Here is a 42,532-nt window from a genome sequence, read left to right as displayed (position 1 = left end):
TCAAAAAAATAAAACCTTTATTTTTTTGCTCGTAAAACTAGAAAAGTGGCACATCGCAAAAAGCTCATTCAGGAATAATTTTGACCTGCTTAGCTGGGTGTATTATAATTATACTGTTAATCGAAAAAGAGGTGACCGTGATGTTAGATCGTTTGCAATCATTGGAAGATCGTTATAATAAATTAAATGAATTGCTCAGTGATCCGGAAGTTATTAGTGATAACAATAACCTTCGTGAATATTCTAAGGAGCAGTCTGGGCTGGAGGATGTTATTCAAACATATCGTGAATATAAAGATATATCTACCCAGTTGAAAGATGCAAAGGAAATGCTTGAAGATAATCTAGATGATGAAATGTATGAAATGGTGAAAGCTGAAATCTCAGAGCTTGCCGAGACAAAGGAAGATCTGGAGGAGAAAATGAAGATTCTGCTTCTGCCAAAGAATCCAAATGATGATAGAAACGTGTTTATGGAAATCCGCGGAGCTGCTGGTGGAGATGAAGCAGCGCTATTTGCAGGAGACTTATACCGGATGTACAGCCGCTATGCAGAGACCCAGGGATGGAAAATAGATGTAATGGAAGCACATTCAACCGGAGTTGGCGGCTATAAAGAGATCATTTTTATGATTAATGGAACTGGTGCTTATTCCAAGCTGAAGTATGAGAATGGCGCACATCGTGTTCAGCGAGTTCCGGAAACAGAATCTGGTGGTCGCATTCATACATCAACAGCAACAGTTGCTGTTCTTCCTGAGGCAGAAGAAGTTGAAGTGGAAATTCATGAGAAGGATATCCGTGTGGATACGTTTGCATCAAGTGGTCCTGGTGGTCAAAGTGTTAACACCACCATGTCAGCGGTTCGTCTGACACACGACCCAACTGGAATTGTTGTATCCATTCAGGATGAAAAATCGCAAATTAAAAATAAGGAAAAAGCAATGAAAGTGCTCCGTGCACGTATTTATGATAAATATCAGCAAGAAGCGCAGGCTGAATATGATGAAACTAGGAAATCAGCGGTGGGGACAGGGGATCGTTCAGAACGGATTCGAACCTATAATTTCCCACAAAACCGCGTGACAGATCATCGTATTGGTTTAACCATTCAAAAGCTTGATCAGATTTTGCAAGGGAAATTGGAAGAATTTATTGATGCATTGCTTGTCGAAGAACAAACGAAAAAACTCGAACAAATTGGTGGATAAAATGAAAAAACAATATGAAGTCCTGAAGTGGGCTTCTCTTTTTTTAGAAAAATATAATCGAGAAACTCATGTTGCAGAAATCTTGCTCCAGCACCATTTACAGGTAACCCGCTCTATGTTTTATATGATGATGCAAGAGCCTGTCCCTGAAACAGTGATCCAGCAATACCAGGCAGATATCACGAACCATGCATTGACGGCAATCCCAGTACAGCATTTAACGGGCAATGAAACGTTTTATGGACGGGAATTTTCCGTGAACAGTCATGTATTGATTCCTAGACCAGAAACGGAGGAGCTTGTCCAGCTTGTAATGAAAGAGCTTGCAAAGTCGAAGTTAAAAAGACCAATTATTGCAGACATTGGAACGGGTAGCGGAATTATCGCAATTACACTCGCACTTGAACTACCTGATGCTACAATATATGCAACTGATATTTCAGATGAAGCTCTGAAGATGGCTGAAAAAAATGCTGCTACCCTTCAAGCAGATGTGAATTTTCGAAAAGGTGATTTTCTACAACCATTAATTGATGAAACGATTAGACCGGATATGATTGTTTCCAATCCACCTTATATTGCAAAATCAGAATGGGATTCCCTTTCTGATACAGTGAAAAATTATGATCCTAAGCTGGCGCTTTTTGCAGAGGAAGATGGATTGGCTGCATATAAAAAAATAATTGATCAATCCAAAGCGTTGATTAATTCAGAAGCTATATTTGCATTTGAAATAGGTTTCAAACAAGGGCAAGCAATAACTGATCTCATCAAAAATGTCTACCCACTAACGGATGTGAAAGTTTTACAAGATATAAATAAAAAAGATCGCATTATCTTAGCTAATCTACCATAAACGTTATTTTTAACAAACTAAAAAACGTAACAAGCAGTTGACATATACAGACTTCTTGAATAGATAAATCAATTTCCTTATGAAGGTGCAGACACTGCCGAATTTTCCCTTGTCCTGCGGAAATAGTATTAGCCTGTGTGAAGTTCTCGTACTGTGGTATGGACAAGGACAAGGTTGCTTAACAGGATAACCTAAGACCTGCAAAGTGTATTTCAACTGCGGTAGTAGAAATACCATATAGTCTATAAAAACAGCTGAAATAAGTGCTCACGCTTCAAGGAAAATAATATTTTTATAGAATACTAGTTTAAAATCATCTACCCCTGCCCATACTGGTGATAAATTGATGGAAAGGGGAAAGTCAAGATGAAGAAACTAGTATTTTTTGCATTTATCTGTTTATTATTATTTTTTATAATGCCTCCACAAGGTGTCAGTTTAAAGGTAGATTCAGAGGATGATTATCAGGTAATTCCAGATGATGCCATTAGACTTCGCATTCTGGCAAATAGTGATAGTGAGGTTGATCAGCAACTCAAGCGAATTGTCCGTGATAGCGTGAATGAAGAGATTACCGATTGGGTGGAACATATAACGGATATTGAAGAAGCAAGAAAGCTGATACAGTCGCGTCTTCCAGATATCGAAGCTATTGTAGCAGAAGTATTGAAAGTAGAAAATAAAGCGAATGAATTTGCAGTGGATTATGGGAAAAACGTAACTTTTCCAATAAAACTGTATGGTTCCTATTTATATCCGGCAGGGGAGTATGAAGCTGTACTCATTACGATCGGTGAAGGTAAAGGCGCAAATTGGTGGTGTGTGCTTTTTCCACCGCTATGCTTTTTAGACTTTTCTAATGGAACGGCAGTGGCTGCAGCAGAAACCGATGAGCTGGAGGAAATAGAAGTAGAAGAGGAAGAAGAAACGGAGGTTAAATTTTTTCTATTTGAATGGTTTGATTGGTTATAGTTCTGATAGTTTGTGCATAAGATGATAGAAATGATGGGAAAACGATCAAAATAAAAATAGAGGTGAAAAAAGTGAAATTAATTCCGGCGCAGCAAGCTTCTGAAAATGAAATCGATCAATTCCTAACAAAAAGTCAAAATGTAGAAAAGGATAACCTGCTTAAGACGGGATATGTTGTGAAAATCCAGGATCAAATCGAAGGCTGCTTTATTTTAGAATGGATGGATGAAGGAGTTTATTGGTTAAAGCAACTCTACATTACACATTCTGAAGCTGCTAAACTCCCAGTATTGCTTGAGTCTATTTTAACATTAGCAAAACAGCTACAGGCAAAAAAGGTATATGTCCACAGCTATCAGCCGGTAGTGGATATATTGCTGGAAGCATTGCAGTTTTGTCCACAAAAAGAAAAGGTTTTCTCAGATAAGTACGATATGGATAAAGGTAGCTGGTGGGCCTATAGCGTTTCATAGGAGATATACACATTATCCACAAACACATGTTAATAACTTGTTAGAAAACTGTTAGTAATAATGTTGATTCGTGTATAAGATTGTTTACATGGTGGATAAATCATAAAAAGCCTGTGGATAACTATCTGCAGTTTTTTTTATTGCTTGTATATCCCATTATTGTCCCCATATTTTGCGAAAATGGTTCATATCCTCTAAAATGTAAAGTAGAAAAGGGGTAGCAGCAATAATGGAAACAAAACGATGGAATTTGCAAAATGAAAGAATAATCGATCAAGCATTGGCTATTGAAGAAGCGAGCGGGTTGTTATTAGCGGGGGAAACAATTGCTTTTCCGACAGAAACTGTTTATGGATTGGGGGCAGATGCAACAAATGAAATGGCTGTTGCAAAAATTTTCACGGCAAAAGGACGTCCACAGGATAACCCATTAATTGCCCATGTAGCTACAAAGCAGCAATTAAAACAGCTTGTGGATAACCTTCCTGCATATGCAGAAAAATTAATCGATACATTTGCTCCTGGACCATTAACGTTTGTGTTACCAGGTAATGGAACATGTGCAAAGAATGTTACAGCAGGCTTACACACGATTGCAGTGAGAATGCCTGACCATCCAGTTGCGCTAAAGCTGTTGGAATGCTGTGATATTCCGATTGCAGCACCAAGTGCCAATATTTCCGGAAAACCGAGTCCGACAACAGCGGATCATGTCTTTGCTGACTTAAACGGAAAAATTGCTGGTTTGCTCGACGGTGGAGCTACTGGAGTGGGATTAGAATCTACTGTGATTGATTGTACACAGGATATCCCCATAATTCTCAGACCTGGTGGAATCACAAAAGAGCAATTGGAGGAAGTAGTCGGACTAGCGATGATGGATCCTGCCATCGTAAATAATAGTGAAAAGCCTAAATCACCTGGGATGAAATATCGGCACTATTCGCCTGAAGTTCCATTATGGTTAATGAATGGTGCAGCTAATAATATGCAGTATTATATTGATCAGGAACAAAGCAAGAACAATCGAGTTGGTGTCCTTGCAAGTACAAATTCTGCGAAAAATTTAACAGCAGATGAAATCATCGCCCTTGGTACAAATATGAATGAAATTGCTGCCAATCTTTATGATGCATTACGCAGATTTAAACAAGGGGATGTGGATATTATTCTGTGTGAATCCTTCCCAGAAGCAGGGATTGGTCAGGCAGTAATGAATCGATTGAAAAAAGCAGCAAGTAAACAGTTGGATTAGCTTAACTACGGTACGTTGGTTTGCTAGCGTACCCTATAAGTGCGTGTTCAAACATCCTCTAACATAAAATAGAGGGTAGCTGCCAGTGGGAGTATTTCCAGTAGCTTTGTTATTCATATTCCTCTTTTGACGTGCATATATTTTAACAGCATGTCCTAGGGGGATGGTGGATGTCATATTTTATTGGTGAATTTGTCTCGTTATGTTTTTTGGCTATTGCATTAGGGTTAGATGCTTTTTCTATAAGTCTGGGACTAGGCATGCAACGACTACGGTTGAAACGAATTGCGTTAATCGGTATTACCATTGGATTATTTCATATCATCATGCCATTTATCGGAATTATTCTGGGAAAAGTAATCTCCATGCAAATCGGTCAATTAACTGCATTAGCTGGTGGTCTTTTATTAATAGGAATTGGTGCACAAATGTTCTTTTCTGCATTTAATCATCACATTAAAAAAATTATTCAACCAATTGGAGCAGGGTTGTTTTTCTTAGCTTTCAGTGTGAGTATTGACAGCTTTTCCGTTGGTTTAAGTCTTGGTATATCAGGAGTTAAAACAGCTCTTGCCTTATTCCTATTTGGTGCTGCGAGTACAATCCTTGCTTGGGCTGGAATGCTTATAGGCAAGAAAGTACATGGATTATTAGGTGCCTATAGTGAAATTTTGGGTGGAAGTATTTTATGTGGATTTGGACTAAAAATATTGTTTGGTTAAGACAAGGTTGGTTTTTTGCTGGATGAATGCAAAAGATCAGCCTTATTTTAATGGAGGGAAGGTTTCTTGAGGGTGATGAAAAAGATCAAATTGCTTCGTATGATATTTTTCAGGGTTTGCACCTACCATCGTACTTAAGGAAGAAACAATGGACCACTTTCTTTCAAGCTGATTTTTCCCTAACAAGATTTCTGATTATGTGATATATTTGATGTAAAGAAATTACGTTGGGGGTTCATCGATGAAGATTTTATTTGTCTGTACGGGAAATACGTGCCGGAGTCCAATGGCTGAGGCCTTGCTTAAAGAAAAAATGCCGGATGCAGAGGTACAATCTGCGGGAATTTTTGCTGGGAAAAATCAGCGGGCAAACCACAAGGCGATAGAGGCTTTGGCGGAATACCACATAACCTTCCATCATCTGTCCCAACCAGTTACAGAAAAGATTCTACACTGGGCAGATATTATTTTAACGATGACGACCCAGCACAAGCAATCATTAATCATGGAATATCCGAATTTTCAGGATAAATATTATACCCTTAAAGAATACGTTTCCGAAGCCGATAAAAAAGTATGGAATGAATTAAAACAGGCATATGCAAACTATGAAGAAAAACGATCACTATTTATCCAGGAAAATCAGCACAAGCTGGATAATACATTGCTTGATCAGAAACTGGAAAAACACTTGTATGACGATTTGCAAAATATTAAACGGCTAGAAGCAAATCTTATCAATTATGATATTTCTGATCCCTTTGGCGGTGATTTAAGAATCTATCAGGAAACGCTGAAAGAGATGGATAAATATATTGATCTATTACAGAAAAAATTAAATGATTAGGCGGGGGAAACGGAAATGGGGAAAAAATACCGATTTAGTCTACGGTTGAAATTAGTTCTTTTTTCAACGGTTTTAGCTATCATAACGTACACGTCCAGTGCGATATTTCTTTACTTTGTGTTTGATTATATCCAAGGCTACTGGCAGGTTTCGATGGAAGTGTTTACAATTATCACATTGATTCTGGGGATTATTTGGTCTGGTGTGCTTGCCTTTGCTGCTGCTGTTATGATTACAAGACCATTGGAGAAATTAGCAAAGGTCGCATCTCAGGCGGCGAGTGGGAATTTAAATCAAACGGTTGAAATGCCAAAGTCAGATGATGAAATCAGATCATTATCTTTAGCTTTTGATACGATGCTTAAAAATTTAAAGAATATGGTGCATAATATAGATATCCACTTTGAAAATACGAATAAATCAATTATCCATATGAAAGAAGCATCGAATCAGGTTGCACAGCATTCGTCACTGATCAGTGCATCGATTGACGATATTTCGAAAGGTGCAGAAAGCTCATCAGAAGCAATTCAAAACACGGCAGAAGCTGTTGAAGTTGCGACAGAGCTTGCAGGGGAAGTTCAACTGAAGGCAGGTCAATCCAAAGAGAAATCAACAACCATGCTTGACACGTTAAATACAAGTAAAGATGTGGTAAATCAACTGGTAGCAGGCATTCAGAAATTAGCTAGTGACCAGGAGCATTCATTAAAGGATGTCGACCATTTGAAACAAAATGCATTACAAGTGGAATCCATCATTTCAATGGTTGGAGAAATTGCAGAGCAGACCAATCTTCTTGCATTGAATGCATCGATTGAAGCGGCCCGTGCTGGTGAACATGGCAGAGGTTTTGCGGTTGTTGCCGAGGAGATTAGAAAATTAGCGGATGAGAGTGCACAAGCAGTGCAGCGTATTTCCGATTTGATTACAGCCATTCAGGATGACGTAAACAGGGTTGTTGGTAAAATCAACGATAATGTTTTAGCTGCAAAAAAAGAAGCAGAAAATGGTGCGAAAACAAATCATGCCATTGAGCAAATGTCAGGCTCTATCAATGATGTGGCTACAGAGATTGAAAGTATTTCCACCCTTGTGAACAAACAATTAGAATCAATCCAAGACACGGTAAGACAGTCACAGGAAGTTGCCGCAATTGCAGAGGAAACATCTGCGGGGACAGAGGAAGTGAACGCTTCCATTCAAGAGCAGGCAGCAACAATTGACAAGGTGGACGAGCTTGCCCATGAATTGGAAGATCAGGCTCAAAATTTAAATAAACAGATTAACCAATTTAACGTGGTTTAATGATTTCACAAAATATATGAGGTGGGAAGTTTAACTAGAAAATCGGCTATCACACCGTTTTTTTCAGTCTGACTTCTCACACTTTGGCATCTGGAAAGACGGTGCGAGCGTTCGAGTTTTTTTATCAATAACATCGATGAAAAAGGAGTGAATACAATGAAAGTAATTATTACAGGAGACCATGCGGGCATGACTGTTCGCAACGAAGTAAGAAGCTTACTAGAGGAAATGGGTATTGACTATGAGGATACGGGATGCAGCTGTGAAACATCTGTCGATTATCCAGATTATGCACTGCCTGCTGCTGAGCGGATTGCCAATGGTGAGTTTGACCGGGGAATCTTCATCTGCGGAACAGGGATTGGTATGTCGATTGCAGCGAATAAAGTAAAAGGTGTTCGATGTGCACTAACACATGATGTTTATAGTGCAAAATTAACCCGCCAGCATAATGATACAAACGTACTCGCAATGGGAGAACGCGTAGTTGGCCCAGGGCTGGCACGAGAAGTAGCTAAAGTATGGCTGGAAACTGAATTTGATGGTGGACGCCACGCAAATCGCATTGGAAAAATCACAACATACGAAGGATAAATGATCAGATGGCAGGTGAATGCGCATGATAGATTTCAATCAAAAGCTTAAAGAAAACACCGAAGCTCTAGTAAATGAATGGCTTACTAGTGAGTTTCTACACAAGGGAGATCTGTTTGTAATAGGTTGTTCGACAAGCGAAGTGGCAGGTGAACGTATTGGTACTTCTGGCAGTGAAGAAGTAGCTGCAGTGATTTTTGATGGATTAAAAAAGCTGCAGCAAAAAACGGGTGTTCATCTCGTTTTTCAATGCTGTGAACATTTAAACCGCGCATTAGTAATGGAAAAGGATATAATGCATGCACATCAGCTTGAAGAAGTTTCTGTAGTTCCAGTTCCATCAGCAGGCGGCTCAATGGCATCGTATGCGTATAAACAAATGGAAAATCCTGTTGTTGTTGAAAAAATTCAGGCCACTGCAGGGATGGATATTGGTGAAACAATGATTGGCATGCAGTTAAAGCATGTTGCAGTGCCGATACGTTTTCATAAGCGTTTTATTGGAAATGCCAGGGTAACGGCAGCCAGAACCCGTCCGAAATTAATTGGTGGTCAGCGTGCAAATTATAGTAAATCTATCGGTGAAGACTAACTGGATTTTACGGATGGAATGACGTATATCTAATGTGACTACAATTATGTTGAAACGGTAAAAACCCTTGGAAGATGATGCAAAAGGTACAGTTCGTAAAATGCACAAGAACCCACGATCTGTGAAACACGGCAGCTAGCTTAAATGGAACAACTATCTACTAAATAAAGTAGGGAGAATCGGTTTTGGGCTAAGGCGACTAAAGAAAAAACAGATAACAATTAAAAGATAAAAATTCAAAAGCTAAAGTGTATCCTGTGTAAAGACGGTGGATTTAGACCACGTATTTGTAAATTAAAATATACTATTTGGGAGGTTATACATATGGAATATGTAAAGCAAGCAGATCACGAATTGTATGAAGCAATTCAGGCGGAGAAAACGCGCCAGCAAGAGAAAATTGAATTAATTGCGTCAGAAAATTTTGTCTCTGAAGCGGTTATGGAAGCAATGGGTTCTGTTTTAACCAATAAATATGCAGAAGGCTACCCAGGGAAAAGGTATTATGGTGGCTGTGAGCATGTGGATGTCGTGGAAAATTTAGCGCGTGACCGTGTGAAGGAACTGTTTGGCGCAGCGCATGCGAATGTCCAGCCACATTCTGGTGCACAGGCAAATATGGCTGTTTATTCCAGTGTTTTAGAACCGGGTGACACAGTGCTTGGAATGAATTTAAACCATGGTGGTCACTTAACACATGGAAGTCCAGTAAATTTTAGTGGAAAACTGTATAATTTTGAAGAATATGGTGTGGAAAAAGAAACAGAACAGCTTGATTATGAAGTGGTTATGGCTAAAGCTAAAGAAGTAAAGCCGAAATTAATTGTTGCAGGTGCAAGTGCGTATTCAAGGGAAATTGATTTTGCCAAATTCCGTGAAATTGCCGATGCTGTTGAAGCATACCTCATGGTTGATATGGCTCATATTGCTGGACTTGTTGCGGCAGGCTTGCATCAAAATCCAGTTCATTATGCTGACTTCGTTACAACAACCACACATAAAACATTACGTGGTCCACGTGGTGGCGTCATCTTATGTAAAGAAGAATACGCAAAAAAAATTGATAAATCTGTATTCCCTGGCATGCAAGGTGGCCCGTTGATGCATGTGATTGCGGCAAAAGCGACAGCATTCAAGGAAGCATTGTCAGATGACTTCAAGACATATGCAAAACAGGTTGTTAGAAATGCTAGTGTATTAGGCGATGCACTTGTAAATGAAGGTGTTCGAATCGTCTCAGGTGGTACAGATAATCATTTGTTGCTCTTAGACGTAACGAAGCTGAACCATACTGGAAAAGTAGCTGAAAAAGTGTTAGATGATATTGGTATTACAACAAATAAAAATACAATTCCTTTTGATACAGAAAGTCCATTCGTAACAAGTGGTGTCCGGATTGGTACAGCAGCTGTTACTACACGCGGATTTGGTGAAGCAGAGATGAAGGAAATTGCGGCGATTATTTCGCTATCATTAAATAATCATGAAGATGAAGCAAAATTGAAAGAAGCAGCAGAACGTGTAAAAGCATTGACTGATAAATTCCCATTGTATGCTGATTCCGTATATGCTTAAGTGATCAGGATGTCCTCGAGGGAGGGCATCCTTTTGTCTGATGTTCTCAAATTTCAGCTAGAAGATCGGAAAGTAGCATTTTCATTTTTAAATTTTAGGCAGTGGGCGTATCTCAACACCTGAGTCGAGCAGAATCAGTGGGGAATGGTTGAATAGAGTGCTTCTCAACACCTGAAAGGAGCAGGATTAGAGGAGGATGGTTGAGTAGGACGCTTCTCAACACCTGAAAGGAGCAGGATTAGAGGAGGATGGTTGAGTAGGACGCTTCTCAACACCTGAAAGGAGCAGGATTAGAGGCAACCGGTTGAATAGAACGGCTCTCATGGTCCGATTGAAGCAGAAACTAGTGCAACCGGTCAAAGAGGATGCTACTCAATGTCCGAATCTTGCTGAATTAGAATCAACCGGTCGAAAAGAATGTTACTAAATGCCCAGATCTTTGGAATAAGCTTCACTTAGCTTGAAAGCTTGTCTTTTTTTCAGTACAATTTTAAAGATACATCAAATTAAAAGGAGTGATTTTACATTATGGGAAATGTTTTCGTTCTGGATCATCCGTTAATTCAGCATAAATTAACGTACATAAGGGATAAAAACACTGGAACAAAGGAATTTCGCGAGCTTGTGGATGAAGTAGCTATGCTGATGGCTTTTGAAATAACGAGAAATCTGCCACTGCAGAAAAAAACAATTGAATCACCGGTTATGGAAACAGAAACAAAAGTATTAGCTGGAAAAAAAATTGGTTTAATTCCTATTTTACGTGCAGGATTAGGGATGGTCGATGGGATGTTAAATTTAATTCCGGCAGCAAAGGTAGGGCATGTCGGTTTATATCGTGACCCTGAAACGTTAAAGCCTGTGGAATACTATATTAAATTGCCATCTGATATTTCAGAACGGGAACTAATCGTTATTGACCCCATGCTGGCAACAGGTGGTTCAGCAAATGATGCCATCCATTCTCTGAAAAAACGCGGCGCCCTGAATATTCGCTTAATGTGTTTAGTTGGTGCACCTGAAGGCGTAGAAGTCATTAAAGAAGAGCATCCTGATGTTGATATTTATTTAGCTGCATTAGATGAAAAATTAGATGAAAAAGGATATATCGTTCCTGGCCTCGGCGATGCTGGTGATCGCTTATTTGGTACGAGGTAATTTCTTCCCCTACTTAAGGGCATTATGAATTATGGAGTGACAAAATTGAGTAAACGTATGAAGGTAATGACAATTTTTGGGACAAGACCGGAAGCAATAAAAATGGCGCCACTGGTTCTTGAATTAAATAAGCGCTCAGAAGAATTTGATTCAATTGTAACGGTAACAGCACAGCATCGTGAAATGCTTGATCAAGTACTGAATATTTTCAACATAACACCAGATTATGACCTGAATATCATGAAAAAGCAGCAATCCCTTGCTCAAATTACAACCCGAGCACTTGAGGGGCTGGATGAAGTGATGAAGGAAACGCAGCCAGATATCGTTTTAGTTCATGGTGATACCAGTACTACATTTGTGGCCTCTCTTGCTGCTTATTATAATCAAATAGCTGTAGGGCATGTCGAAGCAGGCTTAAGAACGTGGGATAAATACTCTCCATTCCCAGAAGAAATGAATCGGCAGTTGACAGGTGTCATGGCAGATTTACACTTTTCACCAACGGAAAAGTCAAAACAAAATTTATTGGATGAAAATAAGCCGGCTGATCGTATTTTTGTCACAGGAAATACAGCAATTGATGCATTGAAAACAACGGTTGATGAAGCGTATTCCAGTCCAATGATTGATGCGTTGGGTGATAAACGACTTGTTTTAATGACCGCACATCGCAGGGAAAACCTTGGCAGCAATATGCAGCAAATGTTTCGTGCAATCAAGCGTTTGGTTGAAACACATGATGATATACAGGTAATTTACCCGGTGCATTTAAATCCGGTTGTTCAGCAAACTGCAAATGAGATTTTAGGAAATGATGATCGGATTCAATTAATCGAACCACTTAGTGTCGTAGATTTTCATAACTTCGCAGCACATGCCCATTTGATTTTAACCGATTCAGGTGGTGTGCAGGAAGAAGCGCCATCACTGGGGGTTCCTGTATTAGTATTGCGTGATACAACAGAGCGCCCAGAAGGAATCGAAGCTGGAACATTGAAATTAGCCGGTACGGATGAGGATACGATCTTCAACCTGGCCCATGAGTTATTATCGGATGAAAAGGCTCATGTCAAAATGGCAAAAGCCTCTAATCCGTACGGTGACGGGGAAGCATCCCGCAGAATTGCCGATGCGATTGGGCAATATTTCCAGAAGCAATAATTAAAGCAATACGAAATGAAATAAATTAGCTGCTATCTCCAGAGATGAGGTAGCAGCTTTTCTATTGCAATTAAATTCTATCGCTTGCCGATCAACTATCTCAAGATTTTTTTATTGAAAATACATAATAAAATTCGAAATATTATGATATAAATGATATAGTTAAAAGTAGAGGAGTGGATAAAATTGACAAAAGCACAGGCAATGCATATCAACTATGATAGCCTGGAAAATAAGGAGCGAATTGCCAACATGATCAATGAAGGCGGTATTGGCGTTGAAGCACATTATTCCTATGAACATGTTAATCAAACAGACCAGCAAAACCATGAGCAAACAAACAAATGATTGAATGATTATCCTAGCGAACTAGCTAGGAATTTTTTTATTTTTGGTATCGATAACAGTAATATCGCTCTGAACGTGCGGATATCGCCAGGAGAGCGGAAATATCGCCGGGAGCGAGAGATATCGCCAGGAGAACGAGGATATCGCCGGGAGCGAGCGTAATATCGCCAGGAGAGGGAGGATATCGCCGGGAGAATGGAAATATCGCCAGGAGAACGAGGGATATCGCCGGGAGCACGAGAGATATCGGCGGGAGCACGAGAATATCGGCGGGAGAGCGGAAATATCGCCCGGAGCACGAGAGATATCGGCGGGAGCACGAGAATATCGGCGGGAGAGCGGAAATATCGGCGGGAGCAAGAGGATATCAGCGGGAGCACGAGAGATATCGGCGGGAGAGCGAGAATATCGGCGGGAGAGCGGGGATATCGCCCGGAGCACGAGAATATCGGCGGGAGAGCGGAAATATCGCCCGGAGAACGGAAATATCGCCCGGAGAGCGAGAGATATCGCCCGGAGCACGAGAAATATCGGCGGGAGAGCGGAAACACCCGCACCCCGCACCCCGCACCCCGCACCCCGCACCCCGCACCCCGCACCCCGCACCCCGCACCCCGCACCCCGATGTATATTTTCATCCCTTTCTCCAAATGCTAACATAAAAAAGGAGTCCACCAATGCGTTTTTTTTCATATATACTAGCTGCAATTATAGTTTTAACAATCTCCCCAGCAATTACACGGGCAAACGAAAATGACCTTCAATCAATCATCATTGAAGTGGAGGGTGATCCGCAAGAACATAAGGAATATATTGAAACCTATCACCCTTTTATTAAAGTCATGGCATTATATGAGAAACTTTTTAATGGATTGGCATTACAAGGTTCGCCTGATAAACTGGCAAAAATGGAATCGCAGGATTTTATAAAGGCAATTCACACAGTCCAAACCTATCAAACAACTTCACCGTTAATTTCAACTCCAGCTGCAAAACAAACAAATGCAGTTATTCCATCTGATCTAAATACGACAAACTTTACTGGAAAAGAAATAAAAGTTGGGGTTATTGATACAGGAATTGATTATAATCATGCCGATTTAATTTCAAATTATATTGCCGGCTATGATATGGTAGACCTTGATGAAGACCCGATGGAAACAATTCCGGAGCAAGGCCCTCCAACATTACATGGCACACATGTTGCTGGTATTATTGCTGCAAACGGAGAATTAAAAGGTGTGGCGCCAGATGCGGAAATTTATGCTTATCGCGCACTTGGCCCAGGGGGATCAGGAACATCTGTCCAGGTTATCGCAGCAATGGAACAAGCAGTTGAAGATGGTGTTGATATTATGAACCTTTCATTGGGAAACGCTGTAAATGGACCTGATTATCCGACAAGCATGGCAGTTAATCGTGCCGTAGATCTTGGGATTTCAGTTGTCATAGCAAATGGAAATAATGGACCAAACGAATGGACAGTAGGCTCACCAGCTACTGCATCTAAAGCACTTTCTGTTGGAGCAAGCACCCCACCTGAGCAGATCCCATATTTATATGAATCATTATTGAATAAATCGATCCAACTTATGCCAATGACTGGTTCTGCTGCATGGGACTTAGAAAAATCATACCCAATTGTAAATGCAGAAAGCGAAATAAATTTACATGGCAAAATAGCACTTTTTGCCCGAAATGATGTCCCTTTTTATGAAAAAGCGAAACAAGCGGAAGAGGCTGGTGCAATTGCTGTAGTGATTTATAACAATGAAGATGGAATTTTTCAAGGAATGGTTGAAAATAGAAATCCAATTAACATTCCTGTAGTAGCAATCTCCAAACAAGATGGCGAATGGTTGAAAAACCAAATGCAAAATTCCTCTTTTCAAATGGAAACAGCATACAAAAAAACAACGAGCACGATAGCGGATTTCAGTTCGCGTGGTCCTGTAACGGTTAACTGGGATATCAAGCCTGATGTGCTCGCACCTGGAACAAATATTTTAAGTACGGTTCCTGGCGGTTATCAGGAGTTGCAAGGAACAAGTATGGCTGCACCGCATGTTGCAGGTGCGATCGCATTAATAAAAGAAGCGCATCCTGAATGGACAACAGAACAAATTTTTGGAGCGATTAAGACAACTGCACAACGAATGGAGACGGAAAAAGAAGAAGTCCTGGAGCCAATTATTCAAGGTATGGGGAAAATTCAAGTCGATCAAGCAATTAATACAAATACAATAATTCATGATCCACTCCTTTCTTTTGGGAAAATAAATGCTTACAAGGAAGCAAAAACGATAGACTTAACGATTGAAAATACGACAAATCAAACGCAAAGCTATACCTTTGATATCCCATTAAAGAAACAAGGGATTACCTGGGAGCTGCCAAAAACATTTCAAATTGAAGGGGGAAATCGCAAAACATTGCCGATCGAACTCGATATAAACTCTTCTCAATTAAATGAAGGAATACATCAGGGATGGCTTACATTACACCAAGATAATGAGGAGTTTCATTTGCCTTACTTATTTGTCAATAAGTCAGCGGATAATCCGAAAGCAATGGGTTTTGAATTTTCATTAAAACCTTTTTCTGATGATATACTCACATATCAATTATATGTGACAGATCCAACAGCACGTGTAGAAGTAGATTTATACGACCCCGATACACTAATGTTTGAACGGAATTTATTAATGCTAAATAATATAAAAATCGGGATGAATGAAGGGGAACTAAAAAAATCAGAATTAGGCAGCCCTGGACATTATAATGCACTAATCACGATTTATCTGGAAAACGGGCAATATGAAAGTTATGAAACCGTCCTGTATATCGAGTGAGCGGGGAACCGCAAATAGTAAATGAATATGATTTTATATAAATGCTTTTTTCGTAAGTTTTATAGCAATGCGAATTAATCTTCGCAGTAAATATAAAATGTTATATTTGTTCTGACCTAGAAAAATATATTATACACTTATTCGACTGTGTTTCAACCTTGTTTGGTTGTAGAAAGACATGTAATGCGCCCGTTCGCCCCCTGCATCAATTGGGCATCGAGAGCATTTCGTGTAACTATTAGCAACAGATTTCTTCAAGTTCTAATGACCACACATTGCGTTTATGGAACTATTACTCACGTCGTCCTTTACTTTATATCAATTATGACAAAAACAACAAAGCACTTCGCTGGGACGAGAAATCGCAGTCCCAAAGCACTTCGCTGGGACGAGAAATCGCAGTCCCAAAGCACTTCGCTGGGACGAGAAATCGCAGTCCCAAAGCACTTCGCTGGGACGAGAAATCGCAGTCCCAAATCTTTTCGCTAGGACGAGAAGTTTGCATTCGAAAAGCCTTTAAAAGCCAGTCTCGAAAAATTGTCGAAAAACAGCACTTGTTCACAGAAATGTCACTTAATAGATGTGGCGTTTCCTATATAATAATAAACAGGGTTTCTTACTGTTTCCAAAATCTGATTCATTGCGAAATCCTCATGGAAAATAATGAAGAAAGTGGCAGCTAAAGAAAATGTAAAACATCCTTTAAACCAATTGACAACAAGGTGGGGCTATTGTACACTAATTTAGTGTGGAATGATAGGGGTTACAATATGCTATGATAGTTATGTTTATTTTAGATGAAGATAAATACATCATACATCGAAGCATTCTACAATACTGTGATTAATCTCACATTTTCTTCATTTTTTATATGTGAAAAGAATCGACTCTCAGGAGAAAAAGCATCAAGTACATAAAATGTCGAATTCCACTAACATAGCTTACTTTAAATTCAACAGCTATACGTAGTAATCAGACAAGCCCTTATCGATGTAAAATAAGATTGGTTGTGCTATGTTTGTTCGAAATTACAGGAGAAGAGGGAACTATGTCGGAATATGAAAATATGATAAAACGTCAACGGAAGTGGATGTTCTACCTTCTCGCAATACTGGTACTGGGCGCTGGGTTTACGCCGTATACTCGTGTTTTTCTCGGACTGCTTTTAGGGAGTGTTGTCAGTTTTTATAACTTATACCTTCTGCAAAAGAAAATTGTCGATTTCACAGATGCAGTGGCTAAAGAGGAAAAAGCCAGAGGTCTTGGGACTTTATCAAGATTTGCAGGTGCTGCATTAGCAATAATAATTGCTCTGCGTTATGAAGCGGAAATACATATTATTGCTGTTATAATAGGATTAATGACATCCTATCTGGTCATTATGATAGATATTGCATTGTTTAGAAACAAGGATTAGTGCTGAAGAGAGGGGTGAATAAATTGGATCATGGAGCACCAGTAATAGACAATATATTTGGGATATCCTGGCTGAGTGTTAATTTATCGAATGTACTCATGATTATCGTGACTTCCTTAATTGTGTTTGTGCTTTGCTTATTAGGTGCGAAAAAATTGCAGATGAAACCAACCGGCGCTCAAAATTTCATGGAATGGATTCTTGATTTTGTAAAGGGAATCATCAATGATACGATGGGCTGGAAAACCGGGAAGTTATTTCTGCCGTTAGCACTGACATTATTTACATACATTTTAGTTGGTAATCTATTAGGGGTTATAACAAATGGTGTATTTGGTGGTGAGGTGTGGTGGAAATCGCCAACTGCTGATGCGGGCATAACATTGACTTTATCAGGAATGGTGATTGTATTAACACACTTTTATGGAATTAAATTACGGGGTGGAAAAGAATATGTTAAAGATTACTTCCGTCCGATTCCGATTCTATTTCCAATTAAGCTTATTGAAGAATTTGCGAACACACTAACACTCGGTTTACGTCTGTTTGGGAACTTGTATGCCGGTGAAGTTCTGCTCGCATTGCTGGTAGGATTAACCACTTCCGGTGCATTAGGTTTCATTGGTGGGGCAATTCCATTCTTAGCTTGGCAAGGGTTTAGTGTATTTATTGGAGGAATTCAAGCATTTATCTTTACAATGCTGGCAATGGTTTACATGTCACACAAAGTTAATGAGGAACATTAGAAGAACATCCACTATAATTGTTAATTAACCAGTTTTAATAGAATACCTGTTAAAACCGGAATTATTAAAAACTTTTACAACTATCTTGAGGAGGATTTATATTATGGGAGCTTTAGCAGCTGCGATCGCAGTAGGATTAGGTGCACTAGGTGCTGGTATTGGTAACGGTCTAATCGTTAGTAAAACAGTTGAAGGGATTGCTCGTCAACCAGAATTAAAAGGTCAATTGCAAACAACCATGTTCATTGGTGTTGGTCTAGTTGAGGCTGTTCCGATCATCGGTGTGGTTATTGCACTAATGGTAATGGGGAACTAAATAATCGTTAAACTTTTAATGGCGAAGATTATCTTCCATAAGAACCTTCGCCGTTGTTTATAATTCAAACATGTGAACACTTTTCAGGGAAATAATAATGACAAACTATACATGTAATATTCACTATTGAAAGTGAAAGGAGTGAATTCTGTGCATACATTCACAGGTTTTCCGATGATATATGCAGCGCTTGGCGGTCTTCATGTAATAGATATGGCTGTACAATTATTCTTCTTTATTGTATTGCTGCTTTTAGTGAAGAAGTTCGCTTGGGGCCCGGTAATGAATATGATGCAAAAGCGTGAAGCATATGTGGCAGGTGAAATTGAAGCTGCAGAATCAAGCCGCGCTGAAGCAGAGAAAGCTTCCAAAGAGGCATTGGAACAATTAAAACAAACCAAACAAGAAGCACAAAAAATGATTGAAGATGCTAGAAATGCTGGGGTAAGACAAGAACAGGATATTATTGAATCAGCACGCTCAGAAGCTACACGTATTAAAGAAGCGGCACAGGCTGATATTCAAAATGAGAAAGAAAAAGCGCTTCAGGCATTGCAGGATAAAGTTGCGTCATTATCTGTTCTTATCGCAAGCAAAGTAATTGAGAAAGAAATTAGTGCACAGGATCAAGAGAAATTGATCAATGACTATATTAAAGAGGTAGGAGAAGAGCTATGAGTGAAGCAGTAGTTGCCAAACGTTATGCAGAAGCTCTTTTCCAACTTGGAGTTGAAAAGAATACACTTGAACAGCTGGTTGATGAACTGAATGTCGTTCAAGAAGTTTTCAAAAATAATAAACAACTGGATACATTCCTGAAGCATCCCCGTATTAATAATGAGAAAAAGAAACAGTTTCTTAAGGAAGCGTTTCAAGGTCTAAACGTAGATACGATCAATACAATTCAATTACTGGTTGATCGCTATCGAACCGAGATTATTCCATCCATTATTGACCATTTTATCCATATGGTAAACGATGCAAAAGGAATTGCAGAAGCGCAAGTTTACACTGTTCGTGAACTGTCTGATGCTGAAAAAAAACAACTGGAGCAATCAATTGCAAAACGTTTTAATAAGTCGCATGTCAGACTAAAAACGATTATAGATGCTTCCATCATCGGTGGTGTAAAAATCCGTGTTGGAAATACAATCATTGATGGTTCTATCAGCAGAAAGCTAAAACGGATCGAACGGGATATTGTAACTGCAAACAAATGATGATAGGGGTGAAATGGTATGAGCATTAAAGCTGAAGAAATCAGCACACTGATAAAACAGCAAATCGAAAATTTCGATGCGGAAATTGAAGTAAATGATGTCGGAACAATTATTGAAGTTGGGGACGGTATCGCACGTGCTCATGGCCTTGATAATGTTATGGCCCAGGAGCTTGTTGAATTCCCAAACGGTGTGATGGGATTAGCGCAAAACCTGGAAGAAAGCAATGTAGGTATCGTTATTTTAGGACCATATGCAGACATTAAAGAAGGCGATGAAGTTCGTCGTACAGGTCGTATCATGCAAGTACCTGTTGGTGAGGAAATGATTGGTCGTGTAGTTAACCCACTTGGACAGCCAATTGATGGCAAAGGACCAGTAAACACTACAAAAACTCGTCCAATTGAGTCACCAGCACCTGGTGTTATGGCTCGTAAATCAGTTGATGAACCATTGCAAACGGGGATTAAAGCAATTGACGCGCTTGTGCCAATCGGTCGTGGTCAGCGTGAGCTTATTATCGGGGATCGTCAAACAGGGAAAACAACAGTTGCTATTGATACGATTCTAAACCAGGCAGACCAGGATATGATTTGTATTTATGTAGCAATTGGACAAAAAGAATCAACAGTAAGAGGCACGGTAGAAACTTTCCGTCGTTATGGTGCGTTGGATTATACAATTGTTGTAACTGCAGGGGCATCAGATCCGGCTCCATTATTATACTTGGCACCATATGCAGGTGTAACAATGGGTGAGGAATTTATGTATAAAGGCAAACACGTACTTGTAGTATATGATGACTTATCAAAACAGGCAGCTGCATACCGTGAGCTTTCCTTGCTATTACGTCGTCCACCAGGTCGTGAAGCTTTCCCAGGGGATGTATTCTATCTACATTCACGTTTACTTGAACGGGCAGCAAAATTAAGCGACGCATTAGGTGGCGGTTCTTTAACAGCACTGCCATTTGTTGAAACTCAAGCAGGCGATATAGCTGCATATATTCCAACAAACGTAATCTCAATCACCGATGGACAGATCTTCCTGCAATCAGATCTATTCTTCTCGGGTGTTCGACCAGCGATTAACGCAGGACTTTCTGTATCACGTGTTGGTGGTTCTGCGCAAATAAAAGCAATGAAAAGTGTTGCGGGTACATTGCGTCTTGACCTAGCATCGTATCGTGAACTGGAAGCATTCTCACAATTCGGTTCAGACTTGGATAAGGCAACAAAAGCAAAACTAGACCGTGGTCAGCGTACGGTCGAGGTTCTTAAGCAGGGCTTGCATAAACCATTAGTAGTTGAAAAACAGGTTATGATTCTTTATGCATTGACTAAAGGATTTTTGGATACTATTCCAGTGGAAGATGTTACTCGTTTCGAAGCAGAATTCCTTATTTGTTTAGACAGTAATCGTGCGGAATTGCTTAAATCTATTCGTGAATCTGGCAAGCTTCCAGAAACTGAGGATCTGAATGATGCTGTTGAATCATTTAAGAAAACATTCTTACCAACAGAGTAATGAATATAAATGGATTGGCAGATAAGGAAATATAACTACTTGCTTACTGCATAAGTGCAACAAAGGCATACGCTAAAGCGTTTAGCGTATCTCAAGTTTTCTAAAAGTAATATTTACAGAGATTGGAATAGTGAATCATGGCTACAGTTTTTCTGCAGGCTAGTCACTTAAGATTCCTGTTTCTGACCTCTGTTAGAAAGTGTGGTGAAAAAGCTTGGCATCACTAAGAGATATTAAGGGTCGAATGGATTCGACAAAAAAACAAAACAAATAACTGCAGCAATGGAAATGGTATCTGCTTCTAAAATGAGTAAAGCAGAACAAAATGCAAAAGCATATGTGCCATATAGTGAAAAAATACAGGAAGTTGTAGCAAGTATTGCGACAAATAACACAGATGTTTCACATCCAATGCTCCGTAAACGTGCAGTAAAAAAGACTGGTTATCTGATTGTTACAGCAGATAAAGGGCTTGTGGGTGCGTATAACAGTAATGTCCTGAGGCATTTGCAGCGGACGATACAGGAGAAGCATACATCAACTGATGAATATACAGTTATTGCTGTTGGTCGTAAAGGCTATGATTTTTGTAAAAAAAGAAATATACCAGTAGCTAAAAGTATGATCGGACTTGCCGATCAACCAAAATTTGCAGATATTAAAGAGCTTGCGGCAGAAACGGTACAGATGTATATTGATGAAGAAATTGATGAGCTGATCATTTTATATAATCATTATGTGAGTGCTATTTCACAGCAAATAACAACGAAAAGTTTATTACCAATTACGGATATAGAAACAAGCGGCTCTGGCAGCCAATACGAATATGAGCCGGATCAGCAGCAAATTTTAGAAGTACTTTTGCCACAGTATGCGGAAAGTTTAATTTTTGGTGCATTACTTGATGGTAAAGCAAGTGAGCATGCGGCGTCAATGACAGCGATGAGAAGTGCAACAGATAATGCAGAAGATCTTATCGACGAATTAGAATTGTCTTATAACAGGCAACGCCAAGCAGCTATTACACAGGAAATCACAGAAATTATTGGTGGAGTAGCTGCACTGGAATAGCTCCTCACCAGGGATAAGTATGTAAGGAGGGAAATTGATGAGCAAAGGACATGTTACACAAGTTACGGGGCCTGTCGTAGACGTCAAGTTCGATGACGGACAGCTTCCGGATATTTATACCGCCTTAACCATCAATGCTGGAGCAACAGAAGAAGGTCAGGAAGGCATTGACCTGACATTGGAAGTTGCACTTCACTTAGGTGACCATAGTGTGCGTACAATTGCTATGTCATCAACAGATGGTGTTAAGCGTGGAATGGCAGTAGAAAATAAAAATAGACCAATTTCTGTACCTGTTGGGGATGTTACACTTGGCCGAGTTTTTAACGTATTAGGCGAAAAAATCGACCTTGATGAAGATCTGCCAGCAGGGACTCGTTTAGAACCAATTCATCGACAAGCACCTAAATTTGAAGATCTTTCAACTGAAACTGAAATTTTAGAAACAGGGATCAAAGTAGTAGACTTATTAGCACCATATATCAAAGGTGGTAAAATTGGTTTATTTGGTGGTGCAGGTGTTGGTAAAACAGTACTGATCCAAGAATTAATTAACAACATTGCATTAGAGCATGGTGGTCTTTCTGTGTTTGCAGGTGTTGGTGAACGTACACGTGAAGGGAATGACCTTTACTTTGAAATGAAAGACTCGGGCGTTATTTCAAAAGCAGCACTGGTATTTGGTCAGATGAATGAACCACCTGGTGCGCGTATGCGTGTAGCATTAACAGGACTTACAATGGCTGAATATTTCCGTGATGAACAAGGGCAGGATGTATTGCTCTTTATCGATAATATTTACCGTTTCACACAGGCGGGTTCTGAAGTTTCAGCACTTCTTGGACGTATGCCTTCAGCGGTTGGTTATCAGCCAACACTAGCTACTGAAATGGGACAATTACAGGAACGAATCACTTCAACAAATAAAGGTTCCGTTACATCCATTCAAGCTATTTATGTACCTGCCGATGACTATACTGACCCGGCACCGGCAACAACTTTTGCGCATCTTGATGCAACAACAAACCTGGATCGTAAATTATCTGAGCAAGGTATTTATCCAGCAGTGGATCCACTGGCATCGACTTCACGTGCATTAGATCCTGAAATTGTTGGTGATGAACATTATGAAGTGGCACTTGGAGTACAACGAACACTTCAACGCTATAAAGAGCTTCAGGATATTATTGCGATCCTTGGAATGGATGAATTAGGTGACGATGATAAGCTTATCGTAGGTCGTGCACGTCGCATTCAATTCTTCCTATCACAAAATTTCCACGTAGCTGAACAGTTTACTGGTCAAAAAGGATCTTATGTTCCAGTAAAAGAAACTGTACAAGGCTTTAAAGAAATTTTGGATGGAAAATACGACGATCTTCCAGAAGATGCATTTCGTCTAGTAGGACGTATTGAAGAAGTAGTTGAAAAAGCAAAAGATATGGAATAATAGACAATTGGCCGTGGAGTACATAGCAGAGCTACCATGCTTTTCTAATTAGTGGTCAGTACATTTGTATATACCAACTTCATGCCAGTTTTAGGAGGGGTTACATTGAAAACACTAACTGTGAGTGTTGTTACTCCTGATGGTCCCGTATTGGAAGATAGCTTTGAAATGGTTAGCTGTAAAGCAGAAAGTGGAGAACTCGGTATTCTACCAGGTCATATTCCACTAGTTGCTCCATTATCAATTAGCGCTGTTCGCTTAAAGCGTGAAAATCATGTGGAACAACTTGCTGTAAACGGTGGATTTATGGAGGTAAGACCAGATAAAGTAACTATTCTTGCTCAATCTGCAGAAAAACCTTCAGATATCAATGTTAGCCGTGCACAGGAAGCAAAAGCACGTGCAGAACGCCGACTTCAGTCTAAACAAGATAACATCGACTTCCAACGGGCAGAATTAGCACTCAAACGAGCAATGAATCGCTTAAATGTTGGTCAATAAAATTAACAAAAACCTCTTATAACTTTAGGTTGTAGGAGGTTTTTTTGTTTGGTTTTAGTTGGGGGAAGGCTTTATGCTGATGAATGGTAATATGTGCCGGAGCTCGGAAATATCGGCGGGAGAATGCGGATATCGGCGGGAAAGCGAGAGATATCGCCTGGAGCTGCGGAAATATCGGCGTGAGCGAGCGGATATCGGCGTGAGGACGTTAGATATCACCGGGAGAGCGAGGGATATCACCCGGAGCGCATGAGATATCGTCCAGAGCGAAAAAATATCACCCGGAGAGCGTGAGATATCGTCCGGAGCGAGGAAATATCACCCGGAGAGCGTGAGATATCGTCCGGAGCGAGGAAATATCACCCGGAGTGCGTAGGATATCGTCCGGAGCGAGGAAATATCGCCCGGAGAAAGGAAATATCGTCCGGAGCGAGGAAATATCGCCCGGAGAGCGTAGGATATCGTCCGGAGCGAGGAAATATCGCCCGGAGCGCATGAGATATCGTCCAGAGCGAAAAAATATCACCCGGAGAGCGTGAGATATCGTCCGGAGCGAGGAAATATCACCCGGAGAGCGTGAGATATCGTCCGGAGCGAGGAAATATCACCCGGAGAGCGTAGGATATCGTCCGGAGCGAGGAAATATCACCCGGAGAGCGTAGGATATCGTCCGGAGCGAGGAAATATCGCCCGGAGAGCGTGAGATATCGTCCGGAGCGAGGAAATATCGCCCGGAGAGCGTAGGATATCGTCCAGAGCGAAAAAATATCACCCGGAGAGCGTGAGATATCGTCCGGAGCGAGGAAATATCGCCCGGAGAGCGTAGGATATCGTCCGGAGCGAGGAAATATCGCCCGGAGCGCATGAGATATCGTCCAGAGCGAAAAAATATCACCCGGAGAGCGTGAGATATCGTCCGGAGCGAGGAAATATCACCCGGAGAGCGTGAGATATCGTCCGGAGCGAGGAAATATCACCCGGAGCGCGTAGGATATCGTCCGGAGCGAGGAAATATCGCCCGGAGAGCGTGAGATATCGTCCGGAGCGAGGAAATATCGCCCGGAGAGCGTAGGATATCGTCCGGAGCGAGGAAATATCGCCCGGAGCGCATGAGATATCGTCCGGAGCGAAAAAATATCACCCGGAGAGCGTGAAATATCGTCCGGAAAAAAAAGATGTCATCCAAAGCAATCTATAGAACTTCGATTTATAGCAAATCCACAACCTGAATAGCTACTCTACAAATTTGCAGAAATTCACTCCTCCGTATATAAACCACTCCTCAAACCACTCCACAAAAAAACTGTCGATATTTCCCGGGAAATTATGCTTTATATCAGCATAATTTTATTAATTGCGATACTTTACTTTGTTTCCACTTAATTCATTGACTTTTTTTGCTATTCGTGGCAAAGTTACAACTAGCGAAAAATAATGGTTCAATCACATTTTGCGGAGAAGGTTGGATCAGTTGGTATATTCGGAACCGGTATAATGTATAGTTAAATTTCCCGTACTTTGTGAAAGATCCAAAATGATAAAGGTGGTTCTTATGATTGGAATTGGTGAATTAGCAATAATAAGCATGATCTCCCATTTGATATTTATTTACATTACGTGGAGAGTGATGTTGACGATAAACTTTGATCCTTTAATAAGAAAGGGACGTACGACTGAAGCGAAGATATTATTATTATTTATTACGATTGTCATTGGAACAGGCGTGAGTCGATTTTTCCTTGAAATTCTGCAATGGTCACGTGATCTGATGTTTCTCTTCTAAACTCATAATCTAGTAAATGTCGTAATTTGTTTAGTATGTTAAAAGCTCCCCCTGCCCATACTGTGAATAAAATAGTATGGGCAGGGGGATTTTAGTATGAAAAAAATAATTCTGATAACTTTATTGTTTCTAACTATAACTACAGATACAATTGCTGAAAATATACAATCAGATGCAATGGTGGATATGGCTGATTATATGAAAACGAATGAAATGAAAATAGAAAACTGGCAATTAACGGTGAAAGAAAAGATTGCTCGAGAAAATGTTGACAATATTGTGAACGAATTAAAAAATAGTTATTTAGTCACTATGAAAGAGGATGAAAATAGTATAAACTATTCTTTTGCCAGCCCTCATAATTCGAAGGGTGTTGTCGAAATTTATAATGTTATAATTCCTAAAAAGGAAATGTATGATATAGAGTTAATTGGGGTATTAAAAGGTGATAGATGGGATGAGACAGTAGAGGAAATTTATCATCATAAAAAAGCTTTAATGACAGATAGATTTTTCACAAAATCATTTAAAGTTTTTGCTTGTCTGACAACTGATAATGATGGTATAATTGATAGTGATGTTTTTATTAGCAAGTTCGCAAATTTTTTCAATATACAACAAATTAAAACACAAATCGACACAGTAGAGAATTCGATGCATAAAAAAATTATTTACGGGTATACACCATTATGGAATGAAAAAATCACGATAATGGATCGCCCGATGAATTTGCAAATAGCTGTTGTAGAAGACGAAATAGGGAATCCGACATATACCATAGGAACACCTATCCTAATAAATGAATATTAATATAATGAAATTGGATCTGAAGGAGAATTGAAATATGGAAAAGATCATCGTAAGAGGCGGACATCAGCTGAATGGCACCGTTAAGGTTGAAGGTGCAAAAAATGCAGTACTTCCAGTCATAGCAGCTAGTCTTATTGCAAGTGAAGGGAAAAGTACGATTACAGAGGTCCCGGTCCTAGCGGATGTATATACGATAAATGAAGTTATTCGGAATATGAATGCAGACGTAAATTTTGATTCTAATAGCAATACAATTGAAATTGATGCATCCAATGAATTAATAACGGAAGCACCATTTGAATATGTACGTAAAATGCGAGCATCTGTATTAGTCTTAGGTCCTTTACTAGCGCGATATGGCCATGCAAAAGTAGCCATGCCAGGTGGGTGTGCCATTGGATCACGTCCAATCGATCTGCATTTAAAGGGCTTTGAGGCAATGGGTGCTGAAGTACATGTGGGCAATGGATTTGTTGAAGCTCAAGTGAATGGGCGTCTTCAAGGTGCCAAAATTTATCTGGATATGCCAAGTGTTGGGGCTACTGAAAATATTATGATGGCGGCGGCTTTGGCAGATGGAAAAACTATTATTGAAAATAGTGCAAAAGAACCGGAAATTGTTGATTTAGCCAATTACCTGAATAAAATGGGTGCAAAAGTGATTGGTGCCGGAACCGAAACAATCCGTATCGAGGGTGTGGAAAGACTGTATGGAGCAGAGCATTCCATCATTCCGGATCGTGTGGAGGCTGGAACTTTTATGGTTGCAGCAGCAATCACCGGTGGAAATATTTTGATTGAAAATGCGGTTAGTGAGCATCTGCGTTCAGTTATATCCAAGCTTGAGGAAATGAATGTAAAAATAACGGAAGAAAATAGTGGCATTCGTGTTATCGGTCCAGAGGATTTAAAAGCTACTGATATAAAAACATTGCCACATCCTGGATTTCCTACCGATATGCAATCACAGATGATGTCATTAATGCTTTATGCACAGGGAACAAGTGTAATCACAGAAACTGTTTTTGAAAACAGATTTATGCATGTGGAAGAATTCCGCCGTATGAATGCAAAAATGAAAATTGAAGGTCGGAGTGTAATTGTGGAAGGCCCTTCTGATATGCAGGGAGCGGAAGTTGCGGCAACAGATCTTCGGGCGGCGGCAGCACTAATTTTGGCAGGATTACGGGCTGAAGGCTTTACTCGTGTTACAGAATTAAAGCATCTTGACCGTGGGTATGTTGACTTTGCAGGGAAATTAGCTGCATTGGGTGCAGATATTGAACGTGTGGATGAAAATGGGGATGTAGTAAATCCTTTTGTACAAGTAGATTTTAAAACAAAAGATGCGGTAGCAGAATTATTCTAATTAAGTAATAATTAATTTTGTATTTATGTTAATAACAGATGGAATTTTATATTCCATCTGTTTTTTTGGTGCTTAGCAAACTATAAAATTCAAATGCTGTGGATAACGTAGTTCCCGAAATAGCTACGTTTAGCGCTAGCACCAGCGCTACCGCCAGTGCTAGCGCCAACACCAGTGCCAGCTCCACCATCAGCTCCAGTTCCAGCGCTACCGCCAATGCCACCGCAAGCTCCATCGCCAGCGCCACCGCCATCGCCAGCGCTGAAGCCATAGCGAGACTTCCTTCACCTTCGTATGAAAAAGAAGACTTGCCGATTGGCAACCAGAGGCTTAGCTACGCCACCTCGAACTTCTTGGTCCTTTTTACCTTCCTTTTTAAACGAAAATGAGGTTATCATGTATTGCGGTGTCTATCAAGACATGGGAGTTGGAACACGCAATTTAAAAAATCCCTTTAACGATAAGTTAAGCTTTCTACTGTTTACATCCGCCCATCTGAATGGTTAATTGAAATAAAAGTACAGATGAATATGCTAAATTCCATAGTTGCATTTCAAAATAATTATGATAGAATTGAAAGAAAATTATCAAAAAAACAAACAGTCTAAAAGGGGTATGTGACTATGAAATTATATGTCTCCGTTGATATGGAAGGAATTACTGGATTGCCGGATTACACATATGTTGACTCCAGTAGGCATAATTATGAACGAGCACGTAAAATTATGACAGATGAAACCAATTATGTGATTGATGCTGCCTTCCAATATGGCTGTGATGACGTTTTAATTAATGACAGTCATTCAAAAATGAATAATATATTAATTGATCACTTGCATCCGGATGCAACATTAATTACCGGAGATGTGAAACCGCTCTCTATGATGCAGGGAATTGATAAGACATATGGAGGAGCAATGTTTGTTGGCTATCACGCACGTGCCGGGCAATTTGGGGTTATGTCACATGCGATGATTCATGCTGTTCGGAATTTTTATATTAATAATGAGCCTGTGGGTGAAATGGGATTAAATGCACTTATTGCAGGTCATTTTGGCGTTCCGGTTTTGTTGGTTGCCGGGGATGATCAGGCAGTAAAAGAAGCAGAAGAGCTTATTCCAAATGTAATCACCGTCGCTGTAAAAGAAACGATTTCTAGGTCTGCGGTGAAAAGCTTAACACCTAAAAAGGCAGGTGAATTGTTGACAGAAAAAGTAACCTGTGCATTGGAAAATCGACATTATGTAAAACCGCTAATTCCACCGAAAAACCCAGAAATAAAAATTGAATTTAATAATTACGGTCAAGCAGAATGGGCCAATCTAATGCCGGGTGTAGAAATTGAACCTGGAACAACGATTGCTAAGTACCAAGCTAAGGATATGATGGAAGCTTATCAGGCAATGCTGGTCATGGTTGAGCTTGCAATACGAACTACCTTTTCATAAGGATTGCTAAATCATCAGTTAAAGCAGGATCGCCCTGTTGATTTTACGATAGGTAGCTTCTGCATCCAAGAATTCGTATCATTTAACCATAATTACAGGCAAATTAAGTCTACATTGATTCATACGTAAGTTGTAATTCAAAACTCGATATCAGTTCAGGCACTTTATCTAGGTCTACATCGATTGATGCGTAAGTTCTAATAGTACCTACTAAACTATCGGAATAATTAAAATAATAGTGTAATAAATTAGTGAGTTATTTAGTTTTTAACGGGGAGTGGAAGGATCATGCTCAGGTACTTATTAAAACGACTGGTTATCATGATTGTAACATTATGGATAATTATCACCTTAACGTTTGTGCTGATGGTCAGTATTCCAGGTTCCCCTTTTAATAGTGAAAAGTCATCGAATGAAATTGTTCAGGCGAACTTGGAGAGACATTATAATCTGGATGAACCGTATTACATACAATATTTACTTTACATAAAATCGATTGTTACATTTGATTTCGGCCCATCCATTAAACAACCGAATCAATCCGTAAACGATTTATTGGCAAGGGGATTTCCGATATCATTTGAATTAGGGATTGTAACGATTATCGTAGCAGTTTTTTCGGGGATTATTTTAGGAATATTAGCTGCATTACGGCACAATGGCTTGATTGACTACCTGATGATGGGGATAGCTGTATTAGGTATTTCTATTCCGAACTTTATTTTGGCAACACTATTAATTCAACAATTAGCTGTTAATTTTACACTATTTCCTGTTGCTACATGGTCAAGCCCGGCCCATATGGTTCTACCGGTATTGGCACTCGCTACAGGGCCAATGGCAATTATAGCAAGACTTACACGCTCCACGATGCTTGAAGTATTAACACAGGATTATATTAAAATGGCCAAGGCAAAAGGATTATCTCCATGGAAAATCACAATCAAGCATGCACTTCGAAATGCTTTAATGCCTGTGGTGACAATTATGGGGACACTGCTTGCGGGTATTTTGACAGGTACCTTTGTTATCGAACAAATTTTTGCGATTCCAGGGATGGGTAAATATTTCGTTGAAAGCATTAACCAACGGGATTACCCGGTAATTATGGGAACAACCGTATTTTACAGTGCTTTTCTGATTTTTATGCTATTTTTAGTAGATGTTGCATATGGAATCCTCGATCCTCGAATTAAAATGCATGAAAAGGAAGGAGAATAATCTATGAAACTAGCAGAAGATACGAAAACACTCCATTCTCCTTCTGAAGTGCGTGATGAATGGTTTAATTGGAAGGAAAAAGATAAAGAGGCAGCCGAAGCAGTATCAAGGCCCTCCTTATCCTACTGGAAAGATGCATGGAAGCGATTAGTGAAAAATAAACTAGCAATGCTTGGTTTAGTTTTCCTCATATTATTATCATTCATGGCTATTTTTGGACCGATATTTTCACCGTATGAAGTGAATCGACAGGATCTGCCCAATCAATATCAATCGCCATCTTTAACGCATTGGTTTGGAACAGATTCCGCCGGACGTGATGTTTTTACAAGAACTTGGTATGGTGCGAGAATATCTTTATTTGTCGGTCTGATGGCCGCATTAATTGATGTTACCATCGGCATTATATATGGCGGCATATCCGGCTATAAAGGTGGACGTGCCGATAATATAATGATGCGGATTATTGAAATTTTATACGGACTTCCTTATTTGCTTGTGGTTATTTTATTGCTGGTTGTTCTAGGACCAAGTTTATCCACGATTATTATTGCATTAACCGTCACGGGCTGGGTTGGAATGGCCCGAATTGTGCGGGGACAGGTGTTGCAAATCAAGAATTATGAATTTGTCCTCGCTTCCAAATCATTTGGTACCAAGACATCCAGGATCATCCGCAAAAATTTATTGCCCAACACGATGGGACCAATCATTGTGCAAATGACTTTAACTGTTCCGTCAGCTATTTTTGCAGAAGCATTTTTGAGCTTTATCGGTTTAGGTATTCAAGCGCCTATTGCAAGCTGGGGTGTGATGGCAAATGATTCACTCGGTGCGATATTATCGGGAAACTGGTGGACATTATTTTTCCCGGCATTCTTTATTTCATTTACGATGTTTGCATTTAACGTACTGGGTGACGGACTACAGGATGCGCTTGATCCGAAATTAAGGAAGTAGGTGGCAATTTGGAAAAAATTCTCGAAGTTAAAGATCTCCACGTAACTTTTACCACATATGGAGGAACTGTAAAAGCAGTGCGTGGAGTCGACTTTTATTTGAATAGAGGAGAGACACTTGCCATTGTTGGGGAATCAGGCTGTGGAAAAAGTGTTACATCCAATGCAATTATGCGACTTATCCCAGACCCACCTGGAAGGATTTCGAATGGAACTATTCTGTTTAAAGGTAGTGATTTAACAAAGGTTTCTGAGAAAGAGATGCGCAGGATCCGGGGTGTTGATATTTCCATGATTTTTCAGGATCCGATGACTGCATTAAATCCTACACTGACGATTGGAACGCAATTGATGGAAGGATTAAGACAGCATCATAAAGTAACCGCGGCAGAGGCAAAGAAAAAGGCGTTTGAAATGATGGATCTTGTGGGCATACCCAATCCGGATGAAAGGCTGAAACAGTATCCACACCAGTTTAGTGGTGGGATGCGTCAGCGGATTGTGATTGCAATCGCCTTAATTTGTGAGCCGGAGCTGTTAATTGCTGATGAACCAACAACAGCACTTGATGTTACGATTCAAGCGCAGATTCTAGAACTTTTTGGAAAAATCCAGGATGCTACTGGGGTTTCCATTATTTTAATCACACATGATTTAGGTGTTGTAGCAAAAATTGCTGATCGAATTGCGGTAATGTATGCAGGTAAGATCATTGAAGTTGGCACAAAACGGGAAATTTTTTATAAAGCAGAACATCCATATACAAAAGGGCTCTTAAATTCTGTTCCACGGCTAGATTTGCAAGGGGAAAAATTAACCCCGATTGATGGAACGCCACCAGATTTATTCTCACCTCCTGCCGGGTGTCCATTTGCCGCCAGATGTTCATTCGCCATGGAGGTGTGTGATAAAGTTTATCCTGAGAGATCTGTGCTGAGTAATTCGCATCAAGTGAATTGCTGGCTGCAGGATGAGCGGGCTAAACAGCTTTTAGCTAGTACAGCAGTAAAATAAATTGAAGGGGGCATAAAGGATGAAGAAGTGGCTAGTTTTATTAATTTCTGTCTTAACTATTTTCTTTTTGGCAGCATGTACAGCTAATGAAGATGCAGGAGAAGATCCGGCCGATGATAATGAAATAGAACAGGAAAATGAAGAAGCTGAATCAGAGGATGCAAAAGGAGATCTGGAAGGAAAAGTGCTTTACCTTAATAATGGAGTAGAACCTACTTCATTTAACCCGTCCATTGGCTTTGATGCTGTATCATGGGATCCATTAAACAACTTGATGGAAGGACTGACCCGTTTGGATGAAGAATCCAAGGCAGCTGAAGGTGTAGCAGAATCATGGGATATTTCTGAGGATGGATTGACCTATACCTTTCATATTCGTGAGGATGCAAACTGGTCAAATGGGGATCCGGTTACAGCAGAGGATTTTGTCTATGCTTGGAAATTAATGCTTAATCCAGAAACCGAACCAGCTTCTCCTGCCGCATTCCTAGCCTATTTTATTGAAGGCGCAGAAGCATTTAACAGTGGTGAGGGTTCAGCGGATGATGTTGCTGTAACTGCTGTTGATGAGAAAACATTAGAAGTAAACTTGGCAGCACCGACCGGATTCTTCCTGGATCTATTAACAAATCCGGCATTCTTCCCGGTAAACCATCAGGTGGCAGAGGAAAATCCGGACTGGCATGCAGAAGCGGAATCATTCGTGGCAAATGGTCCATTTAAGCTTGAATCATGGGAGCATGATAGTGAAATGGTATTCGCTAAAAACGAGGAATATTGGGATGCAGATGCGGTCAATTTGGATAAAATACATTGGGCAATGGTGAATGATACGAATACGCAATATCAAATGTTTGAAAGTGGAAATCTTGATACTGCGAGTATTCCACCAGAACTATCTGATCAGTTGATTGATGGGGACAATGTATTTATCGGAGATTATGGCGGACTCGAATTTTATCGGTTTAATCTTACAGAAGAACCATTCCAAAATAAGAAGATTAGACAGGCATTCTCCTATGCCCTAAATAGGGATGATATTGCTGAATACGTTGTAAAAAATGGAGTAGAACCAGCTTATGGTTTCATTTCTCCAGGCTTTATTAGTCCAACTGGTGAAGACTTCCGTGATGTCAACGGGGAACTTGTAACATTCGACCCGGATCAGGCAAAGCAATTACTTGAAGAAGGGATGGCAGAAGAAGGCTATGAGGAATTGCCACCTATCGTGTTGTCTTATAATACAAGCGACTTGAATAAAGCAGTAGCAGAAACAGTGCAAAATATGCTTGATGAAAATTTAGGTGTTGAAGTGTCCCTGGAAAACCAGGAATGGGGAGTATTTGCGGAAGCACAGACAAACCTTGAACTTCAATTTTCACGTAGTTCATTTATCAATGACTATAATGATCCAGTGAACTTCCTGGAGAGCTTTATTACAGATTCATATATGAACCGTACTGGTTTCTCCAGTGAGGAATATGATGAATTGATTGCGAATGGAAAATCAGAGACAGATCAGGAAAAACGCTGGGAGTATTTGTACGAGGCGGAAAAAATGCTTGCTGACGAAATGATCGCAATACCGATTCGCTATTATAATACGGTTGCTTTGCAAGCGGATGGCGTTTCAGGAATTCTGCGCCACCCGGTTGGTTATTTTGATTTGAAATATGCAGACGTAGAGTAATTCAAATGGAGGGTGAAGAGGGAAATGGCTCATTTACGATTAATGTATATGGGCCGCTCCTTTTTATACATCCAAACACGGTTAAGTCAAAGTAGGCTCCTGGCGTGTAACCAGTTAACACAAATTAAGTTAATCCATAAAAAATACATAGCATCATTCAGCCCAAGATCATTCAAAGTGCTTGGCATCCCAAAAAAAGCAACCATTATGTCATAGTCTAAGCATAACACCTTAAAACAGCCAAATAAAAACCGGAAAGAGGGGGGATAAAAATGCTTCATCCAAACCGACTGCAAAAAGGGGATACAGTTGGTGTTGTCGCACCATCTGGGCCGCCTGATCAAGACAAATTAAAACAAGCGATTCCTTTTTTTGAAAAGCGCGGACTGCATGTAAAATTGGGCAAGCATATTGATAAGGTTCATGGTTATTTAGCTGGAACAGATGAAGTAAGGCTTGAGGATTTGCATGAAATGATAGCAAACCCACAAATTAAAGCAATTATTTTTGCTCGTGGTGGCTATGGGATGGGCAGAATTGTGCCGGATATAGACTTCAAATTAATAAAAAGAAACCCAAAAATTATTTGGGGCTATAGTGATATTACTTATCTACATACAGCTATACACCAGAAGGTCGGACTTGTAACATTTCATGGACCAATGCTTGCTTCTGATATTGCAGCGGAAGGTTTTGACGAGCTTTCGGCAAGTATGTTTGAACAGCTGTTTGAGCCGAGGAGATATGGCTATACCGAAAAGATTTCCGCCTTGCGAGAAATTAGAGCCGGAGAAGCACAAGGGCAGCTGATCGGTGGAAATCTATCATTACTTGTGAGCACACTGGGTACATCCTATGAAATAGCAACAAAAGGCAAGCTGCTTTTACTGGAGGATATAGGGGAAGAACCATATAAAATTGATGGAATGCTAAATCAATTGAAGCATGCTGGGAAACTAGCAGCTGCAGCCGGGATTGTCGTGGGGGATTTTGCCAAAGCAGAACCGAAATTAGATTCGTCTTTAACCTTGGAGCAGGTTTTTGAAGATTATTTCAAAGAATTAAACTGTCCGGTACTGGCAGGTTTTAAAATTGGTCATTGCTTCCCGCATGTTTCCGTACCACTTGGTGTTATGGCAAAACTATCAACGAAAGAAAAATCATTAATCATTGAGGCTGGCGTTAAATAATGGGAGGTTAGCAGATGAATATACAGCATATAGAAACATTTCGGGTAGCTATTCCATTACATACCCCATTTATAACAGCTCTGCGAACGGTCACGGTGGCTGAATCCATTGTTGTCAAAATAACGTGTGATCGAGGGGTTATTGGCTGGGGTGAGGCTCCACCCACACATGTCATTACAGGTGATAGTTTAGCGAGTATTGATTATGTAATCAATGGCATCTTTAAACCCTCTCTTCTGGGAGCATCCATATTATATAGGGAGCGGCTTTTTGAAAAAATAGACACGTTGCTGGTTGGCAATACAAGTGCAAAAGCAGCTGTTGATATGGCATTATACGACTGTATCGCACAATGCGCTAATATACCCCTATATCAGTTTCTTGGGGGGTATCAAGATGAAATTGAAACAGATTATACGGTAAGTGTTAATAGTCCTGAACAAATGGCTCAAGATGCACAGCAATATATAAATAATGGATTTTCTATATTAAAAGTAAAAGTTGGTAAAGACCTTGTGGAGATAGATATAAAGCGAATTCAGGCAATTCGTGAGCAAGCTGGATCGGAAATACTGATTCGACTGGATGCAAACCAAGGCTGGGATGCAAAGGAGGCAGTTAGAGCAATCCAGAAGATGGAAGATCTCGGATTAAATATAGAATTAATTGAACAGCCCGTAAAAGCCCATGATTTGGAGGGGTTAAAATATGTCACTAAACATACAACTACACCAATAATGGCAGATGAAAGTGTATTTTCAGTAGATGATGCGAGAAATGTTTTGGAGCAAGGTGCAGCTGATTTTATTAATATTAAATTAATGAAGGCAGGCGGTATTCATGAGGGATTGAAGATCGCTCAGCTGGCTCAAGTATATGGAGTAGAATGCATGGTTGGAAGTATGATAGAAACGAAAATAGGTATTACAGCTGCAGCGCATTTTGCAGCAAGTCAACCCAATGTGACTCGTTATGATTTTGATGCGCCACTCATGCTGTCAGGAGACATGGCGCTTGGCGGGATCACTTATAAAGGTAATGTATTAGAATTAGGTGATAAAGCTGGACTGGGGATTAAATCAATTGACTCGCATTTTATAGTGAAGTAAGTATATATTGCTCCCGGTCATGCGGGTAAACCGTTAACTCCTTGCACCTCGAAATAGCCTGTGCACCCATGCCGAAAGCCTGTGTATTCTCGAAGGAAACCCGTGCAATTTTGCCGGAAATTTGCGCATCCTTGAAGGAAACCCATGCACCGAAGCGTGAAATCCGTGCAACAGCTGCACCAAAGTCATATTTTTAAAGAAGTAAGAAAGTATAGATGAAAGCGGTTTTTTTGCCGACTTCTTCAAATCGGCTTTCTGGTCTCTGACCTCTGGAAAGACGTTTTAGTGTTTTTCTTATCAGGTAACAAAGAAAGGAGTCCTAAAAAATGATTAAACAAACGTTTGATCAATTTCCGGAAGTGATGTGGATTACAGCAGTACAGGTGGCTACAGTATGGACCACCCCTGAATCGGTAAGAGATATCGATGCCTATGGAATAGACAATCCAACAAATATGGATCAATGGATTCAGGGACTAACCTATGAAACAAATCTCGCTTTATGTAATGAAAATAGAGTACAGACACAATTATTGTACGGAGAACCAGTGCTTGTCACTGAAATCAATGGAAGCTTTGCTCATGTTGTCATCCCCTCACAGCCGTCAAATAAGGATGAACGTGGCTATCCAGGCTGGGTTCCACTAATCCAGCTGACCAAGGTAAAGAAATCAGAATGGACGAGTAAAAAGACAGCAGCCATAATCAAGGATAAAATCTGGCTGGAATCAGAAACTGGAGAAAAACAGCTAAAACTTAGCTATATGACTTGTTTGCCAGTTGCAGAAATTCATAAGGATCGCATAGAGGTAATAACCCCCCATGGAAATAAGTTTTTACCAAAAAAAGCAACGGATATTTTTCCATCTGAAAAAGGAATGGATCCTGGCAGTGGAGAAACTATTGCTCAAGCTGGGGAACGATTCATTAACCTTGATTATTTTTGGGGTGGGATGAGTTCATTTGGCTATGATTGCTCTGGTCTAGCCTATGCAATGCATAAAGCAAATGGCTATGAAATAGCACGGGATGCGGGTGATCAGGCTGCGTCAGGTGAAAAAGTGGATGTTGACAAACTTCAGCCGGGCGACTTAATCTTCTTCGCATATGAAGAAGGAAAAGGTAAGCTTCATCATGTAGGAATTTACTTTGGAAAAGGAAAAATGATTCATTCACCACAAACTGGAAAAGGAATTGAAGTCATCAGCCTAAAAGGGACGAAATATGAAAAAGAACTTTGTGCAGCAAGACGATATTGGCACCGTAAAGAAAGGAAAGGATAATGGAAGATAAAATTTTACAAATACAAAACCTCAAAAAGCACTTTTTAATGGGGAAGGGACAGGTTTTGCAGGCTGTTAACGATGTAAGTTTTCATGTTAATAAAGGGGAAACCTTTGGACTCGTTGGTGAATCAGGCTGCGGAAAGTCTACAATTGGTCGCACAATAATGGGTCTCTATCATAAAACGGCTGGTGATGTCATCTATGACGGGCATAATATTCATCAATTAGATGAGAAGGAAAAATTTAACTTTTATCGGAAAATGCAAATGATTTTTCAGGATCCATATGCATCGTTAAATCCAAGGTCAACCGTTAAAGAGGTTATTTCCGAGCCAATGGAAGTGCATGAAATGTTTAAAAGTAAAAGCGAGCTACTCGACAGGGTGTATCAGCTATTGGAAGAAGTTGGATTAAACAGGGATCATGCCAATCGTTATCCCCATGAATTCAGCGGCGGGCAGCGTCAGCGGATTGGCATCGCCCGTGCACTCGCATTAAATCCGGATTTTATTATAGCTGATGAACCCATTTCAGCATTGGACGTTTCTGTTCAAGCCCAAGTGGTAAATCTTTTAAAAGAACTGCAAACAGAAAAAGGCTTAACGTTCTTATTTATTGCCCATGATTTATCCATGGTAAAGCAGATTTCCGATCGAATTGGGGTCATGTATTTAGGAAATATGGTTGAACTTACGGAAAGTGCCCGCCTTTATGAAAATCCTTTGCATCCATATACACAAGCCTTACTGTCAGCTATCCCAATTCCTGATCCCGACATTGAGGAAGAAAGGGAGAGAATTATTCTGGAGGGGGAACTTCCGAGTCCGATCCATCCCCCGAGCGGATGTGTTTTTCGCACGCGTTGTCCAATGGCAATGGAGGTATGCTCACAGAAAAAACCGGTGTGGCAGGAAGTGGAACAGAATCATTATGTTGCCTGTCATTTGTATGATGAGACGCTGGATGACAAAGAACGTCTAGGGAAAATAACAACTAAACCTATGAGACTCTAAATTTAAGAGCACTTCATAGGTTTTTTTAAAAAGGGAAGTAAGGAAAGAAATGTAATCCTTAGTATGAAGAAGTTTAGCTAAAGTAATTGGTTTATTCATCGATTTTTATCAATCTGCCATCTGACCTCAAGCCTTAAGAAGGATATGGCAGCATTTTTATAAGAACGAAGAAAGTATATACGAAATCGGCTTTTTCGTCGTTTTCTTCCAATCTTACTTCTGGTCTCTACCCTCTGGAAAGACGCTTTAGCGTTTTTCTCATTATCATGTTCTATTGTCTCTGATTTCTGTATAAGTTTAATAGTAGGGATGCTAGAGTAGAATGAATTTGTAAAGGAGGAAGACCGTGGAAAATCGTAAATATCCCAGCAATAAGCTTCCTAAAGCATGGAAAAAGAAGAAAACCAATGTAGCGAAAAAACTGGAACGAAGGAGGAAGCAAGCCGTTGCCTATAAAAGCAACAACACAATCAGTCAATCGAATCAACCAAAAAAGCTTACACCATTCAAGCCCAGAAAACAATACTTAACCAAAAAAGCTTCTACATGGAGACTTCCTACAGTCTTCATTATATCCGTATTGATGACGATTATTTTAGTGATCCCCACACTGATTGTAGTTCCATTTGTAAAGGATAGTCAAAATGAATCTGGAACAACCGAAAATAATGGAGAATCTGAAGTACAGCCTGACTTGTTATCGTCGCCGTTTTCAGTAGCTGTAATAAGATCGAAGTCAAAGGAGATTGAAGATGTACCGCTTGAAACATATGTATCCAGGGTGGTTGCATCTGAAATGCCAGCAGAATTTGAGCTCGAGGCACTTAAAGCCCAGTCACTTGCGGCCAGGACATATGTTGTCAATCATATACTTTTTAAAAATGAGGATACAGAATATGATGTAACGGATACCACCCAGCATCAGGTGTATAAAGATCAACGTGAATTACAAAAACAAATGGGTAGTGATTACACAGAAAAAATGGATAAAATACAGGAAGCAGTACATGCAACCGAAGGCGAAATACTGACATACCATAATGATCTGATCACACCAGCTTTTTTTTCCACGAGCAATGGGTATACTGAGAATTCAGAGGATTACTGGGAAAATGAACTGCCGTATCTAAGAAGTGTTGAAAGTAAATGGGATGAAGCATCGCCAAAGTTCCTTGACCAAAAAATATTTCTGATCGATGAAGTGGAAAAAATTCTCGGAACGGATCTTCCCAATGATTCAGCATTAGCTATTGAAGTAACACGGACAGAAAGTAATCGCGTTGATGAATTGGCAATTGCTGGAGATACATTTTCTGGCAGAGATATTCGAGAGAAATTCGAATTACAATCAAGTGATTTCACGATCAAACAAAAGGATGACCATTTAATTTTTACGACCAAAGGCTTTGGGCACGGGATTGGCATGAGTCAATACGGCGCAAATGGAATGGCAAAAGAAGGGAAAACATATAAAGATATTGTAAAATACTATTATAAGGATGTAGAAGTCAGTACAATCACTGACGCAGCCCCAACCCTCGTCTCGAAATAGGCGAGGGTTTTTGATTGGAGACCCGAGAATATCGGCCCAGTCGGAGGGCAGGATCAAGCCCTGAGCATCACTCGGTGATTAGGTTTCCAACGGTTAGAACATAGGTGCCGATAAAAGAATAGATTTCGGCGATATATATTCTCTCCTGCTGATATAATCGCTCACCTGCCGAAAAACCCGTTCTCCTGCCGATATAATCGCTCACCTGCCGAAAAACCCGTTCTCCTGCCGATATAATCGCTCACCTGCCGAAAAACCCGTTCTCCCGCTGATATAATCGCTCACCTGCCGATAAATCTGTTCACCTGCTGATATAATTGCTCACCTGCCGATAAATCTGTTCACCTGCTGATATAATCGCTCACCTGCCGATAAATCTGTTCTCCCGCTGATATAATCGCTCACCTGCCGAAAAACCCGTTCACCTGCTGATATAATCTCTTTCCAGCCGAAAAATCCGTTCTCCTGCCGATATAATCGCTCACCTGCCGAAAAACCCGCTCACCTGCTGATATAATTTCTCACCTGCCGATAAATCTGTTCACCTGCTGATATAATTTCTCACCTGCCGAAAAACTCCGTTCTCCCGCTGATATAATCGCTCACCTGCCGAAAAACCCGTTCACCTGCTGATATAATTCTAATTCTATCAATATGGGAACAGCTTTCCGATGCGGGAACACCAACCCAAAACTGTAAACGTCTGCCCGAGCAGAGCGTGAAGCCCAAGCCCCGGAACCGCAAATATCCCCTCCAAAAACCCACACATTATTCGCCTAAAACCTCTTACCTTCCCCCACCTTTTAAAAAAAATGCATAAAATAAAAATCTTTTTCACGAATAATGTATATATTTTCCTTTTTCTGATCAGAATGGTTGTTGAGGTGATGAGATTATGAATGAGGAAAACAAAGGCGGTTCAAAAAATAAGTGGACACGCATTTTCCGGAAGAAGTGGTTTTTTCCAGCAGTTTATTTGACAATTGCAGCCCTGCTCTTAGCGGTAGTGGTTTGGTATCAAAATCTGGATAATCAAATTCCAGAGGCTGAGAATGATAGTGAACAGCTGGAAAATGCAGGAGACTTTATCCCGACGCCAAATGATGAGGATGCAGAACCTGTATTGGAGCAGCAAGAGGTTATTTTAATGCCTGTGACTGATCAAGATCAAGCAGAAATCGTAACTAAATTTTATGATTACGACGCAGAACAAGAGGATAAAGAAAATGCATTGGTTTTTCATAACAACCGCTATTACCAAAGTACAGGTGTAGATATTGCAGCAGCAGATGGCGAAGCCTTTGATGTTGTTTCATCATTAAGTGGAACGGTCACAGAGGTTAAAGAGGATCCGCTCTTAGGCAATGTGGTAATTATGTCACATGAAAATGATGTAACCACCTATTACGCAAGCCTTGGTGAAGTCCTTGTTGAAGCTGGAGCAAAAGTCATGCAGGGTGAAAAGATTGGTACAGCTGGAAAAAATATCTTCGGCAAAGATAGTGGAACACATGTTTATTTCCAATTGGACAAAGATGGTAAAGAGGTTAACCCTGAAGAATTCTTCAATCAATCTGTAAGTAAATTAGATAGTCTTACAGATGAGCAGTCTGAAGAAGAAGCGAGTGAAGGATCTGAAGCTGTCGAGGAATCGACTGATGAAGGCAGTGAAGAAGAAAGCTCCGTAGACGAAACAGATGAAAGTCAAGAAGAAAACCCAAGTCAAGATACAGAAGATGACCGTACGAATGAAGAAACATCTGATTAATTCGATGCTTCAGCAAGTGCTTGAATCAAACAGGTAAATTGATATACAACTTATCCCTGGCATCTAAGGCCGGGGATTTTTTGGCGTGCCCCACTGTTGCACAATCTAGGTGGTTCGAATCCACACGGTAACTTTACCCTTTGAA

43 protein-coding genes and 1 pseudogene are annotated in these 42,532 nt (G+C 40.1%); 42 read left to right on the top strand and 2 right to left on the bottom strand.

What is annotated here, in order from left to right; genetic code table 11:
* Positions 1 to 140 precede the first annotated feature (140 nt).
* From prfA to murA, 31 genes and pseudogenes are all read left to right on the top strand, one after another.
* Positions 141 to 1,211 (top strand): peptide chain release factor 1, encoded by a 1,071-nt coding sequence (prfA, locus tag AC6HVZ_RS15815; RefSeq protein WP_497559145.1) that lies wholly within the window; start codon positions 141 to 143, stop codon positions 1,209 to 1,211.
* Position 1,212: 1 nt separating this feature from the next.
* Positions 1,213 to 2,067 (top strand): peptide chain release factor N(5)-glutamine methyltransferase, encoded by an 855-nt coding sequence (gene prmC, locus AC6HVZ_RS15810; RefSeq protein ID WP_497559144.1) that lies wholly within the window; start codon positions 1,213 to 1,215, stop codon positions 2,065 to 2,067.
* A gap of 366 nt (positions 2,068 to 2,433) precedes the next feature.
* Positions 2,434 to 3,039 carry a stage II sporulation protein R gene (spoIIR, locus tag AC6HVZ_RS15805; RefSeq protein WP_497559143.1) on the top strand — a complete coding sequence of 202 codons (606 nt, stop codon included), beginning with the start codon at positions 2,434 to 2,436 and terminating at the stop codon, positions 3,037 to 3,039.
* Positions 3,040 to 3,110: 71 nt separating this feature from the next.
* Positions 3,111 to 3,512, top strand: coding sequence for a GNAT family N-acetyltransferase (locus AC6HVZ_RS15800; RefSeq protein ID WP_497559142.1), 402 nt, complete (start codon positions 3,111 to 3,113; stop codon positions 3,510 to 3,512).
* Positions 3,513 to 3,741: 229 nt separating this feature from the next.
* Positions 3,742 to 4,767: an L-threonylcarbamoyladenylate synthase gene (locus tag AC6HVZ_RS15795; RefSeq protein WP_497559141.1), complete on the top strand. Its 1,026-nt coding sequence runs from the start codon at positions 3,742 to 3,744 to the stop codon at positions 4,765 to 4,767.
* 170 nt (positions 4,768 to 4,937) lie between these two features.
* The gene (locus AC6HVZ_RS15790; protein ID WP_497559140.1) at positions 4,938 to 5,489 is read left to right on the top strand and encodes a manganese efflux pump MntP; all 552 of its coding nucleotides are present in this window, start codon (positions 4,938 to 4,940) and stop codon (positions 5,487 to 5,489) included.
* A gap of 241 nt (positions 5,490 to 5,730) precedes the next feature.
* Entirely contained in the window at positions 5,731 to 6,336 is a 606-nt protein-coding gene (locus AC6HVZ_RS15785; RefSeq protein WP_497559139.1) for a low molecular weight protein arginine phosphatase, read from the top strand.
* A 15-nt stretch (positions 6,337 to 6,351) separates the two neighbouring features.
* Positions 6,352 to 7,644, top strand: coding sequence for a methyl-accepting chemotaxis protein (locus AC6HVZ_RS15780; protein WP_497559138.1), 1,293 nt, complete (start codon positions 6,352 to 6,354; stop codon positions 7,642 to 7,644).
* A gap of 156 nt (positions 7,645 to 7,800) precedes the next feature.
* A complete protein-coding gene (gene rpiB, locus AC6HVZ_RS15775; protein ID WP_497559137.1) occupies positions 7,801 to 8,238 on the top strand; it encodes a ribose 5-phosphate isomerase B in 438 nt (145 codons plus the stop codon).
* Between the two features lie 25 nt (positions 8,239 to 8,263).
* A complete protein-coding gene (locus AC6HVZ_RS15770) occupies positions 8,264 to 8,830 on the top strand; it encodes a TIGR01440 family protein (RefSeq protein WP_497559147.1) in 567 nt (188 codons plus the stop codon).
* A 324-nt stretch (positions 8,831 to 9,154) separates the two neighbouring features.
* Positions 9,155 to 10,405 carry a serine hydroxymethyltransferase gene (gene glyA, locus AC6HVZ_RS15765; protein ID WP_497559136.1) on the top strand — a complete coding sequence of 417 codons (1,251 nt, stop codon included), beginning with the start codon at positions 9,155 to 9,157 and terminating at the stop codon, positions 10,403 to 10,405.
* Between the two features lie 528 nt (positions 10,406 to 10,933).
* Positions 10,934 to 11,563, top strand: a complete 630-nt coding sequence (gene upp, locus AC6HVZ_RS15760) for a uracil phosphoribosyltransferase (protein WP_497559135.1) — start codon at positions 10,934 to 10,936, stop codon at positions 11,561 to 11,563.
* A 45-nt stretch (positions 11,564 to 11,608) separates the two neighbouring features.
* Positions 11,609 to 12,727: a non-hydrolyzing UDP-N-acetylglucosamine 2-epimerase gene (gene wecB, locus AC6HVZ_RS15755; protein WP_497559134.1), complete on the top strand. Its 1,119-nt coding sequence runs from the start codon at positions 11,609 to 11,611 to the stop codon at positions 12,725 to 12,727.
* Positions 12,728 to 12,913: 186 nt separating this feature from the next.
* Positions 12,914 to 13,075 carry a hypothetical protein gene (locus AC6HVZ_RS15750; protein WP_497559133.1) on the top strand — a complete coding sequence of 54 codons (162 nt, stop codon included), beginning with the start codon at positions 12,914 to 12,916 and terminating at the stop codon, positions 13,073 to 13,075.
* Complete coding sequence (locus AC6HVZ_RS15745) at positions 13,076 to 13,237, top strand: hypothetical protein (protein ID WP_497559132.1); 162 nt, start codon at positions 13,076 to 13,078, stop codon at positions 13,235 to 13,237.
* A 33-nt stretch (positions 13,238 to 13,270) separates the two neighbouring features.
* On the top strand, positions 13,271 to 13,732 hold the full coding sequence (locus AC6HVZ_RS15740) for a hypothetical protein (RefSeq protein ID WP_497559131.1): 462 nt from the start codon (positions 13,271 to 13,273) through the stop codon (positions 13,730 to 13,732).
* A 20-nt stretch (positions 13,733 to 13,752) separates the two neighbouring features.
* Positions 13,753 to 15,927: a S8 family serine peptidase gene (locus AC6HVZ_RS15735; RefSeq protein WP_497559130.1), complete on the top strand. Its 2,175-nt coding sequence runs from the start codon at positions 13,753 to 13,755 to the stop codon at positions 15,925 to 15,927.
* A 1,048-nt stretch (positions 15,928 to 16,975) separates the two neighbouring features.
* On the top strand, positions 16,976 to 17,344 hold the full coding sequence (locus tag AC6HVZ_RS15730) for an ATP synthase subunit I (protein WP_497559129.1): 369 nt from the start codon (positions 16,976 to 16,978) through the stop codon (positions 17,342 to 17,344).
* Between the two features lie 23 nt (positions 17,345 to 17,367).
* Entirely contained in the window at positions 17,368 to 18,090 is a 723-nt protein-coding gene (gene atpB / locus AC6HVZ_RS15725) for a F0F1 ATP synthase subunit A (RefSeq protein WP_497559128.1), read from the top strand.
* A gap of 103 nt (positions 18,091 to 18,193) precedes the next feature.
* The gene (gene atpE, locus AC6HVZ_RS15720; RefSeq protein WP_497559127.1) at positions 18,194 to 18,406 is read left to right on the top strand and encodes a F0F1 ATP synthase subunit C; all 213 of its coding nucleotides are present in this window, start codon (positions 18,194 to 18,196) and stop codon (positions 18,404 to 18,406) included.
* A 174-nt stretch (positions 18,407 to 18,580) separates the two neighbouring features.
* On the top strand, positions 18,581 to 19,084 hold the full coding sequence (atpF, locus tag AC6HVZ_RS15715; RefSeq protein WP_497559146.1) for a F0F1 ATP synthase subunit B: 504 nt from the start codon (positions 18,581 to 18,583) through the stop codon (positions 19,082 to 19,084).
* Entirely contained in the window at positions 19,081 to 19,626 is a 546-nt protein-coding gene (locus AC6HVZ_RS15710; protein ID WP_497559126.1) for a F0F1 ATP synthase subunit delta, read from the top strand. The genes atpF and AC6HVZ_RS15710 overlap by 4 nt, the downstream gene beginning before the upstream one ends.
* An 18-nt stretch (positions 19,627 to 19,644) precedes the next feature.
* Positions 19,645 to 21,153, top strand: a complete 1,509-nt coding sequence (gene atpA, locus AC6HVZ_RS15705; protein WP_497559125.1) for a F0F1 ATP synthase subunit alpha — start codon at positions 19,645 to 19,647, stop codon at positions 21,151 to 21,153.
* 214 nt (positions 21,154 to 21,367) lie between these two features.
* A pseudogene (atpG, locus tag AC6HVZ_RS15700) lies at positions 21,368 to 22,224 on the top strand (ATP synthase F1 subunit gamma).
* A 37-nt stretch (positions 22,225 to 22,261) separates the two neighbouring features.
* Positions 22,262 to 23,674: a F0F1 ATP synthase subunit beta gene (gene atpD / locus AC6HVZ_RS15695; protein WP_497559124.1), complete on the top strand. Its 1,413-nt coding sequence runs from the start codon at positions 22,262 to 22,264 to the stop codon at positions 23,672 to 23,674.
* 105 nt (positions 23,675 to 23,779) lie between these two features.
* Complete coding sequence (locus AC6HVZ_RS15690; RefSeq protein ID WP_497559123.1) at positions 23,780 to 24,175, top strand: F0F1 ATP synthase subunit epsilon; 396 nt, start codon at positions 23,780 to 23,782, stop codon at positions 24,173 to 24,175.
* 73 nt (positions 24,176 to 24,248) lie between these two features.
* Positions 24,249 to 24,428, top strand: a complete 180-nt coding sequence (locus AC6HVZ_RS15685) for a hypothetical protein (RefSeq protein ID WP_497559122.1) — start codon at positions 24,249 to 24,251, stop codon at positions 24,426 to 24,428.
* A 115-nt stretch (positions 24,429 to 24,543) separates the two neighbouring features.
* Positions 24,544 to 24,714, top strand: a complete 171-nt coding sequence (locus AC6HVZ_RS15680) for a hypothetical protein (RefSeq protein ID WP_497559121.1) — start codon at positions 24,544 to 24,546, stop codon at positions 24,712 to 24,714.
* A 1,013-nt stretch (positions 24,715 to 25,727) separates the two neighbouring features.
* Positions 25,728 to 25,958, top strand: a complete 231-nt coding sequence (locus AC6HVZ_RS15675; RefSeq protein ID WP_497559120.1) for a DUF1146 family protein — start codon at positions 25,728 to 25,730, stop codon at positions 25,956 to 25,958.
* A 96-nt stretch (positions 25,959 to 26,054) separates the two neighbouring features.
* Complete coding sequence (locus AC6HVZ_RS15670) at positions 26,055 to 26,768, top strand: YwmB family TATA-box binding protein (protein WP_497559119.1); 714 nt, start codon at positions 26,055 to 26,057, stop codon at positions 26,766 to 26,768.
* 34 nt (positions 26,769 to 26,802) lie between these two features.
* Entirely contained in the window at positions 26,803 to 28,137 is a 1,335-nt protein-coding gene (murA, locus tag AC6HVZ_RS15665; protein WP_497559118.1) for a UDP-N-acetylglucosamine 1-carboxyvinyltransferase, read from the top strand.
* Positions 28,138 to 28,183: 46 nt separating this feature from the next.
* Here the strand turns inward: murA and AC6HVZ_RS15660 are convergent, their stop codons facing one another.
* Positions 28,184 to 28,408, bottom strand: a complete 225-nt coding sequence (locus AC6HVZ_RS15660) for a hypothetical protein (protein ID WP_497559117.1) — start codon at positions 28,406 to 28,408, stop codon at positions 28,184 to 28,186.
* Positions 28,409 to 28,760: 352 nt separating this feature from the next.
* Here AC6HVZ_RS15660 and dppA point away from each other — a divergent pair, with 352 nt between their 5' ends.
* The 10 genes from dppA (at position 28,761) to spoIID (ending at position 40,619) form a co-directional block, all read left to right on the top strand.
* The gene (dppA, locus tag AC6HVZ_RS15655) at positions 28,761 to 29,585 is read left to right on the top strand and encodes a D-aminopeptidase DppA (RefSeq protein WP_497559116.1); all 825 of its coding nucleotides are present in this window, start codon (positions 28,761 to 28,763) and stop codon (positions 29,583 to 29,585) included.
* A 288-nt stretch (positions 29,586 to 29,873) separates the two neighbouring features.
* On the top strand, positions 29,874 to 30,806 hold the full coding sequence (locus AC6HVZ_RS15650; protein WP_497559115.1) for an ABC transporter permease: 933 nt from the start codon (positions 29,874 to 29,876) through the stop codon (positions 30,804 to 30,806).
* Positions 30,807 to 30,809: 3 nt separating this feature from the next.
* On the top strand, positions 30,810 to 31,766 hold the full coding sequence (locus AC6HVZ_RS15645; protein ID WP_497559114.1) for an ABC transporter permease: 957 nt from the start codon (positions 30,810 to 30,812) through the stop codon (positions 31,764 to 31,766).
* Between the two features lie 8 nt (positions 31,767 to 31,774).
* On the top strand, positions 31,775 to 32,779 hold the full coding sequence (locus tag AC6HVZ_RS15640; protein WP_497559113.1) for an ABC transporter ATP-binding protein: 1,005 nt from the start codon (positions 31,775 to 31,777) through the stop codon (positions 32,777 to 32,779).
* Between the two features lie 19 nt (positions 32,780 to 32,798).
* The gene (locus AC6HVZ_RS15635) at positions 32,799 to 34,469 is read left to right on the top strand and encodes a peptide ABC transporter substrate-binding protein (RefSeq protein WP_497559112.1); all 1,671 of its coding nucleotides are present in this window, start codon (positions 32,799 to 32,801) and stop codon (positions 34,467 to 34,469) included.
* 272 nt (positions 34,470 to 34,741) lie between these two features.
* Positions 34,742 to 35,659 (top strand): S66 peptidase family protein, encoded by a 918-nt coding sequence (locus tag AC6HVZ_RS15630; protein WP_497559111.1) that lies wholly within the window; start codon positions 34,742 to 34,744, stop codon positions 35,657 to 35,659.
* 14 nt (positions 35,660 to 35,673) lie between these two features.
* A complete protein-coding gene (locus AC6HVZ_RS15625) occupies positions 35,674 to 36,768 on the top strand; it encodes a dipeptide epimerase (RefSeq protein ID WP_497559110.1) in 1,095 nt (364 codons plus the stop codon).
* A gap of 326 nt (positions 36,769 to 37,094) precedes the next feature.
* Positions 37,095 to 38,051, top strand: coding sequence for a C40 family peptidase (locus tag AC6HVZ_RS15620; protein WP_497559109.1), 957 nt, complete (start codon positions 37,095 to 37,097; stop codon positions 38,049 to 38,051).
* Complete coding sequence (locus AC6HVZ_RS15615) at positions 38,051 to 39,067, top strand: ABC transporter ATP-binding protein (RefSeq protein WP_497559108.1); 1,017 nt, start codon at positions 38,051 to 38,053, stop codon at positions 39,065 to 39,067. The genes AC6HVZ_RS15620 and AC6HVZ_RS15615 overlap by 1 nt, the downstream gene beginning before the upstream one ends.
* A 346-nt stretch (positions 39,068 to 39,413) precedes the next feature.
* A complete protein-coding gene (gene spoIID / locus AC6HVZ_RS15610; protein ID WP_497559107.1) occupies positions 39,414 to 40,619 on the top strand; it encodes a stage II sporulation protein D in 1,206 nt (401 codons plus the stop codon).
* 67 nt (positions 40,620 to 40,686) lie between these two features.
* Here the strand turns inward: spoIID and AC6HVZ_RS15605 are convergent, their stop codons facing one another.
* On the bottom strand, positions 40,687 to 40,824 hold the full coding sequence (locus AC6HVZ_RS15605) for a hypothetical protein (RefSeq protein ID WP_497559106.1): 138 nt from the start codon (positions 40,822 to 40,824) through the stop codon (positions 40,687 to 40,689).
* Positions 40,825 to 41,514: 690 nt separating this feature from the next.
* Between AC6HVZ_RS15605 and spoIIQ the strand changes: the two genes are divergently transcribed.
* Positions 41,515 to 42,387 carry a stage II sporulation protein SpoIIQ gene (spoIIQ, locus tag AC6HVZ_RS15600; RefSeq protein WP_497559105.1) on the top strand — a complete coding sequence of 291 codons (873 nt, stop codon included), beginning with the start codon at positions 41,515 to 41,517 and terminating at the stop codon, positions 42,385 to 42,387.
* The last annotated feature ends 145 nt before the right edge of the window (positions 42,388 to 42,532 follow it).

This window comes from Oceanobacillus sp. NCCP-135, from assembly GCF_059698015.1.
The sequence above is the reverse complement of the archived record's forward strand: the minus strand, read 5'-3'. Positions and strand labels throughout refer to the sequence as shown.

Bases quoted from the DNA above. Each gene is read 5' to 3' on its own strand.
- AC6HVZ_RS15675 (WP_497559120.1), top strand. From the start codon at position 25,728: ATGATTGGAATTGGTGAATTAGCAATAATAAGCATGATCTCCCATTTG.
- upp (WP_497559135.1), top strand. From the start codon at position 10,934: ATGGGAAATGTTTTCGTTCTGGATCATCCGTTAATTCAGCATAAATTA.
- AC6HVZ_RS15630 (WP_497559111.1), top strand. From the start codon at position 34,742: ATGCTTCATCCAAACCGACTGCAAAAAGGGGATACAGTTGGTGTTGTC.
- AC6HVZ_RS15635 (WP_497559112.1), top strand. From the start codon at position 32,799: ATGAAGAAGTGGCTAGTTTTATTAATTTCTGTCTTAACTATTTTCTTT.
- atpF (WP_497559146.1), top strand. From the start codon at position 18,581: ATGATATATGCAGCGCTTGGCGGTCTTCATGTAATAGATATGGCTGTA.
- AC6HVZ_RS15660 (WP_497559117.1), bottom strand. From the start codon at position 28,408: ATGGCTTCAGCGCTGGCGATGGCGGTGGCGCTGGCGATGGAGCTTGCG.
- AC6HVZ_RS15670 (WP_497559119.1), top strand. From the start codon at position 26,055: ATGAAAAAAATAATTCTGATAACTTTATTGTTTCTAACTATAACTACA.
- prfA (WP_497559145.1), top strand. From the start codon at position 141: ATGTTAGATCGTTTGCAATCATTGGAAGATCGTTATAATAAATTAAAT.
- spoIIR (WP_497559143.1), top strand. From the start codon at position 2,434: ATGAAGAAACTAGTATTTTTTGCATTTATCTGTTTATTATTATTTTTT.
- AC6HVZ_RS15780 (WP_497559138.1), top strand. From the start codon at position 6,352: ATGGGGAAAAAATACCGATTTAGTCTACGGTTGAAATTAGTTCTTTTT.
- AC6HVZ_RS15785 (WP_497559139.1), top strand. From the start codon at position 5,731: ATGAAGATTTTATTTGTCTGTACGGGAAATACGTGCCGGAGTCCAATG.
- murA (WP_497559118.1), top strand. From the start codon at position 26,803: ATGGAAAAGATCATCGTAAGAGGCGGACATCAGCTGAATGGCACCGTT.
- AC6HVZ_RS15625 (WP_497559110.1), top strand. From the start codon at position 35,674: ATGAATATACAGCATATAGAAACATTTCGGGTAGCTATTCCATTACAT.
- AC6HVZ_RS15790 (WP_497559140.1), top strand. From the start codon at position 4,938: ATGTCATATTTTATTGGTGAATTTGTCTCGTTATGTTTTTTGGCTATT.
- glyA (WP_497559136.1), top strand. From the start codon at position 9,155: ATGGAATATGTAAAGCAAGCAGATCACGAATTGTATGAAGCAATTCAG.
- dppA (WP_497559116.1), top strand. From the start codon at position 28,761: ATGAAATTATATGTCTCCGTTGATATGGAAGGAATTACTGGATTGCCG.
- AC6HVZ_RS15710 (WP_497559126.1), top strand. From the start codon at position 19,081: ATGAGTGAAGCAGTAGTTGCCAAACGTTATGCAGAAGCTCTTTTCCAA.
- AC6HVZ_RS15730 (WP_497559129.1), top strand. From the start codon at position 16,976: ATGTCGGAATATGAAAATATGATAAAACGTCAACGGAAGTGGATGTTC.
- atpE (WP_497559127.1), top strand. From the start codon at position 18,194: ATGGGAGCTTTAGCAGCTGCGATCGCAGTAGGATTAGGTGCACTAGGT.
- AC6HVZ_RS15650 (WP_497559115.1), top strand. From the start codon at position 29,874: ATGCTCAGGTACTTATTAAAACGACTGGTTATCATGATTGTAACATTA.
- spoIIQ (WP_497559105.1), top strand. From the start codon at position 41,515: ATGAATGAGGAAAACAAAGGCGGTTCAAAAAATAAGTGGACACGCATT.
- AC6HVZ_RS15795 (WP_497559141.1), top strand. From the start codon at position 3,742: ATGGAAACAAAACGATGGAATTTGCAAAATGAAAGAATAATCGATCAA.
- atpA (WP_497559125.1), top strand. From the start codon at position 19,645: ATGAGCATTAAAGCTGAAGAAATCAGCACACTGATAAAACAGCAAATC.
- AC6HVZ_RS15740 (WP_497559131.1), top strand. From the start codon at position 13,271: ATGGAAATATCGCCAGGAGAACGAGGGATATCGCCGGGAGCACGAGAG.
- AC6HVZ_RS15620 (WP_497559109.1), top strand. From the start codon at position 37,095: ATGATTAAACAAACGTTTGATCAATTTCCGGAAGTGATGTGGATTACA.
- AC6HVZ_RS15685 (WP_497559122.1), top strand. From the start codon at position 24,249: ATGCTGATGAATGGTAATATGTGCCGGAGCTCGGAAATATCGGCGGGA.
- AC6HVZ_RS15615 (WP_497559108.1), top strand. From the start codon at position 38,051: ATGGAAGATAAAATTTTACAAATACAAAACCTCAAAAAGCACTTTTTA.
- rpiB (WP_497559137.1), top strand. From the start codon at position 7,801: ATGAAAGTAATTATTACAGGAGACCATGCGGGCATGACTGTTCGCAAC.
- atpD (WP_497559124.1), top strand. From the start codon at position 22,262: ATGAGCAAAGGACATGTTACACAAGTTACGGGGCCTGTCGTAGACGTC.
- AC6HVZ_RS15770 (WP_497559147.1), top strand. From the start codon at position 8,264: ATGATAGATTTCAATCAAAAGCTTAAAGAAAACACCGAAGCTCTAGTA.
- prmC (WP_497559144.1), top strand. From the start codon at position 1,213: ATGAAAAAACAATATGAAGTCCTGAAGTGGGCTTCTCTTTTTTTAGAA.
- AC6HVZ_RS15735 (WP_497559130.1), top strand. From the start codon at position 13,753: ATGCGTTTTTTTTCATATATACTAGCTGCAATTATAGTTTTAACAATC.
- AC6HVZ_RS15645 (WP_497559114.1), top strand. From the start codon at position 30,810: ATGAAACTAGCAGAAGATACGAAAACACTCCATTCTCCTTCTGAAGTG.